Annotated in this window: 59 protein-coding genes, 1 pseudogene and 2 riboswitches (1 of these 62 only partly in view); of the genes and pseudogenes, 19 read left to right on the top strand and 41 right to left on the bottom strand. The window is 36.6% G+C overall.

Translation table 11 applies throughout. The features are described 5' to 3' along the window. On the bottom strand, positions 1–298 hold the 5' portion of the coding sequence (locus AN964_RS06505; RefSeq protein WP_055738925.1) for a YuzD family protein. 29 nt of this gene lie to the left of the window's left edge; 298 of the gene's 327 nt are visible here — the first part of the coding sequence; the start codon lies at positions 296–298; its stop codon lies off the left edge, out of view. Positions 299–438: 140 nt separating this feature from the next. Here AN964_RS06505 and AN964_RS06500 point away from each other — a divergent pair, with 140 nt between their 5' ends. After that, positions 439–675, top strand: coding sequence for a NifU family protein (locus tag AN964_RS06500; RefSeq protein WP_055738924.1), 237 nt, complete (start codon positions 439–441; stop codon positions 673–675). A 139-nt stretch (positions 676–814) separates the two neighbouring features. Here AN964_RS06500 and yutH read toward each other — a convergent pair whose 3' ends face one another. Then, positions 815–1,828, bottom strand: a complete 1,014-nt coding sequence (gene yutH, locus AN964_RS06495; protein WP_055738923.1) for a spore coat putative kinase YutH — start codon at positions 1,826–1,828, stop codon at positions 815–817. A gap of 205 nt (positions 1,829–2,033) precedes the next feature. On the opposite strand from yutH, the gene AN964_RS06490 reads away from it, so the two are divergent. Next, positions 2,034–2,531: a phosphatidylglycerophosphatase A family protein gene (locus AN964_RS06490; RefSeq protein WP_055738922.1), complete on the top strand. Its 498-nt coding sequence runs from the start codon at positions 2,034–2,036 to the stop codon at positions 2,529–2,531. Between the two features lie 37 nt (positions 2,532–2,568). On the opposite strand, the gene AN964_RS06485 is transcribed toward AN964_RS06490, so the two are convergent. Continuing rightward, positions 2,569–3,333 carry a TIGR01457 family HAD-type hydrolase gene (locus AN964_RS06485; protein ID WP_055738921.1) on the bottom strand — a complete coding sequence of 255 codons (765 nt, stop codon included), beginning with the start codon at positions 3,331–3,333 and terminating at the stop codon, positions 2,569–2,571. Between the two features lie 73 nt (positions 3,334–3,406). Between AN964_RS06485 and AN964_RS25985 the strand changes: the two genes are divergently transcribed. Then, complete coding sequence (locus AN964_RS25985; RefSeq protein WP_152982359.1) at positions 3,407–3,613, top strand: hypothetical protein; 207 nt, start codon at positions 3,407–3,409, stop codon at positions 3,611–3,613. On the opposite strand, the gene AN964_RS06480 is transcribed toward AN964_RS25985, so the two are convergent. Next, positions 3,603–4,040, bottom strand: coding sequence for a DUF86 domain-containing protein (locus tag AN964_RS06480; protein WP_055738920.1), 438 nt, complete (start codon positions 4,038–4,040; stop codon positions 3,603–3,605). The genes AN964_RS25985 and AN964_RS06480 overlap by 11 nt on opposite strands. Positions 4,041–4,183: 143 nt before the next feature. Further along, positions 4,184–4,453 (bottom strand): YutD family protein, encoded by a 270-nt coding sequence (locus tag AN964_RS06475; RefSeq protein ID WP_055738919.1) that lies wholly within the window; start codon positions 4,451–4,453, stop codon positions 4,184–4,186. A 169-nt stretch (positions 4,454–4,622) separates the two neighbouring features. Between AN964_RS06475 and AN964_RS06470 the strand changes: the two genes are divergently transcribed. After that, entirely contained in the window at positions 4,623–5,327 is a 705-nt protein-coding gene (locus tag AN964_RS06470) for a YhcN/YlaJ family sporulation lipoprotein (RefSeq protein ID WP_055738918.1), read from the top strand. A gap of 221 nt (positions 5,328–5,548) precedes the next feature. Next, positions 5,549–6,466, top strand: a complete 918-nt coding sequence (locus tag AN964_RS06465; protein ID WP_437177110.1) for a M23 family metallopeptidase — start codon at positions 5,549–5,551, stop codon at positions 6,464–6,466. A gap of 27 nt (positions 6,467–6,493) precedes the next feature. Here the strand turns inward: AN964_RS06465 and yunB are convergent, their stop codons facing one another. The 21 genes from yunB to AN964_RS06365 form a co-directional block, all read right to left on the bottom strand. Next, positions 6,494–7,219, bottom strand: a complete 726-nt coding sequence (gene yunB / locus AN964_RS06460; protein WP_055738916.1) for a sporulation protein YunB — start codon at positions 7,217–7,219, stop codon at positions 6,494–6,496. 59 nt (positions 7,220–7,278) lie between these two features. After that, complete coding sequence (locus tag AN964_RS06455) at positions 7,279–7,581, bottom strand: YunC family protein (protein ID WP_055738915.1); 303 nt, start codon at positions 7,579–7,581, stop codon at positions 7,279–7,281. Between the two features lie 93 nt (positions 7,582–7,674). After that, on the bottom strand, positions 7,675–9,030 hold the full coding sequence (locus AN964_RS06450; protein WP_055738914.1) for a bifunctional metallophosphatase/5'-nucleotidase: 1,356 nt from the start codon (positions 9,028–9,030) through the stop codon (positions 7,675–7,677). Between the two features lie 11 nt (positions 9,031–9,041). Then, positions 9,042–9,887, bottom strand: a complete 846-nt coding sequence (locus tag AN964_RS06445) for a DUF72 domain-containing protein (protein WP_055738913.1) — start codon at positions 9,885–9,887, stop codon at positions 9,042–9,044. A gap of 93 nt (positions 9,888–9,980) precedes the next feature. After that, positions 9,981–11,378 (bottom strand): Fe-S cluster assembly protein SufB, encoded by a 1,398-nt coding sequence (gene sufB / locus AN964_RS06440; protein WP_055738912.1) that lies wholly within the window; start codon positions 11,376–11,378, stop codon positions 9,981–9,983. A gap of 137 nt (positions 11,379–11,515) precedes the next feature. Next, positions 11,516–11,953 carry a Fe-S cluster assembly sulfur transfer protein SufU gene (gene sufU, locus AN964_RS06435; RefSeq protein ID WP_055738911.1) on the bottom strand — a complete coding sequence of 146 codons (438 nt, stop codon included), beginning with the start codon at positions 11,951–11,953 and terminating at the stop codon, positions 11,516–11,518. Next, entirely contained in the window at positions 11,943–13,172 is a 1,230-nt protein-coding gene (locus AN964_RS06430) for a cysteine desulfurase (protein ID WP_055738910.1), read from the bottom strand. Before AN964_RS06430 ends, sufU begins: the two co-directional genes overlap by 11 nt. Further along, positions 13,172–14,482 (bottom strand): Fe-S cluster assembly protein SufD, encoded by a 1,311-nt coding sequence (gene sufD / locus AN964_RS06425; RefSeq protein ID WP_055738909.1) that lies wholly within the window; start codon positions 14,480–14,482, stop codon positions 13,172–13,174. Before sufD ends, AN964_RS06430 begins: the two co-directional genes overlap by 1 nt. 16 nt (positions 14,483–14,498) lie before the next feature. Then, positions 14,499–15,284: a Fe-S cluster assembly ATPase SufC gene (sufC, locus tag AN964_RS06420; protein ID WP_055738908.1), complete on the bottom strand. Its 786-nt coding sequence runs from the start codon at positions 15,282–15,284 to the stop codon at positions 14,499–14,501. 357 nt (positions 15,285–15,641) lie between these two features. Then, positions 15,642–15,803: a YuzK family famiily protein gene (locus tag AN964_RS27655; RefSeq protein ID WP_496197015.1), complete on the bottom strand. Its 162-nt coding sequence runs from the start codon at positions 15,801–15,803 to the stop codon at positions 15,642–15,644. A 249-nt stretch (positions 15,804–16,052) separates the two neighbouring features. After that, complete coding sequence (locus tag AN964_RS06415; RefSeq protein ID WP_055738907.1) at positions 16,053–16,871, bottom strand: MetQ/NlpA family ABC transporter substrate-binding protein; 819 nt, start codon at positions 16,869–16,871, stop codon at positions 16,053–16,055. A 21-nt stretch (positions 16,872–16,892) separates the two neighbouring features. Beyond that, entirely contained in the window at positions 16,893–17,561 is a 669-nt protein-coding gene (locus AN964_RS06410; protein ID WP_055738906.1) for a methionine ABC transporter permease, read from the bottom strand. 1 nt (position 17,562) lies between these two features. Beyond that, positions 17,563–18,582: a methionine ABC transporter ATP-binding protein gene (locus AN964_RS06405; protein WP_055738905.1), complete on the bottom strand. Its 1,020-nt coding sequence runs from the start codon at positions 18,580–18,582 to the stop codon at positions 17,563–17,565. A gap of 86 nt (positions 18,583–18,668) precedes the next feature. Then, positions 18,669–18,783: riboswitch (SAM riboswitch) on the bottom strand. 93 nt (positions 18,784–18,876) lie between these two features. Further along, on the bottom strand, positions 18,877–19,236 hold the full coding sequence (locus AN964_RS06400) for a hypothetical protein (RefSeq protein ID WP_055738904.1): 360 nt from the start codon (positions 19,234–19,236) through the stop codon (positions 18,877–18,879). Between the two features lie 197 nt (positions 19,237–19,433). Next, complete coding sequence (locus tag AN964_RS06395) at positions 19,434–19,742, bottom strand: thioredoxin family protein (RefSeq protein ID WP_055738903.1); 309 nt, start codon at positions 19,740–19,742, stop codon at positions 19,434–19,436. A 54-nt stretch (positions 19,743–19,796) separates the two neighbouring features. Beyond that, positions 19,797–20,180, bottom strand: coding sequence for a glycine cleavage system protein GcvH (gcvH, locus tag AN964_RS06390; RefSeq protein ID WP_055738902.1), 384 nt, complete (start codon positions 20,178–20,180; stop codon positions 19,797–19,799). Between the two features lie 165 nt (positions 20,181–20,345). Then, positions 20,346–20,702 (bottom strand): arsenate reductase family protein, encoded by a 357-nt coding sequence (locus tag AN964_RS06385; RefSeq protein WP_055738901.1) that lies wholly within the window; start codon positions 20,700–20,702, stop codon positions 20,346–20,348. A gap of 111 nt (positions 20,703–20,813) precedes the next feature. Then, positions 20,814–22,157 (bottom strand): glycosyltransferase family 2 protein, encoded by a 1,344-nt coding sequence (locus AN964_RS06380; RefSeq protein WP_055738900.1) that lies wholly within the window; start codon positions 22,155–22,157, stop codon positions 20,814–20,816. 115 nt (positions 22,158–22,272) lie between these two features. Next, a complete protein-coding gene (locus AN964_RS06375) occupies positions 22,273–24,057 on the bottom strand; it encodes an acyl-CoA dehydrogenase FadE (RefSeq protein ID WP_055738899.1) in 1,785 nt (594 codons plus the stop codon). A gap of 23 nt (positions 24,058–24,080) precedes the next feature. Next, positions 24,081–25,256 carry an acetyl-CoA C-acetyltransferase gene (locus AN964_RS06370; RefSeq protein WP_055738898.1) on the bottom strand — a complete coding sequence of 392 codons (1,176 nt, stop codon included), beginning with the start codon at positions 25,254–25,256 and terminating at the stop codon, positions 24,081–24,083. A 266-nt stretch (positions 25,257–25,522) separates the two neighbouring features. After that, complete coding sequence (locus tag AN964_RS06365; RefSeq protein ID WP_055738897.1) at positions 25,523–27,931, bottom strand: 3-hydroxyacyl-CoA dehydrogenase/enoyl-CoA hydratase family protein; 2,409 nt, start codon at positions 27,929–27,931, stop codon at positions 25,523–25,525. A gap of 268 nt (positions 27,932–28,199) precedes the next feature. On the opposite strand from AN964_RS06365, the gene AN964_RS25365 reads away from it, so the two are divergent. From AN964_RS25365 to AN964_RS06340, 6 genes are all read left to right on the top strand, one after another. Then, entirely contained in the window at positions 28,200–28,334 is a 135-nt protein-coding gene (locus AN964_RS25365) for a YuzL family protein (RefSeq protein WP_083489243.1), read from the top strand. 220 nt (positions 28,335–28,554) lie between these two features. After that, positions 28,555–28,857 carry a hypothetical protein gene (locus AN964_RS06360; RefSeq protein ID WP_055738896.1) on the top strand — a complete coding sequence of 101 codons (303 nt, stop codon included), beginning with the start codon at positions 28,555–28,557 and terminating at the stop codon, positions 28,855–28,857. A 17-nt stretch (positions 28,858–28,874) separates the two neighbouring features. Next, positions 28,875–29,210: a spore coat protein gene (locus AN964_RS06355; RefSeq protein WP_055738895.1), complete on the top strand. Its 336-nt coding sequence runs from the start codon at positions 28,875–28,877 to the stop codon at positions 29,208–29,210. A 353-nt stretch (positions 29,211–29,563) separates the two neighbouring features. Beyond that, entirely contained in the window at positions 29,564–30,655 is a 1,092-nt protein-coding gene (locus AN964_RS06350) for a CdaR family transcriptional regulator (protein WP_055738894.1), read from the top strand. A gap of 96 nt (positions 30,656–30,751) precedes the next feature. After that, complete coding sequence (gene glcD, locus AN964_RS06345) at positions 30,752–32,164, top strand: glycolate oxidase subunit GlcD (RefSeq protein WP_055738893.1); 1,413 nt, start codon at positions 30,752–30,754, stop codon at positions 32,162–32,164. Then, a complete protein-coding gene (locus tag AN964_RS06340) occupies positions 32,161–33,513 on the top strand; it encodes a (Fe-S)-binding protein (RefSeq protein WP_055738892.1) in 1,353 nt (450 codons plus the stop codon). Before glcD ends, AN964_RS06340 begins: the two co-directional genes overlap by 4 nt. 11 nt (positions 33,514–33,524) lie before the next feature. On the opposite strand, the gene AN964_RS06335 is transcribed toward AN964_RS06340, so the two are convergent. Genes AN964_RS06335 through AN964_RS06320 form a run of 4 tightly spaced genes read right to left on the bottom strand, consistent with a single transcriptional unit; the run spans position 33,525 to position 37,254 of the window. Continuing rightward, positions 33,525–34,337, bottom strand: coding sequence for an IucA/IucC family C-terminal-domain containing protein (locus tag AN964_RS06335; RefSeq protein ID WP_055738891.1), 813 nt, complete (start codon positions 34,335–34,337; stop codon positions 33,525–33,527). Further along, positions 34,327–35,148 carry an ABC transporter ATP-binding protein gene (locus AN964_RS06330; RefSeq protein ID WP_055738890.1) on the bottom strand — a complete coding sequence of 274 codons (822 nt, stop codon included), beginning with the start codon at positions 35,146–35,148 and terminating at the stop codon, positions 34,327–34,329. Before AN964_RS06330 ends, AN964_RS06335 begins: the two co-directional genes overlap by 11 nt. 49 nt (positions 35,149–35,197) lie before the next feature. Next, positions 35,198–36,253, bottom strand: coding sequence for a FecCD family ABC transporter permease (locus AN964_RS06325; protein WP_055738889.1), 1,056 nt, complete (start codon positions 36,251–36,253; stop codon positions 35,198–35,200). Beyond that, positions 36,250–37,254 carry a FecCD family ABC transporter permease gene (locus AN964_RS06320; RefSeq protein ID WP_055741158.1) on the bottom strand — a complete coding sequence of 335 codons (1,005 nt, stop codon included), beginning with the start codon at positions 37,252–37,254 and terminating at the stop codon, positions 36,250–36,252. The genes AN964_RS06325 and AN964_RS06320 overlap by 4 nt, the downstream gene beginning before the upstream one ends. 174 nt (positions 37,255–37,428) lie before the next feature. Here AN964_RS06320 and AN964_RS06315 point away from each other — a divergent pair, with 174 nt between their 5' ends. The 4 genes from AN964_RS06315 (at position 37,429) to AN964_RS06300 (ending at position 42,372) form a co-directional block, all read left to right on the top strand. Next, positions 37,429–38,400: an ABC transporter substrate-binding protein gene (locus AN964_RS06315; RefSeq protein ID WP_055738888.1), complete on the top strand. Its 972-nt coding sequence runs from the start codon at positions 37,429–37,431 to the stop codon at positions 38,398–38,400. A gap of 269 nt (positions 38,401–38,669) precedes the next feature. Continuing rightward, entirely contained in the window at positions 38,670–40,187 is a 1,518-nt protein-coding gene (locus AN964_RS06310; RefSeq protein WP_055738887.1) for a spore germination protein, read from the top strand. Positions 40,188–40,213: 26 nt separating this feature from the next. Beyond that, positions 40,214–41,308: a GerAB/ArcD/ProY family transporter gene (locus tag AN964_RS06305; protein ID WP_055738886.1), complete on the top strand. Its 1,095-nt coding sequence runs from the start codon at positions 40,214–40,216 to the stop codon at positions 41,306–41,308. Next, positions 41,305–42,372: a Ger(x)C family spore germination protein gene (locus AN964_RS06300; protein WP_055738885.1), complete on the top strand. Its 1,068-nt coding sequence runs from the start codon at positions 41,305–41,307 to the stop codon at positions 42,370–42,372. Before AN964_RS06305 ends, AN964_RS06300 begins: the two co-directional genes overlap by 4 nt. 58 nt (positions 42,373–42,430) lie before the next feature. Here the strand turns inward: AN964_RS06300 and AN964_RS06295 are convergent, their stop codons facing one another. Beyond that, the gene (locus AN964_RS06295) at positions 42,431–43,603 is read right to left on the bottom strand and encodes an FtsW/RodA/SpoVE family cell cycle protein (RefSeq protein ID WP_055738884.1); all 1,173 of its coding nucleotides are present in this window, start codon (positions 43,601–43,603) and stop codon (positions 42,431–42,433) included. A 283-nt stretch (positions 43,604–43,886) separates the two neighbouring features. On the opposite strand from AN964_RS06295, the gene AN964_RS06290 reads away from it, so the two are divergent. Further along, on the top strand, positions 43,887–44,201 hold the full coding sequence (locus AN964_RS06290) for a thioredoxin family protein (protein WP_055738883.1): 315 nt from the start codon (positions 43,887–43,889) through the stop codon (positions 44,199–44,201). A 35-nt stretch (positions 44,202–44,236) separates the two neighbouring features. Here the strand turns inward: AN964_RS06290 and AN964_RS06285 are convergent, their stop codons facing one another. From AN964_RS06285 to ytaF, 4 genes are all read right to left on the bottom strand, one after another. Further along, complete coding sequence (locus AN964_RS06285) at positions 44,237–45,418, bottom strand: FtsW/RodA/SpoVE family cell cycle protein (RefSeq protein ID WP_055738882.1); 1,182 nt, start codon at positions 45,416–45,418, stop codon at positions 44,237–44,239. A 54-nt stretch (positions 45,419–45,472) separates the two neighbouring features. Continuing rightward, complete coding sequence (locus tag AN964_RS06280; protein ID WP_055738881.1) at positions 45,473–46,408, bottom strand: LCP family protein; 936 nt, start codon at positions 46,406–46,408, stop codon at positions 45,473–45,475. A gap of 76 nt (positions 46,409–46,484) precedes the next feature. Beyond that, positions 46,485–47,129 carry a DUF1232 domain-containing protein gene (locus tag AN964_RS06275; RefSeq protein WP_055738880.1) on the bottom strand — a complete coding sequence of 215 codons (645 nt, stop codon included), beginning with the start codon at positions 47,127–47,129 and terminating at the stop codon, positions 46,485–46,487. Between the two features lie 221 nt (positions 47,130–47,350). Continuing rightward, positions 47,351–47,983 (bottom strand): sporulation membrane protein YtaF, encoded by a 633-nt coding sequence (gene ytaF / locus AN964_RS06270; RefSeq protein WP_055738879.1) that lies wholly within the window; start codon positions 47,981–47,983, stop codon positions 47,351–47,353. Positions 47,984–48,417: 434 nt separating this feature from the next. Between ytaF and AN964_RS06265 the strand changes: the two genes are divergently transcribed. Continuing rightward, on the top strand, positions 48,418–49,080 hold the full coding sequence (locus AN964_RS06265) for a helix-turn-helix domain-containing protein (protein WP_055738878.1): 663 nt from the start codon (positions 48,418–48,420) through the stop codon (positions 49,078–49,080). Between the two features lie 57 nt (positions 49,081–49,137). Here AN964_RS06265 and mgtE read toward each other — a convergent pair whose 3' ends face one another. From mgtE to AN964_RS06250, 3 genes are all read right to left on the bottom strand, one after another. Then, the gene (gene mgtE / locus AN964_RS06260; protein WP_055738877.1) at positions 49,138–50,481 is read right to left on the bottom strand and encodes a magnesium transporter; all 1,344 of its coding nucleotides are present in this window, start codon (positions 50,479–50,481) and stop codon (positions 49,138–49,140) included. Further along, a complete protein-coding gene (locus tag AN964_RS26275; RefSeq protein WP_161809217.1) occupies positions 50,468–50,626 on the bottom strand; it encodes a hypothetical protein in 159 nt (52 codons plus the stop codon). The genes mgtE and AN964_RS26275 overlap by 14 nt, the downstream gene beginning before the upstream one ends. A gap of 190 nt (positions 50,627–50,816) precedes the next feature. Beyond that, a riboswitch (M-box (ykoK) riboswitch) is annotated at positions 50,817–50,985 on the bottom strand. 62 nt (positions 50,986–51,047) lie between these two features. Beyond that, positions 51,048–51,521 carry a spore coat protein gene (locus tag AN964_RS06250; RefSeq protein WP_055738875.1) on the bottom strand — a complete coding sequence of 158 codons (474 nt, stop codon included), beginning with the start codon at positions 51,519–51,521 and terminating at the stop codon, positions 51,048–51,050. 198 nt (positions 51,522–51,719) lie between these two features. Here AN964_RS06250 and AN964_RS25980 point away from each other — a divergent pair, with 198 nt between their 5' ends. Next, entirely contained in the window at positions 51,720–51,866 is a 147-nt protein-coding gene (locus tag AN964_RS25980) for a lmo0937 family membrane protein (RefSeq protein ID WP_152982358.1), read from the top strand. 464 nt (positions 51,867–52,330) lie between these two features. Here AN964_RS25980 and AN964_RS06245 read toward each other — a convergent pair whose 3' ends face one another. Next, the gene (locus AN964_RS06245) at positions 52,331–53,206 is read right to left on the bottom strand and encodes a TetR/AcrR family transcriptional regulator (protein WP_055738874.1); all 876 of its coding nucleotides are present in this window, start codon (positions 53,204–53,206) and stop codon (positions 52,331–52,333) included. Between the two features lie 154 nt (positions 53,207–53,360). Beyond that, positions 53,361–53,999, bottom strand: coding sequence for a GTP pyrophosphokinase (locus AN964_RS06240; protein WP_055738873.1), 639 nt, complete (start codon positions 53,997–53,999; stop codon positions 53,361–53,363). Positions 54,000–54,310: 311 nt separating this feature from the next. Between AN964_RS06240 and AN964_RS06235 the strand changes: the two genes are divergently transcribed. Then, a complete protein-coding gene (locus AN964_RS06235) occupies positions 54,311–57,454 on the top strand; it encodes an efflux RND transporter permease subunit (RefSeq protein WP_055738872.1) in 3,144 nt (1,047 codons plus the stop codon). Positions 57,455–57,528: 74 nt separating this feature from the next. Here AN964_RS06235 and AN964_RS27040 read toward each other — a convergent pair. Then, positions 57,529–57,671: pseudogene (locus AN964_RS27040) on the bottom strand (group II intron reverse transcriptase/maturase); the annotation flags it as partial.

Raw genomic sequence — 57,671 nt, 5'->3', positions numbered from 1 at the left:
CCAGTTCTTCATATATGACTTTTAAACGTGGATTTCCTTCTCCAACAACATTTCCCTCTAAAGTGACAACCGGATAGAACATATCCTCTTCCACTACTCTTTTCGCAAACTTTGAAAGCTCTTCCTCATTAGGAGGATTAAAGATATCTACATGCAATATATCAAAAGGCTGATCCGGATACTTTCTGGAAATTGCCGCTCCAAGCCATTCAAACGTTTCCTTTGAGGAAGGTAAATTTACGCAGCTAGCACATAATTGTTCTGCACCATAAACCACAATTTTAACTTGTTTTTTCATTTTTCTCTCCCCTTCTCTCTTTATTTTACACAAGATTTTCAAAAACGGAAGAAGAATTCATCTTCATTCATTGAGAATCAATAATAGATTTTTTTATTTAAACTTATTATAATAAGATTATGGAAAGGAGTCGATTTTAAATGTCTCAAGAAACTATTATTGAACAAGTTCAAGAAGTATTAGATAAATTGCGTCCATTTTTATTGCGTGATGGCGGTGACTGTGAATTAGTTGATGTGGAGGATGGAATTGTGAAACTCCGCTTACTTGGTGCATGCGGAACATGTCCAAGCTCCACCATTACGTTAAAAGCTGGTATTGAACGTGCTTTATTTGAGGAAGTTCCCGGTGTAGTGGAAGTAGAACAAGTATTTTAATAAAAAAAGCGATTCCTTGGGAATCGCCTTTTTTTATTAAAATTAAGAAATCATTAGTTTTCTTTCCTATTCTTTATTGTCTAATCTAAGCAGCCTTCGTTAAGGATTACTCCGATGTGAGCAAAGCACTTCCATTTTTCTACGATGATACATTGAACCAATTTATTTCAGGAATATTCCATATACCAGGATCTCTTCCCATCAAACGATAAAAAGTACCTAAAAAGCTTTCGTATTCAGTAGAATCCCGCTTATATTTATGCAACCGTTCCTCTAACTGTTTATGCTGCTTTTCTGAATTTGTTAAATAATACTGTTCTATACACTCAAAATAATGTAAAGGGAACAAAAGCCTTGCAAAAATTAATCTCCAAGAAAAATTGGATAAGGGGATGATTCCCTCATATTCTTCTAAGAAATTTTGCACATCAGGTAAAAATGATTTGCTTTTCCTAAAATATTGCTGCCGAATCCATTCCGCAATATCTCTGCTGGCGTGGTCAAATACCCAATCAAATGGATTTCTAATCCACATTCTGTTTCCCCAAATCTCGTTATTAAACCGATCATGGCAAACCGTACCAGCATCTATATCAAGGGTTTCCTCATCCAATTCAGTATCCACTAAATACTGAATCGCATTTTCACACATCCCCATATAGTATGGAAAGGTCTCAACAAACATATGATCAAAATCGTTATTCGGATTTTCTTGTACTACTTGATACCATACTTTTTCCAATTGTTCTAGTCTTTTTTCCCAATATATTTTCCATTGTCCAATGCTGCTTGTATGCTGAATTTGAGCTTCTATCGATCGCCCGCGTTGATGAAACTTTGCTAACTTTCTGCCAAGACTTCTTTTTTTAGGGATTTTTGTATAAGAGTTAAATAAGAGGACATAATCCTCTTCATGATGGGTAATTAAAAACTTTTGATCCTTCGAAGCGTAAAATGTCGATACATTTCGATCACCTTGACGGGAAAGATGATCGGACATTAAATATAATTCCACAAGTACTTCTTCCTTTATGTTGGTAACAGGAACAAGAGTATATAAATTGCCTTCTTTTAAATATCTAATATATTTTCCATCAAGAAAAGAAGTTTCAGGCTGGATTTGAAAATATTGCTGCAACAAGTCAACCGACACTCTGACACCTCCTTCAAGAAATAATAAAATCATCTATGGAAGATTACATAAAACCATATTCAATCATATATATGAAGTAACCCCATTAATTATCACGTTGTTCAAAATTACAAGGAATATGAATTTTGAATTTTTCTTTTTTGCCTTGTAAATGAACCAGATTAGGGAAAAATGAGGAATATAAAAATGAAAAAAGGTGGCCAATATGGAAAAAAAACAAGCAATGAATGAATCTGAAACAACAGCACGACTTTGGCTAAAAAAACGAGGAGTTCAAATAGAAGATATTGCGGAGCTTGTTATGTTTTTACAAAAGAAATATCATCCGGATTTAAATTTGAAGGAATGCATTGAGAATGTTGAGCGTGTTATTTCAAAGCGCGAGGTTCAAAACGCAATATTAACCGGTATTCAAATGGATATGTTAGCAGAAAAAGGATTATTAGACGAGCCATTACAATCCATAATAGCAGTGGATGAAAGTCTTTATGGTGTAGATGAAATTCTCGCATTTTCGATTGTCAATGTATATGGTTCCATTGGTTTTACAAATTACGGTTATATTGACAAATTAAAACCTGGAATACTAAAAAAATTAAATGATCATTCAAGCGGGAACTGTCATACCTTTTTAGATGATATTGTGGGTGCAATTGCTGCAGCCGCTTCCAGTAGACTAGCCCATCGTGCTGATAATGAATAGAAACAAGGCGTGTAAATTTATTACACGCCTGTTTTTGTTAAATATTCCATTCTGATAGTGATTCAATTGAATAGGTTGGTTGAATTTCTTTCTCTTTCAGTTGTTCTTTAGTTGTTACACCCGTATGCACTAACAAGGTATCCATCCCACTTCGTATCCCTGCCATAATATCGGTATCATAAAAATCCCCTACCATAATGGTTTCCTCTTTTTTAGTTCCTAAAAAAGCCAATGCTTGTTCCATTATAATTGATTCTGGTTTTCCAATAAAAACAGGCTCTGTTTGGGTTGACACTGTAATGACAGACGTTATAGATCCATTTCCGGGCAAAAATCCTCTTTCGGTAGGAAGAGCGATATCCGCATTTGTAGAAATAAACGTTGCTCCACTTCTAACCGCCAAACAAGCGAGCGATAATTTTTCATAATTAATTTCACGGTCAATGCCTACTACGACGAAATCAGGATGCTCATCTTTGAATTGAAATCCCTTCTTTTGCAAGGCATCTTTTATTCCCTCTTCCCCAATTACATAAATAGAGGCATGCGGTTTTAATTCATAAATATATTGTGCAGTTGCCATGGAAGTCGTAAATACTTGGTTTGGTGTGGCGGGAATTTCAAAATCATTTAGTTTTTTTGCAACCTGTTCCGGTGTTCTTGAGGAATTATTTGTTACAAACAAATATGGTATGCCTTTTTTATGTAACCGATAAATAAAATCTGAAGCTTCCTCTATTTTTTCCGTTCCCCGATACATTGTCCCATCCAAATCAATTAAATATCCTTGATAATTTTTCATTATGCCGGCTCCTTTTCCAAGTGTAAATGCACAAGCGCCGAAACTATAGTGCACGGATTTCGTAGTCATAGGCATGACTAAAGAAAACATCGAGGTCGTTCAAAAGCTAGTGAAATTAACACTTCAAATTTCACTTGATGCCCTTACTCACAGTAAGGAGAAATCCGCTTGCCAACGGCTACTTGCGGCTAGACATAGACATCTTCTTAAAACCGTTATCCGTCATTTTAGTAAAAGCAAGAAAAACGCTTTCATTATGAAAGCGTTAACTAGCTTTTGAATGCTGATACAGGACCTAACTCATTTGTTAAATAGTCTCTTACCCTTTTCGGAAATTCCTCTAAAGATGGCGCACATTCTAAGAAAGTTTCCAATAATTCTTTATGATTTACGTTTATATATTGCTGCACAAGTATTTTTCTATATAAAATCACCTTTAGTAAGCTTTTAGACATTTCATCTGTTATTACTTTTTCATCTGTTAGAATGTCCAAAATATCTTCATAGCTTCCAGGGTCGCGCATAATAAATCCATCAATCATGGCATTTCCCACATCTAGAATCGATTCGATAATGGTATGTGTTAATCTTTCTAATGCTAGTTGCTCGATTTCATTTTTCCAATTCCCATTTGCTTGAAGCAATTTTACTTTATCCTCGAAGTATTGTAAGGTTTCTTCTATTTTTTCACGATCTACAAAATACATCTAATAACACCCTTCCATTTTCCACTTCGATATTATTTTATCATAATAATGTTAGGATATCTTTATTTGCGGATTGAATGATTAGACTGAACAAAACATAAGCATAATAAATAATCTAACCCGCATATTCTTGGAGCAATTTTTCAAACTCTTTGTGCTACAAAATAAGCACAGCCGAAATTACAATATTCGTACAGATATTCAGACAGCACGCTTATTTTTGTATCAAAAGTTGCCTTTGGGTTATCGTCAGCAAAAAAACCCTTAAGTCGCAACTGACCATATCCCCAATCCCCTACAATATAATCATATTTAGTCAAAATATCACTATATCGAGCACGAAATGCTTCTTCATTAAAGCCATTTCGAAAATCTTTTATGACTTCATAACAATAATTATTAACACAAATCATTGTGGATCACCTCATCCTTTACTATATCCCCTGAGGAATAATTACCTATAAGCTAGAGCAAGTTCATTACATCCTTACTTTCTAATTTAAATTATAACTAATTCCCCATCAATTACTAAGAGAAAAATAAAAAAACGTGCGCACTATAACCATTAAGGGGGTGCTTATTTTGAACAAAAAAATCATTACTGCAACAATGTTAAGCATGGCGCTGCTTGCTGCTTGTAGTAATAATAATAATGGCAAAAATGTCGCGGAAAATCCCGCTGTATATAAAAAAAATGGAAACACGGTTAATAGAAATGAACGTGTAGATATGTATAATAAAGGGCTTGAAAAAACAAGTGCAGATAGACAGAATGAATTCGGCTATGTTCGTCATGTTAAAAGTCCTGTTCCCGGCCAAAATATTAAATACCAAGATATTTATACGTTAAATCGGGAAAAAGTAGCCGATGCCATTAGTAAATTAGCTGTAACAAACCCAAAAGTACATGATGCTGCAACGTTGGTAACAGATGAAGAGGTTTTAATTTGGTACAAAACCGATGCTAAATCAAAAAAGGACAGAAATAATGTAGCCGATCAAGTGAAAAAAACGGCGTTTTCCACAGTCCCTCGATGGTATCATGTTTATGTTACTGATAATCCAACATTAAAGCAATATGTTGAGAATATTTCCTATATGAAATCCAGTGATGCTAATAAAGAAAGGGTTATTAGACAAACAGTAAAGATGATGTTAGACAGTTCACCGCAAGGATATAAGATGAGCACTGGGGAGAATGAAAACGGGGAATCCAAGGATATAAATAATGGAAAGATGGAAGATACTGATAATCTTCATGAGCAGCATGATAATGGTAATTTATAAACATTAACTGCGTCTAGATAAGGCGCAGTTTTTTATCTTTCTTCATCTTATTAGCATTATTATTAATGTCCTTCCATTATTTGATACAAATGAAAAAGGACTTCCGACACAAACTATGTTTAGTATTTGAAACAAGGAGGCGGAACCGCTTGCGCATTATTACTTGTTCTCTTATATTTTTCTTGTTATTTGCTTCACCTAACATCTCTTTTGGCAAGGAAATGTCTGAGGAGGAAGCTTATCAAAAGAGAATGGAGCTTTATAAGCGTGTAGAGCTTACTACACAAATTCCCTGGTATTACATCGCTGCTGTTGATCATTATGAAAGAAGTATTAGATTTGTAAGGAAAGACATTCCAAAGCCTGGTGGAATTACTGGCATTTATATAAAACCAGTTCAGTGGGCTGGATGGTTAAATCCCAATCAAACCAATCCATCCCTTCCATCTATTGAACTTTTTAATGGATTTGGGATAGACGGTAATGGTGACGGAAAAGCGAATATGAACGATGACGAGGATATTATTTATTCCTTTGCTAACTATATATTAAAATATGGAATAGATGAAGATCATTTCCGTATTGCCTTGTGGAATTATTATAAACGGGATAGAGCAGTTGGTTTAATTATGGAGAAAGCCAAATTGTACAGACACTTTGGTAAATTAGATTTAAATGCTAAAACTTTTCCGATTCCGCACCGTTTTAATTACAGCTATCGAGATACATGGGGAGATCGACGCGGCTGGGGAGGACGCAGAATCCATGAAGGAACCGATATATTTGCAGGTTATGGGGTTCCTGTTCGCTCTACCTGTTACGGCATTGTCGAATTAAAGGGCTGGAATAAATTTGGAGGATGGAGAGTTGGAATACGTGATATAAACAATACGTATCATTATTTTGCCCATCTAAATGGGTATGCAAAGGATTTACATGTAGGACAAATTGTGGAGCCTGGTATGCTTATCGGAAGTGTTGGCAGCACAGGCTACGGACCACCAGGTACATCCGGAAAATTCCCACCTCATTTACATTATGGAATGTATAAGGATAATGGATATAGTGAATGGTCCTTTGATCCTTACCCGCATTTGCGACAATGGGAATGGTCAGACAGGAAAAAGAGAAAGAATTAAAGCTTCAGGTTTGAACCTGAAGCTTTATTATTTTTTTGGTGGTAATTGTATGGTTGGAGTTGATGAACCACCATTATAATATTGCGGCGGATCATAAGGGATAACTCCATTAAAAAGAGTAATTTTTTGTTTATATGGACTCTCTTTTGTATCAAATGGAATAATAGTTTGAACATTGACCGTTAATTGGATATATACATTTGCCGAAATGTGATTAATTCCAACCTGTGTATAATGGGAAATTAAATCTGCTTGAACATCCCCAATTACTTGGAGTTTAATGGGGATCTTGGGACCTAAGTTTCCTAATAAAGCATTATCCGTTGCACGCCCAATTGGTATCGAATATATAAGTCCATCTGAATCATGGGTAATTCCATATTTAGATAATGTCTCAGTTATCCCCGCCTCACGCCCATTCAGAACAGATTGGATAATGTCCTGAGCTTTTTGCTCGATTTTATTACTAATCGCGGGATTAGTAATAAAGTAATTGTTTTCCTTATTCGTAACGACAATTTTTTCAGGGTCAATTTCATCCTGTATTTGCCTTTTTGCATAGTTTACAGCTTCTTCTGCAATTTTTCGATTTTGACTCTCAGCATATTTAATTAATGTCGGGGCAAGGCCTTTATTCACAATCCAAATTCCTAAAACAGTGGATAATATAAAAAATACAAATGTCAGAAGTAACACATAGCGTAACGGCAAAGGACCTCCTCGCCGGGGTTTACGAGCTCGAAATTTAGCCAAAAAAATCCCCCCTTACAAGCTATGTGTATGCTTGTTTGGAGGATAAAATTATCATTGTTTTAGATCATTTTCAGAAGTGCATCTTTGCCAATCATTCCAACCTGAATACCGAGATTTTCTGCCTCCCATGTAATGGACTCGAGTGGAGCATTTAATAATTCGTCGATTGTTTTCACTCCAACCGCTCTTCCGGCAATAATTTTCCGATCTTTAAGATTGTTATTTAATAGCGAAACATCTAATGCACCACACATAATATATCCTTTATCATTTGAAACAGTTAATAGAGTCGTTTTAGGAAGTTTTACTGTGGTCGCAATAAACGTATGACCACCGATTTCAACTGGTGTAATCGTAACCAATGTTTTACCGCTCCTTTACTGAAATGAAATCTAATAAGTTTAACTTTTATTAACATCTCTATGTAAAGGACAATAAATGGTTGCTTGCCTATTTTATTTTTCGCTATACATCTTTTGTAATTTCCACATCATCACGTCCCGAATAAATTCCGGCATAAAATACTTTTTCTTAGCATCTAAAAGTTCAGGAAAAAAATGTCCAAATGTATACATATCAACTGTTCCAAGTTTATATATTTTTTGCTCCTCCATTTTAAAGCCATTTATATAAACAGTTTGATGATCTAACAGGATATTATGATAAATAAAATTTCCAAGGACTTTTCCTCTAAATCCTAAACCCTTTAATTCCAATGGAGGCCATTTTGGATTTAGTGTCTGCAGAATAACCTCTTTTAGTTCAGCACCAGATAACTCAATTAAACATGGATTTATGGGGTGCGGAAGGATGGAATGAATATCAAATCTTGTTATCGGTCCTTTTTCCAAGTTTCCAAGCAGGAGTCCAGCATTAATGAGAGCACAATCTGATCTGCACCATTCATTAATAGCCTCACACAACATCTGCGGCAAAGGAGAAGGCTTAAACCATTCTGTCTGTAGTGTCTTAGGTACATCAACAAGAAAGGAATTTAAGAGTCTTTTCCCTTTTTCCTGAAATGAAGTAACAATAAGTTCCTCTTCTTCTAATGATGGTAAAAATTTGGTTTCATATAACAATGCTTTCTTTCTCAATACTTTTTTACTTTCTATATCAATATCCAGAGTAACCGTACCAACATAGTATCCATGTTTTCCTGCTGCTGCCAACAATGTGTCGGATATATATTTTCCTTCGGGAAGTACATGATGAGTATGGCCGCCTAATATAATGTCTATTTCAGGATGAAGGCTTGCAATTTTTTCATCGTCGTGAATTCCTAAATGGGATAATAGGATAATAATATCCGCCTCTTGTTTAAGGCTTTGAAGTTCCGCTTCTAACTCTGGAATAGGTGCCGTTAAATGCCAACCAAGTATTTCGTACAATTTCCCAAAATAAGCTGTTACGGCCAAAACACCGATTTTTATCCCGTTTTTTGTATAGTAAATTTTCGAAGGCATTGCCCACTTAGGTCTATTTCCCGATTTCTCAAATAAATTAGCAACTAGGACATCAAATGAGGCATCCTGATAGAGTGTATTTAATTCATCATATGCCAAAGTAATTCCCTCATTATTGCCTATTGTTACTGCAGTATAATCCAATTCATTCAATAGCTGGACGTTTCCTTTTCCAAAAGTCCCTTCCGTATAAGGATGCCAACGATCTACGTGGTCTCCAATATCGAATAGAAAAAAATTCTGATGAAGAGATTTTCCCTTTTGCAGGAAGGAACTTATTTTTGGCCAGTTTTCAAAATGACTATGGATATCATTTGTATGATATATATGAACTTGTTCAATCATTAAGATACTCCTTAAAACAAATCTAATTGACGCGGCGCCAATCCTTCGTACTCTATTCCTAATAATTCCATAAATTGCTTAGCATTATCTGCTGCATCTCCGCCAGAGTTATTGTTAAAAATAATATAGATATCCTTCGATTGCTTTTTTAAAACCTGAAGTTTCTCTATCCAATCCAACAATTCTTCTTTATTATACCGATACAAATAGCGAACCTCACGCCAGTCCCCTTGATTAGGTCTCTTCCATCCATACACATTTCTTCCATGAAAACGAATAAGCGTTTTATCCGATTGGCTTGCCGTTAAAACTATAGGTATAGAGCCATCCCCTGCTTGTGGCTCATCACAAATACTATGGATCCATCCTTCCTCTTTCATAAAGGTAAGAGTTCCTTCTTTAAATTGCGGAGTAAACCATGATTGATGGCGAAATTCTAGCGCTACTGGAATATCTCCCATCTTTTGTTTACAAAAGCGCAAATAATTTACATTTTCTTTTGTACAACGGAACCAGGGTGGAAATTGGAAAAGTACCATTGCTAACTTTTCAGACTGTTGATAGGGAATGAGCGATTGTATAAATGCTTGAAACATTTCCTCTTTTGACTGGTAAGGTATGGAACCTCTTTCGTGCCCTGTCATCCCTTGATAGGCTTTTACGATAAATTGAAAGGTGTTAGGTGTGTCTTCTATCCATTTAACGGCGTTTCTTTCGGGTTGAATCGCAAAAAAAGACGCATCTACCTCAACAATAGGAAAATGCCCAGCATATTCTCTTAATTTGTTTTTTGGTGCTGTACCATTTTTATAAAGGGAATCATGATCTCCCCATCCAGCAAGGCCGATGTAAATCATAAAATCACCTACATTTCTTACGAATCATTTTACCATAATAATGAATAAAAAAAACTCGCATGAACATTTGTTCATACGAGTTTTCGATTCTTCTTATCCAATTGAACCTTCCATTTCGAACTTGATAAGACGGTTCATTTCTACCGCATATTCCATTGGTAGTTCTTTTGTAAATGGCTCGATAAAGCCCATAACAATCATTTCTGTTGCTTCTTGTTCAGATACACCGCGGCTCATTAAGTAGAAGAGTTGTTCTTCTGATACTTTTGATACCTTTGCTTCGTGCTCTAATGAAATATTGTCATTTAATATTTCATTATATGGAATCGTATCGGATGTAGATTGATTATCCATAATTAATGTATCACATTCGATATTTGCTCTGGCACCGTCTGCTTTACGTCCAAAATGAACAATCCCGCGATACGTTACTTTACCGCCATGCTTTGAAATGGATTTAGATACGATTGTAGAAGACGTATTAGGCGCTAAGTGCATCATTTTTGCACCTGCATCTTGATGCTGTCCTTTACCTGCTATCGCAATAGAAAGGGTCATACCGCGAGCGCCTTCTCCTTTTAAAATAACAGCAGGATATTTCATCGTTAATTTAGAACCGATGTTACCGTCAATCCATTCCATTGTGGCATTTTCTTCACATACAGCACGTTTTGTTACTAAGTTATAAACGTTATTGGCCCAGTTTTGAATCGTTGTATAACGGCAATAAGCATTTTTCTTAATAATAATTTCTACTACGGCACTGTGAAGGGAATTAGTTGTATAAACTGGCGCTGTACATCCCTCTACATAATGAACATGAGCACCCTCATCTACGATAATTAAAGTACGTTCAAATTGTCCCATATTTTCTGAGTTAATTCGGAAATAGGCTTGAAGTGGAGTTTCCACCTTTACACCTTTAGGAACATAGATGAAAGATCCACCTGACCAAACAGCTGAGTTTAACGCAGCAAATTTATTATCAGTAGGCGGAATTACCGAAGCCCAATGTTCACGGAAGATATCTTCATTTTCACGTAAAGCGGAATCAGTATCCTTGAAAATAATACCCATTTTTTCAAGGTCTTCCTTCATGTTATGATAAACTACTTCAGATTCATATTGTGCAGAAACCCCTGCTAGATATTTTTGCTCGGCTTCAGGAATCCCTAATTTATCAAAGGTATTTTTAATTTCTTCCGGTACTTCATCCCAAGTACGTCCTTGCGCCTCTGATGGTTTTACATAGTAAGTAATTTCATCAAAGTTTAAGCCGGACAAATCTCCACCCCATTGAGGCATTGGTTTATTATAAAAATGCTCCAATGATTTAAGACGGAAGTCTAACATCCATTGTGGTTCATTTTTCATTTTAGATATCTCTTCGACAATTTCACGTGTTAACCCACGTTTTGAACGGAATACCGAAACGTCTTTATCATGAAAGCCGTATTTATAATCGCCGATTTCAGGCATTTTTTTTGCCATTCCAATCATTCCTCCCTTGCTTTGTCTAGCTTCAGCGCGTATCGACTAGCGGATTTCTCCGTCTCCTCCCTACGATAAGTCAAAGACTACGAAATCTGTACGCCGATGTTCAAAGGGCCTCCGCTTTTCGAATTGTGCTACTCCTTTTCCTTGCCTAAGCCTTTTTCCATTGCCTTCCATGCCAACGTAGCACATTTTATGCGAGCTGGAAATTTTGAAACTCCTTGAAGTGCTTCCATATCACCTAAATCCAAGTCACCCTCATATTCTTTTCCTTGCACCATGTCGGAAAAAATATGGGAGAGGGCTTCTGCGGTTTCAACGTCTTTTCCTTTAATCATTTGTGTCATCATTGAAGCAGATGCCATGGAAATAGAACAGCCTTCTCCTTCAAATTTAGCATCTGTTACAATGCCATTTTCAACATTCATGGTTAAATGAATTCGGTCACCACAGGTTGGATTGTTCATATCGATTGTAAGATTACCGTTTTCTAAGGTACCCTTATTTCTTGGATTTTTATAATGATCCATAATAACTCTTCGATATAATGCATCTAGATTATTAAAGGACATCGCTAAAATACTCCTTTGTTTTAACAAGCCCAAGGGCAAGTCTGTCAATATCTTCTTCGGTGTTATATAAATAAAAACTTGCACGGGCTGTTGCGGACACATTTAACCATTTCATTAATGGTTGCGCACAATGATGACCAGCCCGAACGGCAATACCTTCAGCATCCAGTACCGTTGCAACATCATGCGGATGAACATCCTCAATATTAAAGGTTACCAGTCCTGCACGCTTCGCCGGATCTTTCGGACCATAAATAGTAAGACCATTTATTTCTGACAATCTATTCATAGCATATTCTGCTAATTTATGTTCATGATTCGTAATATTATCGAGACCAATTTCTTCTAGAAAATCAATTGCAGCTCCTAATCCAATAGCACCTGCTATTATAGGGGTCCCACCTTCGAATTTCCACGGAAGTTCTTTCCATGTTGAATCATATAAGTCCACAAAATCAATCATTTCTCCGCCAAATTCAACTGGCTCCATCTCTTCAAGCAGTTTTTTCTTTCCATACATAACACCAATACCTGTTGGTCCGCACATTTTATGACCTGAAAATGCTAGGAAATCACAGTCTAAATCTTGAACATCCACTTTCATATGTGGAGCACCTTGTGCACCATCGACTACCATATAGGCATGATGTTCGTGGGCGATTTTAGCAATTTCTTTAATTGGGTTCATCGTACCTAGTACATTTGATACGAGTGCAATTGCCACTATTTTTGTTTGGTCTGTTACTGTTTTTCGAATATCATTCAACAGAATGGTTCCATCTTCTTGCATTGGAACATATTTTAAAGTAGCACCCTTGCGTTTCGCTAATTGCTGCCAAGGAATGAGATTACTATGATGCTCCATAAAGGAGATCACAATTTCATCTCCTTCTTTCACATTATCATATCCAAAGCTGCTTGCAATCATGTTAAGCGATGCGGTAGTTCCGCGAGTGAATACAATTTCTTCTCTCGATGCAGCATTGATAAATTTGCGCACCTTATCTCGTGCACCTTCATATTTATCTGTTGCTCTAGTTCCTAATGTGTGAACACCGCGATGAACATTTGAATTATCTTGACGATAATATTGGTTTACAGCTTCAATGACGGAAAGTGGTTTTTGCGATGTTGCCGCACTATCTAAATAAACCAACGGATGTCCGTTTACTTCCTGATCGAGGATTGGAAACAGTTTACGGATCTCGTTTGCATTCATTATTTAACTTTCCTTTCAATAACCTCTGTTAACTGCTTTTTAACACCCTCGATTGGCATTTCATTTACTACAGGGGCTAGGAATCCATGGATAATTAAACGTTCTGCCTCTTTGCGGGAAATCCCACGGCTCATTAAATAATATAATTGTACCGGATCCACACGGCCAACGGAAGCAGCATGTCCCGCCATTACATCATCTTCATCAATAAGCAGCATAGGGTTTGCATCACCGCGAGCTTTTTCACTTAACATTAAAACACGTGATTCTTGCTCAGCATTTGATTTTGTAGCACCATGTTCTATTTTGCCAATCCCGTTAAAAATAGAAGAAGCCGCGTCTTTCATAACACCATGCTTTAATATAAAGCCTTCTGTATTTTTACCGAAATGGGTAATTTGTGTTGTAAAGTTTTGAGTTTGCTTACCGCGTCCAACAACTACTGTTTTAGAATGTGCGAATGAACCATCGCCAACAAGTTTGGTTGTATTATCAGAAATGGTGTTTCCATCATTCATCATTCCTAGTGCCCATTCAATGTGGGCATCACGTTTCGCAAAACCTCTGCGATTTACATATGTCGTAACGCCTTCTGCAAGTGTATCTACAGCACCATAAGAGATTTTCGCACCGGAATTTGCTACTAGCTCCGTAATAATATTCACAATTCCATTAGCTTTCTCATTTGTTGAAACGTAATTTTCAACAATTGTAACTGAACTATTATCATCTGCTACTACTAAAACATGATTAAACAACGGTGCATCATCATGATCATGCACATAAACAGTTTGTACAGGCTCACTAATTTCCACATTTTTCGGGATGTAAAGGAATACCCCGCCATTCATTAATGCAGCATGCAGTGCTGTTAATTTGTGTTCATTTATTTTAACTGCTTCTTGCATAAAATATTTTTGAACTAGGTCTGAATGTTCTTTAATGGCAGTAATAATATCAGTAAATATGACGCCCTTTGCTTTTAAATCATCTGAAATGGATAGAAAAGCAGGTGTTTGATTATGTTGAATATAGAGATTCTTGCTTTCGTTTTCCAATTCAATTAAGGAACGAACTGTTTCTGGTAAAGCTTCTAATGAAGAATATACTTCACTTTCAACCGAATGCTGCGCAAATTGAGTAAAATTCCAAGTTGTAATACGTGTTTTATCAGGTCTTGGCATAGGAAGCTCATCAGCCTTTTGGAAGGCATCAACACGAAGCTTCGTAAACCATTCTGGCTCGCCCTTTTCTTGTGAGAAAGAGTGAACATAGTCCTGACTAACGGATAGTTTTGTTTCTACAGTCATGTTAATCCTCCTAACCTTATGCTTCTTGGCCGACAGTTTCGTCTTCAATACCTAATTCATGCTTAATCCAATCGTATCCTTCTGCTTCTAGACGTTGTGCTAATTCAGGACCACCGGATTTCACAACGCGGCCTTGCATCATAACATGAACAAAGTCAGGAGTAATATAGTTAAGTAAACGTTGGTAGTGAGTGATGATTAGACAACCGAACTCACTGCTTCTCATTTCGTTAATACCTTTTGAAACGACCTTTAATGCATCTATATCTAATCCAGAGTCAATCTCATCCAAGATAGCTAGTTTTGGTTGAAGCATCATTAATTGAAGAATTTCATTACGTTTTTTCTCCCCGCCTGAAAATCCTTCATTTAAATAACGTTGTGCCATATCTGGATCCATTTCTAGGAATTCCATTTTTTTATCCAACTCACGGATAAATTTCATTAATGAAATTTCATTGCCTTCCTCACGTCTCGCATTGATTGCAGAACGTAAAAAGTCAGCATTAGTTACCCCTGCGATTTCGCTTGGATACTGCATTGCTAAGAAAAGACCGGCACGAGCGCGCTCATCTACTTCCATTTCCAAAACATTCTCTCCATCTAAAGTAATGGTGCCTTGTGTTACTTCATATTTAGGATGACCCATTATCGCAGAAGATAAAGTGGATTTACCAGTACCATTTGGACCCATGATAGCATGGATTTCTCCGCCTTTAATTTCTAAATTAACACCTTTTAAAATTTCTTTCCCTTCAATTTCAACATGAAGATCCTTAATAATTAACGTTGAACCTGCCATGATTATACCTCCGTTGTATATAAAAATTTCTACATCTCATTCTCAATCTATTCTCATTCTAATCTTATAACAAATTAAATTTATAAGCAACCGAGAACGACAATAAAAAGCTATATCTAAATAGCACTCACAACATCTAATTTAACATTTATTTTTAATGTAATCAAAGGCTCTTTTCTTAATCATTATTGCTTTGTAAATCGATAATCTTACTAGGTTACCCCTTCCACTTTAGAATAGGTCTCTTATAGGAAAAAACACCTGAAACAAAACCCTATAAGGATGAAATATAGGATACAATTGGTTATATATACAAAAATAAAAAAAGGCGGCGATACAATTGCCACCTTTCTTTCATTAATTTATTCCAATATTTAATTTACGACTAATGTCGGCCACTATACGTTGGGAGTTAACATATTCCGTCTCTCTTTTTTTCTCAATTTGCATCCTGACTCTGTGCTTTCTTTTGTACACTTCATATCCTACTCCATGTGCACTGTGCAATGCTTTTTCCATGTCCGTCGTGTACTTGATTTTAAGAGAGTTAATAATGAACCAATCCCTTCAATTTTATTTACGTTGTTCATCGTAACAAGATAAACATAATAAAACAAAGATGATTTTCATTCATTATTTTGGTTATTCTCTTCTGCTACTTAAAAATGAATACTATATAGAAGGTATTCTTAATAATCTTTTTAAATGCTCTAATATGATGGATTGTATAACAAAAAGGCTCCGGAACCCCGGAGCTTAGATGATGTATTATTTTACTGGTACTACTGCACCTTTCCATTCTTTTAAGATGAAGTCCTGAATTTCTTTTGAATGTAATACATCCACTAGCGTTTTGATTGCTTTTTTATTTTCATCACCTTTACGTACCGCAATAACGTTTACATATGGCGATTCCTTTCCTTCAATCGCAATAGAGTCTTTTAGAGGATTTAAACCAGCATCGATTGCAAAATTTGAGTTAATAACAACTGCATCCCCTTCCCCCTGTTTATATAAAGTTGTTAGAAGCGCTGGTTCATAATTATACTCAAATTTTAGATGTTTTGGATTATCTGCAATGTCTTTAAGAGTTGCTTTTGTTTTATCGATACCAGGCTTTAGTTTTATAAGTCCATTTGCTTCAAATAAAGATAAAATTCTTCCGTGGTCTGCAACAGAATTACTCATGATAATCTTAGCTCCATTTGGAAGGTCTTTCAGTGACTTATATTTTTTCGAATAAACTCCCATTGGCTCAATATGAATCTTACCAGCAATCGCGAACTTATATCCATTTTCTTTCATTTGTAAATTTAAATAAGGAATATGCTGAAAATAGTTTGCATCAAGTTCACCAGAATCTAGTGCTTTATTTGGGATTACATAATCCGTATACTTTTCAATTTGTAAATCAATTCCTTTTTTCTTCAAAATTGGCTTGGCTTTTTCTAAAATGACAGCATGTGGTGTATTAGATGCACCCACAACTAATTTTGTATCGCTATTACTAGATGAATTTTTCGTTCCGCAAGCAGCCAGTGAAACAATTAATAAAGAAGCTATGAAAATACCTAACCATTTTTTCATTTCTTAACCCTCCTGATGTTTTTAACGTTTATCTATTTTTTTTGTTATAAAATCTCCAAGAAATTGGATGATAAACACGATAATTAAAACTAGAATAGTAGCAAATACAGTTACATCATTTCGGCCTCTTTCAAAACCGTCCATATATGCAACATTTCCTAAACCACCGGCGCCAATTGCTCCGGCCATCGCTGTGTAACCGACAATAGCAATAGCAGTGACCGTTATACCTGAAACAATAGCGGGCATTGATTCTGGTAATAATACTTTAAAAATAATTGTACCTGTTGAGGCACCCATTGATTTTGCTGCTTCAATGACACCTTTGTCTATTTCACGAAGACCAATTTCCACAAGCCTAGCATAGAATGGAGCAGCCCCAATAATTAAGGCCGGTAAAGCTGCTGTTTCTCCAATAATTGTTCCTACAAGTAATTTCGTAAAAGGGATTAGTAGGACGATTAAGATAATAAACGGTATGGACCGAAATATATTAACGACAGCGGAAATAATCGAATGGATAAATCGATTTTCCCATGCTTGACCTTTAGCAGTAAGAAATAGTAAAAGTCCTAAAATAATACCTAAAATGAAAGTGGCGAGAACAGACCAAAAAGACATATATAATGTTTCCCATACAGCCTCTTTCATTGATAGCCATTCAACATCCGGAAAAAATTTCTCCATCATTTTACTTCATCACCTCCACGCCAACTTGCTGTTCTTTCAAATAATGGATTGCTTGATCCATTTCTTTTTCGTGACCAACAATTTGTAAAAATAAGGTTCCATAGGAGCCATTCTGCGTTTGTGAAATATTCCCTTGCAAGATATTAATGGATAATGGAAACTCCCTAATTAAATTTGTTATAATCGGCTGCTCTGTTGAACCACCAATAAAGGTTAATTTTATTACGAGTCCATCCGGATACTTTTGCAGTAAATGGGAAACTACTTCTTTTGTATCTTCCTGTTCGGATACTTGCTGAACAAATCGTTTTGTAATTTGCTGCTGCGGGTTTTTAAAGACCTCCAGAACTGGTCCTGTTTCTACTATCTTCCCATTTTCCATCACTGCGACCCGATGGCATATTTTGCGAATGACGTGCATTTCATGTGTAATTAAAACAATGGTTAATCCCAATTGTTTATTGATGTCTACTAATAAATCTAAAATCGAATCTGTAGTTTGTGGATCAAGCGCTGAAGTAGCCTCATCACAAAGGAGAACCTTCGGATTATTAGCTAATGCACGAGCTATCCCTACTCTTTGCTTTTGTCCTCCACTTAATTGGGATGGATATGCATTTTCTCTACCCTCAAGCCCGACAAGCTTAATAAGCTCATCAACTCTCTTCATACGTACTTTTTTTGGTACACGGGCAATTTCTAATGGGAAGGCAATATTTTCACGCACGGTTCGAGACCATAATAGATTAAAATGCTGAAAAATCATGGCAATATCTTGTCTAGCTTTTCTCAATGCTTTGCCTTTTATTTTGGAAATCTCCTGCCCTGCTACTCGAACAACACCCGAGGTAGGAAGCTCCAATCCATTTAACATACGAATAAGTGTACTCTTTCCGGCACCAGAATATCCGATTACTCCAAAGATTTCCCCTTCCTTGATTTGCAAATCAATATTATCAACCGCAGTGACCACTTTATTTTTCGTTTTAAATTGTTTTCTCACCTGTTGAATCGTAATCAAATTATTTCACCTTCTTTTCCCGAAATGTTCCAAATAAAAATGCCTCTCTGCAATGAGCAGAAAGGCACGCAAATATGATGTCCTTTCTCTCATCTTCCAAAACAATACAAGATTGTTTTGTGTGAATTGGCACCATTTCAGTTATGAACTGATGGTTGCCGGGTTTCATAGGGCACATCCCTCCACCTCTCTTGATAAGAGCACACATTTATTCAATTGAAATTAAGTTCATATAATTACGAAAGTGATTGTAACACGCAAAGAATTAACATGTCAAAGGAAAATTATACATTTCTAAAAAGAAACCGCTTCCACTTGTTCGTCATAATCTCGACATAACCAAAAAACGGATTCTAACAATAGAAAATGCCGGAATGAACCCTCGTAAACAACATGATTATATTTTCTTAATTGTGATAATCGAATATTCCCGCTTAATAGATCCATTGCAATTGGTTTTCCCATTATCATTTTCGTATCTATTTCATCTACTTGATTCGTTTTTTCAAAGGAAAATTCATTTTTAGAAAACCAAACGACCCAAGTTTCCTTTTCTATACATATACAAAAAGTAAGAGGTTCATTTGGCAACAAGGCCTGTATGTGATTCCGGGCAAAAAAATGATATTTTAATTTTGTTAAGCAGCTTTCCATATAATCATCCCATTCAATCGTTATTTAACTGTAAAATACTTTAAACATCTCCTTATCTCCTCCTAAAATTTATCTGCAATTTTCGCGTTTAAAAACAAAAAAGGACAACAATCATCAAATCACGACTGTTATCCTACTTATTTCCCAAGAAATATGTGATATTTTGGATATATTACTACCTATTTGTAATATTCGTTCTAAAGTGTTTTTAATTTTTCGAATATGAATGGAACTGAATGAAATGCATAAATTTTTTCCCTTAATACTCCGTTTTGAAAAAGGAGTAGGCAAGGGACACTTTCTATTTGAAATTTTTCGGCAAGTTGTGGAGAGTAATTTAAATCTGTTTTATACATTTGTAAGGAAGGTAAAAGTTCTTCTGTTATTCTGAGAATCTTACCCGCAACCTGGCATGTACCACATAAAGGAGTATATAAATAGAGGGTATAACTTTTATCTTGCATTACCATCATTTCGCTGATTTCTTCATATGTTAAATCGTTCACGTTCTATCATCCTATCTATGGAAAAACACCTTGGAAGAACCAAGGTGTTTTTGATTAATCTTCGTTAATCATTTCTTGATATTGTTCTGCAGTCAATAATTCGCTTATTTCCTCTTTATTAGATGGTTCCACTACGATCATCCACGCTTTTTCATATGGTGATTCATTTACAAATTCAGGGCTGTCATTTAAATCTTCGTTAACAGCCACAACTTTTCCGCTTATTGGTGCATAAAGCTCGGATACTGTTTTAACAGATTCCACACTCCCGAATGGTTCGTCAGCTTGCACTTCTGTTCCTACCTCAGGAAGCTCCACGAAAACGATGTCGCCTAGCTCAGACTGCGCAAAATCTGTAATTCCGATGCGAACATTACCGCCTTCATCTTTTACCCACTCATGTTCTTCTGAATAACGTAATTCACTTGGTAAACTCATTGAAAAATCCCTCCATCAATATGTTCAAAAATACAGGTGAAATTCCCATAATAATATGTACTCACCCAACTTGCGTTTAAAGTCGAAATTCGACTTATGATATTAATACATAACAAGTTAATATTTACATAAAAGTTGTATGTAAATCAAGAATTTACTACATTCTTATCCCCATTTTTGTGCAAATTCTTCTTCCTTGAATCCAACTGTTACATCTTTCCCATCTGTAACTAGTGGCCGCTTCATTAACATTCCATCAGAAGCAAGTATATCAAGTAATTCATCTTCTGATGCACTTTTTATTTTATCTTTTAATCCGAGTTCCCGATATTTTTGTCCACTCGTATTAAAGAACTTTTTTAAATCTAATCCACTTAAATGGTAGAGCTTTTTTAATTCCTCTTTAGATGGCGGCGAGTCCACAATATGAATTTCTATCAATTCATGCTTATGACTCTCTAACCATTTTTTTGCTTTTCGGCAAGTACCGCATTTAGGATACCAATAAAACGTCAATGCCATCTGCGTTTCACTTCCTTTCTCATGGATAGTACAATCATGCTGCAATAATACTATTTCGACACAAATTTTATTTTACCTTCTATGCTAATAGCAAATTTATTGATTTTTATCCTATTCCCATTTGCGTTTTAGCTGAAAAAATTCTTGTATATAACCATAGGTTGAAACAGGAGACATGATCATTTGATAGGCCAAAATAAAGAGAATAAAACCGATAAAGTTTTTTCGAATTCGAAGATTTAACGGTCTAAAAACAAATCTCTTCTGATATAAGTAAAGAATTCCAAAGCTTATAAGCGTTAGTGGTAAAACAAAAAAGGTCATTGGCCCCACTATCCAAAAATGACCAAAAAATGCTAAAACTAAACCAGGTATCCAGAATAGGGTGTAGCTTATGTCTAAAAAAGGCATAATGAAGTTGATTCCTGTTAAATATTTCGTATATATTTGTGGCTGCTGCCATGGTTTGATTTCTCGCAGCCCTTCAATCATTCCCCTTGCCCAGCGTGAACGTTGACGGACAAAATGAAGGATTGATGTTGGTGCATCCGTAAAGGCTACCGCCAATGGTTCGAAAAATACTTTATTCTTACCTTCCAATAGTCTCCAAGTTAATACGATATCTTCTCCGATAGCATCCGGCCATCCACCAACTTCTTTAATGTATTTTGTTTTATACAAGCTAAATGCCCCTTGAGCTACTAAAGTTCCCTGATAGAGGCCCTGCAAACGTTTGATGGAAGCAATGCCTAAAAAATAATCCCATTCTTGTATTCTTGTCCAAATATTTTGGCGGCTATTACGGACAAGAACCGAGCCTGCAACTGCCACAACATCAATAGGACTACTTATCATGCGAGCCATTAAATATCTTACCGCAGATTTATGAATTATTGTATCCGCATCGAGCGTTATTACGTTCTCTGTCTCGACATATTTTAGCCCCTTGTTCAAAGCATGGAACTTCCCAGGTTTTTCCTCATTTAATAAGAGTAAATTTAATTGTAGTTCATCTTTTGCCTTAAGTACCTCCGTTGCTGTTTGATCTTCTGATGCATTATTTACAACAATGACATATATTTCTCCTTCGTAGTCTTGGTTTTTAACATATTTTAAGGTATTATAAATTCCATTTTCTTCATTGTAAGCGGCAATAATGATCGTTACAGGAATATCTGGATATTCTTTTTTAAAAGGCGGCTGTTTGTCAAACAATAAACTTACAACCAGAAATGCATTCATATAACCCGGTATATAGGAAATACCGGAAATAACCACAATAGCTGCCGGAATCGAAATTAGATTTCCAAGATCCTTAATCCATGGGACGGATAAATAAATGGAGAATAGCATCCAAAACAATGCCAGGATATGACTAATCCAAAACTTTACAGAGACGGATATATAAAATTTAGATTGCATTATTCTAATGGGATTAAAGTTTGAAGATTTCATTGGAGCCCCCAAAAAGAAATGAATTCTCTTTTAGGTTTCCCTATTAAAAAAAGCATACCATATGAATTTTTAAAAATAAAACCAACAAATCAAATGATTTGTTGGCTAATATCTATTAAAGAACGTATTTTTCTGCTTCAATAAGTTTGACAGAAGCTTCACGTTTTTTCGCAATGACATTAATAGGATTGTGGCGTGTTAATTTTCGTAATGCAGATAGCATCATTCTTAATGTGTCGCCTTCTTCAATTGCTACTAACGATTCCTTTGCCAATTGTTCAATTTCATAGAAGGATTCTTGACAAAAGATTTGTGTATATAGAAGTTTTTGCTGATTCTTTTCTACACCATCTTTTGCAATTGCTTTTTCTGTACGAAGCAGAGCTGACTCCATAGAGTATGTTAAGGAAACAATATCCGCTATATTAACAAGAATTTCTTGCTCATGCTCTAAAGCAGTACCAAATTTTTGTGCTGCAAGTCCAGCGATCATTAATGCAACCTTTTTCGCATTGCGAGTTAAATATTTTTCTTGTTCTAATGGAGCGTCACCAATTTCCTCGGGCATCATCATCATTAACTCTTCCTGTAAGCTTTGAGCTTTTTGAAGCAATGTTAATTCGCCTTTCAGTGCTTTTTTCATAAATGTTCCAGGTACGATTAAACGGTTAATTTCGTTTGTTCCTTCAAAGATACGGTTAATTCGGGAATCACGGTATGCTCTAGAAATTTCGTACTCATCCATGAAACCGTATCCGCCATGAATTTGCACACCTTCATCAACTACATAATCAAGAACTTCTGATCCAAATACTTTGTTTAAGGAACACTCAATCGCATATTCTGCAATAGAATTTGCAACTTCTAATCCATTCTTCGATTGTTCCTCAGTTAATTGGCTCATTCTTTCATCGAAAAGACCTACTGTACGGTATACAGAGCTTTCAGATGCATAGATTTTCGAAGCCATTGTTGCCAGTTTTTCCTTCGTTAAGTTAAACTCGGAAATTGGTGTTTTAAATTGCTTGCGTTGGTTCGCATATTTTGCCGTAATTTCAAAAGCACTTTTCGCACCGCCAACTGTACCTACACCAAGCTTATAACGACCGATGTTTAAAATGTTAAATGCTATCTTATGGCCTTTACCAATTTCGCCTAATAGATTTTCGACCGGTACTTCGGCATCCTCTAAAATTAAAGTACGTGTAGAGGAGCTTTTAATCCCCATTTTCTTTTCTTCTGCACCTGTTGATACACCAGGGAATTCACGTTCTACGATAAATGCAGAGAATTTATCCCCATCGATTTTTGCATAAACGACAAATACATCTGCAAAACCTGCATTGGTTATCCATTGCTTCTCACCATTTAAAATATAATGTGTACCCGCATCGTTTAATTTTGCGACTGTTTTTGCACCAAGTGCATCGGATCCTGAGCTTGGCTCTGTCAGTGCATAAGCAGCAATTTTTTCACCGGTTGCAAGTACAGGTAAATATTTTTGTTTTTGTTCTTCATTACCGAATAAAACAATCGGCAGGGAACCAATCCCAACGTGAGCACCATGGGAAATAGAGAATCCGCCTGATTTTGCCATTTTTTCAGCAATTAAAGCTGAACTTACTTTATCAAGATCCAAACCGCCATATTCTTCTGGTACATCTGCACCTAATAAACCAAGTTCTCCAGCTGATTTTAATAATTTTACTGAGCGGTCAAATTCATGCTTTTCTAAATACTCAACTTGTGGCAATACTTCGTTATCAATAAAATCTTCTGTCGTTTTGGCAATCATTTTTTGCTCATCTGAAAAGTCTTCAGGTGTAAAGATTCGTTCATAAGAAATATCTTCAATTAAAAAGCTGCCGCCTTTAATCAATTTTTCCGTTTGATTTGTCATTGTCATTTCCTCCTTGAAATCATTTACATTAATTCAAATACGCCAGCTGCTCCCATGCCGCCGCCAATACACATTGTTACTACACCAAATTGTACGTTACGTCTTTTCATTTCATGAATAAGAGAAAGTGTTAATTTCGTTCCTGTACAGCCAAGCGGATGACCTAAAGCAATTGCTCCGCCGTTTACATTCACAATCTCTTCATTTAAACCAAGCTTGCGAATCACTTGAATCGATTGAGATGCAAAGGCTTCATTTAATTCAAATAATCCAATATCCGATAATTCCAGTCCAGCAATTTTTAAGGCCTTTGGAATTGCTTCTACTGGGCCAATTCCCATAATTTCAGGCGGAACCCCTGCAACTGCAAAAGAACGGAATTTGGCCATTGGCTGATAGCCCAATGATTTTGCTTTTTCACCATCCATTAATAGGACTGCCGCTGCTCCATCACTTGTTTGTGATGAGTTTCCGGCTGTAACACTACCTGTTACGGAGAACGCAGGGCGAAGCTTTCCTAAAACCTCTACAGTTGATTCTGGACGAACACCTTCATCATTTGTGAATAAAATCTTGTTTTCTACTAATTTATTCTTTGAATCTACTGAACGAAGGGTAACATCAACTGGTACAATTTCGTCCTTAAATTTCCCTTCTTCAATTGCTTTAGCTGCTTTTTGATGACTGCGAACGGCAAATGCATCCTGATCTTCACGTGATACTCCGAACTTCGTTGCGACTTGTTCAGCAGTATGCCCCATTCCCATATAATACTGTGGGGCCGTTTCAGCTAACGTGGCATTTGGACGGACTACATGCCCCATCATCGGTACAAGACTCATAGATTCCGCACCGCCGGCAAGGATGGTATCAGAGGATCCCAGCATAATTCTTTCTGCACCATATGCAATTGCTTGCAGTCCAGAAGAACAATATCTGTTAATGGTTACTGCAGGTACTGTATCTGGAAGCCCTGCTAATGCTCCGATATTACGAGCCATATTCAAGCCTTGCTCTGCTTCCGGCATGGCGCAGCCGATAATTAAATCATCGATGTTTCCTTCATAATTTCCCGCTCTTTTTAACGTTTCTTTTACCACTAATGCACCTAAATCATCTGGACGAACATTGGCAAGTGTTCCTTTATTCGCTTTTCCAACCGGTGTTCTGGCCCCGGCTACAATGACTGCTTCACGCATTTACTTCCCCTCTTTCCAGGTGATTTATCAAATAGGTAAAATCACCTTTCGAATATATGTCCATCTATTAGGCTCTTTTCTTAAACTTTGTAGCTATTTACATATGAGTAAAAATCGGCAGTAGGATTTTTACGGTGATTTTCTACAATCAAATGAAAAGCGGAATGTAGAAAAGAGCGCGAATCCTATCCATTTTAAGAATTATTTACGTATACGAAAAGCCACAATCTTTTGCGAAAACAGCCATCTATTAAGAAGAATGAGTTTTAATTTCTTAAAGGTTTTCCTTTTGTCAGCATATATTGCATTCTTTGCTGCGTCTTTCCTTCAGCAATCAAGCTCAGGAATGCTTCTCTTTCAAGATCAAGCAGATATTGTTCATCTACCTCTGTTCCATATGGCACTTTTCCGCCAGCGATGACATAAGCAATTTTCTTTGCGATTTTCATGTCATGCTCGGAAATATAACCGGATAAGTGCATTGCTTGTGCACCTAATAAAAGAGTTGCATATCCGGTTTCACCTACAACTGGAACTTTCTTGCGAGCAGGTGCCTTATAGCCTTTTGCATGAAGTGCTAAGACTGCTTGTTTAGCGTCGTAAAGTTGATGGTCCCCGTTAACACTGATTCCATCCGCATTACTTAAGAAATTATTTAAACGTGCTTCTTCGCCAGATGTCGAAACCTTTGCCATTGCAATGGTTTCAAACACTTTATTTGCTACTTTTTGTAAGTCGAAATCAACCCCGTTAGGCATATTTCTCAAATGCTTGATGTAAAGCTCTTTGTTTCCGCCGCCGCCAGGAAGGAGACCAACACCTACTTCTACAAGACCCATATAGGTTTCCATAGAGGCTTGAATATGTGCAGATGGAAGGCAAACTTCTGCCCCTCCGCCTAGTGTCATCGCAAATGGTGCTGTTACAACAGGCTTTGGACTGTATTTCACTTTCATCATCGCATTTTGGAACTGACGGACAACCATATCTAATTCAAAGAAATTATCATCTTGTGCTTCCATTAACATTAATGCTAAGTTGGCTCCAACGCAGAAGTTTTTCCCTTGATTTCCGATAACAAGCCCTTTGTAGTTTTTCTCCACCTCATCAATGGCGAAATTGATCATTTGAATGATATCTAGACCAATTGCGTTATTCGGTGAATGGAATTCTAATAGTGCAACTTCATCACCTATGTCAATAAGGCTTGCTCCTGTATTCTTTTTGATCAATTTGCCCTGTTTTTTCAATTGAGCTAAATCAATTACTTTTGGATTGCGTTTTACTTGTTTATATTCGCCTTTATGGTAGTAATACTGGACTCCTTCTTCCTCTTTATAGAAGGAAGTATTTCCTTTTTCCACCATTTCTTTTACCCATGCAGGAACGGTTAATCCCGATTCTTCCATTAATTGAACAGATTTTTCTACTCCGATAACATCCCAAGTTTCAAATGGCCCAAACTTCCAGCCGAAGCCCCACTTCATCGCGTTGTCTACGGATACAATGTCATCAGCAATGACATCTAATAATTCCGCGGAATACACAAGAACTGGTGCCATTATATTCCACAGCAAAGAACCAACTTTATCCTTCGCATATATTAGCGCTTTCATTTTTGCAGCGGTTCCTTTTTGCTGATTAGCCATTTGCAAGGATGGTGACGAGAGCTTTTTGCGTTCCTCATATTCAAGCGTTTCCGGATTAAGTTCTAAGATTTCTTTGCCCTTTTTCAAATAGAATCCTTGACCGGATTTACTTCCTAACCAGCCCTTATCAAACATTTTCTTCATAAAATCAGGTACGGCAAATACTTCTTTTTCTTTTCCTTCCACTTGTTCATACACATTGTTTGCAACATGGATAAAGGTATCTAACCCTACAACATCAAGGGTACGGAATGTTGCACTTTTCGGTCTTCCTAGAAGCGGACCTGTTACGGAATCAACCTCACCGATACTGTATCCGCCTTTTAGCATTTCTTGAACGGTTATAAGAAGTCCGTAAGTTCCTATTCTGTTTCCGATAAAGTTGGGAGTATCCTTCGCAAACACAACCCCTTTTCCCAGAACATCTTCGCCAAATGTCTTCATAAACTCCAGAACTGCTGGGTCTGTATTCTTAGTTGGTATCACCTCTAAAAGCTTTAAGTATCTTGGTGGGTTGAAAAAGTGTGTACCAAGGAAATGCTTCTGGAAATCCTCTGAGCGGCCTTCCGCCATTGCTTCAACAGAAATTCCTGATGTATTTGAACTTACAATGCTTCCTGGCTTACGATATTTATCTACCTGTTCAAAGACTTTCTTTTTAATAGTTAAGTTTTCCACTACTACTTCAATAACCCAGTCCACTTCGGAAAGCTTTGAAATATCATCTTCCATATTTCCTGTTTGGATCAGCGCCAGACTCTCTTTTGTAGTTAGCGGAGCTGGTTTTTGTTTCAATAATTTTTGTACGGCACTATTGGCAAATCGATTTCGTACCGCTTTATCCTCTAATGTTAATCCCTTTGTAATTTCATCATTCGTTCGTTCATTCGGTACGATGTCCAACAATAATGTTGGAATACCGATATTCGCCAAATGAGCAGCGATTCCTGAGCCCATTACACCGGAACCTAAAACAGCCGCTTTTTTAATACTGTAACCCAATGATATTTCCCCCTTCGACGACATTTTGAATGAATACTCATTCATTTTATAACCAAAAAAATATCTCACGAATGAGTTTTACTACTTCTAATATAAATGAATATTTAAATTCCTTCAATAATTAATTCTCGAAAAATTTATAAATTTTAATAAAGAGCGATACTAAGAGTTTTTCTGAAGCTTTCAACCTGTTTTTAGTGAGCAAAAATTTTACAATCCTGCTTTTGAATGATATTTCGGTCAGTAATGGGAAATCTAACTTTTAGAATCTATTTGGGAGGTGAAGTTACCTGTGGCAAGGCTCAAAAAAAATCCATCCAAGGCTGGTGTAAGTGCAGCAAGTGTGAAAGGAAATGCAGGCCCTACAGTGGAAGCGGATGGCGGCGGAAAAGTTAATAGTCAAAATAACCAATATAAAAAACGCTAAAAAACAAATACGCAAGCGCATTACCCATCGGCGTATGGATGAGTGAAATTTGAAGTGTAATTTCACCTTCGTAATCGCAGGCTCTAGATAAAGGAAATGTTGAATTATCGTAGTGCGTAGACAGAGAAATTCACTAGCCGATAGGCGCTGAAGCTAAACTTGCAGATAAACTTTTCAAAAGTTATACACAGGGTTAAATCGATAAAAAGGAGGTATTTTTATGCAACAGCAAAACCAGCAAACGGCTATGAATCAGCCGCCAAGCATCATCTCTACGAAAGATTTGTCTTATATTGATGATATGCTGGCTTGGAATTTACTTGCGATGAAAAAAGCACATTTTGCTGCTGAACATTGTCAAGACGAAGAAGTAAAAGCTGCATGTGAAAAATGCGGAGAAATGCACCAGCGCCACTATAGTCAAATACTTGGACATCTTCAGCATCATTTGCAAAATCAGGCTCAAGCTTTTCAACAAAATCAAGCAAATCAAACGATTCAACAAAATCAACAAATGATGTAATGAAGGAGGTGTTAAATATGCAAAACCAACAAGGTATTCAAAATCCGCAAACACAGGTTCCAAAAACACCGCGAATGAATGACCGCGATTTTGCTACTGATTTATTATCAATGGAAAAATATATGACTGCTTCCTATAATAATGCATTAAATGAAGCTAGCCATCAAGGTCTTTATCAGGATCTATTGTCCATTTTTAACGAAACACAAAATGAGCAGCGGGAAATTTTTAATCTTATGTTTCGCAAAGGCTGGTATAAGCTTGAAGAAGCAGATCAGCAAAAAATGCAGCAATCCTATCAGAATCATCAGGAGTATTCTTCACAATTTCCTTATGGGAATCAAATGCATTAATTAATTTTTGAAAGAATCTTGTCCTTCATAATTATTGTGAAGGACATATTTATTGTTGATCGAGCTAGTTTTGTCCTTCATAACCTTTGTGAAGGACACTTCCTTCTTTTTCTTGCTTCATTTTGTCCTTCATCAACCTTATGAAGGACACTCCCATCCCTCCCTTGCTTCAGTTTGTCCTTCATCAACGTTATAAAGGACAATTCCCCCCTTCCCCAACTTCATTTTGTCCTTCATAATGTTTTCTATCTTATAGATAGCCCATCAATTATCAATCGCACTTTTAGTATGACGAACTCTTCAACATTCCACTATAATATGTGTAAAGTAAACTTCAGGATGGGGTGCCTATTTTGTTACATGCCAATCTCGCTAAAAAGATTGTTCAAGAGGTCCGAAAATTATTAAATGAAGAAATTGTCGTCATGGATACGAACGGAATTATTATTGCTGCTACTAATCAAACAAGAATTGGCCAATTCCACGAGGGAGCTTTATTAACTTGTAAAAGCAAACAAAAGCTGATTATCTCACTTGAAGACGAGAAAAATATGATGGGAGTAAAGGCTGGAATTAATTTACCTATATTTACAGGTGAACATGTTGTTGGAGTGATTGGCATCACCGGTAGCCCTGAAGCAGTTTCCCAGTATGGGGAATTACTAAAGAGGATGACAGAGCTACTTATTAAAGAAAGCATATATATTGAGGAAACAGGTCGTCATATACGCGCGATGGAAACGTTTATTTTTGATTGGCTTGAACTCAGGGAATGGGATCCCACTTTTATCAATCGTGCGGAAAGACTAGGTATTGACATAAATGTTTCTAGACAATTAGTACTTATAAAAATGGAAAATAATCCACAACCAAGTCAGCAGCTTATTGAAAAGTGGCATAACACTCTAGAAAAGAATGAACTTCTAATAAGATGGGGACATGATCGCTTTTTATTATTGTTAGATGCAGATATACCTCTTGACCAAAAACAGCTAAGGCAAAAACTTTCTACTTGGAAAAAAATAATGAAGGATGACCTTATTTTTGGAGTTGGAAATATTACGCCGGCAAAGGATTTAAAAAAGTCATTTTTGCAGGCTGAACGTGCACTCCGTTCCGTCAAGGGGACTGAGTGGATTGTATTTGATGAGGACCTCACTTTAGAAATGATAATCGATGATGTGCGAATGGAAACGAAAGCATTATTTATTGAGCGAACACTAAAGCCAATATTAATGGACTTTGAACTGATTGAAACTTTAAAGGCATACTTCCAGCATGATTATTCTATTAAAGCAACAGCTAATCATTTGCATATTCATATAAATACCTTACATTATAGACTGAAAAAAACGGAAGAATTAACTGGTTTAAACCCAAAACATACTCGTGATCAAGCAATCCTCTACATTGCCCTGCAAATTTTAGATGAATATACAAATTAAAACGAAATAATGTCATATATTTTGTTTCAACATACATAGCGAGATTCCCTCGCTTTTTCTATACTTATATCAAGAAAAATGATTGGAGGCGTTTTCTTGATTACCTCAACACTAAAGGAAAAATTAGTTTCAATAGTTGGTCATGAAAATATAGATGATTCAAAAGCTGGCAGACTTGTATATTCCTATGATGCCACACCGCAATTTCAATCCATGCCGGATATGATAGTAGCACCCCGTAATACAAAGGAAGTATCAGAAATTGTAAAGCTTTGCAATGAACATAAGATTCCAATTGTTCCACGCGGTTCAGGAACAAATCTTTGTGCAGGTACTTGCCCTACTGAAGGCGGGATTGTGCTCTTATTCAAGCATATGAATAAAATTCTCGAGCTTGATGAAGAAAATCTTGCCGTTATCGTTCAGCCAGGTGTTATCACGCTCGATTTGACTAATACGGTTGAAGCTGCTGGTCTCTTCTATCCCCCGGATCCCAGCTCTATGAAAATATCAACGATTGGCGGGAACTTAAATGAGAACTCCGGCGGATTAAGAGGCCTTAAATATGGAGTTACTCGCGACTACGTTTTGGGTCTTGAAATTGTCCTTCCAAATGGGGATATTATCCGTACTGGAGGCAAGCTTGCAAAAGATGTTGCCGGATATGATTTAACAAGGCTATTTGTCGGATCGGAAGGAACACTTGGTATTATTACAGAGGCAACGCTTAAATTGATACCGATGCCTGAAACGAAGAAAACGATGCTGGCACTCTATCAAGATATGGAAGCTGCTGCAAGAACTGTTTCGAGAATTATCGCGAATAGAATCATCCCTGCCACCCTTGAGTTTTTAGACCAGCCGACTTTAATTGCTGTTGAAGACTTTGCCAAAATCGGATTGCCAACTAACGTAAAAGCAGTTCTTTTGATTGAGCAGGATGGAGCTCCTGAAATTGTGGAAAGGGATATGAAGAGAATTGCAGAAATATGTCATGAGGAATTAGCTGAGTCTGTGCAGATAGCGGGGACAAATGAAGAAGCGGAAAATTTAACTGCTGCGAGACGTGCTGCCCTTTCTGCTTTGGCAAGGCTGAAACCAACGACTATTTTAGAGGATGCAACAGTCCCTAGATCAGAAATTGCTAATATGGTTCGTGCTATCAATGAAATAGCCGATAAATATCATGTGAAAATTGCAACTTTCGGTCATGCAGGTGATGGAAACCTCCATCCTACATGCCCTACGGATGTGCGCGATCGCGATGAAATAGAGCGAGTGGAACATGCTTTTGCAGAAATATTTGCGAAAGCAATAGAACTTGGAGGCACTATTACAGGTGAACATGGTGTGGGAGCAATGAAAGCACCCTATCTTGAATGGAAGCTAGGGAAAGAAGGAATTGCCGCGATGAAAGCAATTAAAGCTAGTTTTGATCCTAATAATATTATGAACCCTGGAAAGGTCTTTGCGAAAGAGAGCCGGAAACGTTTGGTGGTGACAAGATGACTACAATAAAAGAACAAACAACTATTAGGCAGCAATTTGCTGAACGGATGGATGAAGATGAATTATTAAACTGTATGAGATGTGGGTTTTGTCTTCCCTCTTGTCCCACTTATATTGAATCTGGATTTCAGGAGATCCATTCTCCGCGTGGTAGAATTGCCTTAATGAAAGCAGTAAAAGATGGTGTGCTGGAACCGGATGAAGATGTGGAACGCTCCTTAAGCCTATGCTTGGGATGCAGAGCTTGTGAGCCTGTTTGTCCGTCCGGTGTGAAATACGGCCACCTTCTGGAAGAAGCAAGAGATATCATACATCAAAACAAAAAACACACCATGCCAGCACAAGCTGTTCGAAATGCTGTATTTGAAGGGCTTTTTCCGCATCAAAACCGCATGCAAACCGTAACTGGACTATTAGGATTTTATCAGCGCTCCGGGTTGCAAAAGCTGACCAGGAAAATCGGCTTTATGAAGCTATTTCCTGAGAATTTGGCAACCATGGAGAAAGTGTTGCCGAAAGTGCCAACTATAAAAGAAATAAAAAGCAGACCCGAGTATTTTCCGGCTAACGGTGTAGAAGCGAAAAGAGTTGCTTTCTTTGCTGGCTGTCTAATGGATACCATGTTTTTGGATACGAATAATGCAACGATCAAGCTGCTCAAACTTGCTGGATGTGAAATTGTCATTCCAAAATCACAAGCCTGTTGCGGAGCCCTGCATGGTCATAGTGGTGAAAAAACGAAAGCAATGGAAATGGCAAAGCGAAATATCGAAGCTTTTGAAAAGGTAAATGTGGATTATATTATTACAAATGCCGGCGGATGCGGAGCCTTTTTAATCGATTATGATCATTTACTGAAGGACGACCCTGAATGGAAAGAGCGTGCGATTGCTTTTAAAAATAAATTAAAAGATATAACACAAATTTTAGTAGAATTAGAGTTTCATCATAAAGTTCCGTTACGATTATCAGAGCGTGTCGTGACTTATCAGGATTCCTGTCATTTGCGGAATGTCATGAAAACCTCGGATGCGCCAAGAACCTTATTGAAGGCGATCGATGGGGTAGAATTTCGAGAGATGAACAAGGCTGACAGCTGTTGCGGTTCAGCGGGAATATATAATATTGTTGAATCGGAAATGTCGATGAAAATTCTTGATTCCAAAATGGTGAATGCGAAAGCTACCAATGCAACCACCATCGTCACAGCCAATCCTGGCTGCTTGCTGCAAATGAAGCTTGGAATTGAACGAGAAGGCTTGTCAGAAAAAGTGGAAGCTGTCCATATTGTTGATTTATTGGCCGAGGCAGCGTCCTTGGATCGGGATTCAGGTCCATTATTTCATTAATGGGATGGATCCTACTCCTTATATTGGGACGTAGGACCTGTCCCTTTTTCCCTTTTAAATGGCGACATATTGCACCCATTCGGGCATGTTGCACATCGTTTTCCATCTTTAGCATCTAACAAATTGGATAAACAGCAAGTTTTTCGTACACGAATCCACTCATTGAATTCTTCCCGGTATATTTTTTCACGATCAAATCTAGTCAGTGGATTTTGTAAATAAGGGCCAAATAATGTGCCTTCTGCTTTCTGTATAATAAAACAAAAATCATCTTCTATTCTTTGTTTTATTTCAATCTTTTTCTCTTCCTTCAAAAGGCATTCATACAACCAAAAAATATATAAAGCAATATTCTCCCACATCACCATTTTTGAAAATCTGGTTACTTCCCTAAGTGCTTCTATCAATGGGTGAAAAAAGTGTGCAAACAAATTTTCTACAATTTCTTCCCTCCACTGATTCCGATTCTTGCATGCTTCGCTAATAATAAAATTCCCTAAATAAAAATCCGGCAACCACAATGAATCATCATCTTTTTCAACTAGGCTCATTTCTTTTATATCAACACTTAACCTTTTGTTCAAAACACTCATAGTATATAAATGGATAACTGCATAGAAAGCCATTCTTTTCGTCAATAAAGAAGCGGTCACTCTATGTGTTGGTGAGCCCATTTGTTTACCGATTTTATTTAGATGGTCTTGTAATGTAGTATGATCAAATAACTCGTGAACTGCGATATTTCTTCTTTCACTGGGCTTTTGATCCGTAAAGCGGAACTTTGATAATGCATTCACTTCAGAAGACGTTAAATTAGACAGCATTGATTGCTCCATCCTTTAAGATACAACGGCCTTTTCCAAATGGTATGCATAACGGTGTTCCAAAAAGTGGATCAATTGTCACCTGACAATCCATTTCGAAAACATCCCTTATCATTTGACAGCTTATAACCGTTTCTGGTTTTCCTTGCACATAAACCTGTTTGTCTTTTATCGCTACGATGTTATGGGCATATCTGCATGCCAAATTTAAATCATGCAGTACCATGACAATCGTACGTTTTTCTTTTTCGTTTAATTCGAAAAGTAAGTCTAGGATTTCAATTTGATGTGTCATATCTAAATAGGTTGTTGGTTCATCAAGCAGTATAACATCTGTGTCTTGTGCTAATGTCATCGCAATCCACGCGCGCTGTCTTTGTCCACCAGAAAGCTCATCTACATGTCGGTCTTTATATTCCTCCATATTTGTCACTTTTAATGCATTCATGACAATTTCTTCATCTTTTTCTGACCATTGCTTTAGCCATGATTGATAAGGAAAACGACCTTGCTTTACAAGCTGGAGAACCGTTAATCCTTCAGGTGCAACGGGAGTCTGAGGCAAAATCGATAGTTTTTTTGCCACTTCTTTAGTCGGAAGCTTTGCGACATCCTTCCCTTCGAAAAGTACGGAGCCCGATTCCGGTTTTAAAAGCCGTGCAATAGATCTTAATAGAGTTGATTTCCCACAGCCGTTCCCGCCGATAAAAACCGTAATTTCACCTTTTGGAATGGCAATATCTAATTCATTTATGATAATAGAATCACCATATCCTAACGTTAAAGCCTTTGTTTCTATTGTTCCGGTCATAATTTTTTCTCCTTTCCTTTCTAAAAAATCCCACTAATCCAACCCTGCATTATGCATTTTTTGCCCGAAATAATAGATAGATAAAGTAAGGAGCACCAATTGCTGCAGTAAAAACACCTGCAGGAATTTCAAGCGGCAGAAAAATTGTCCGTCCTATTAAATCTGCGAGCATGACAAGAATTCCACCAATACATGCAGCAGTCGGAAGAAGTGCACCAAAGCTCGAACCGACTAACCTTCTCGCCATATGTGGTGCCATTAGACCGACAAATCCGATTCCTCCAGCAAAGGCAACTGCCGAACCTACTAATGCAGTACTTAGGATTAAAAGCAGAAATCGTTGTTTTTGCACGGGACTTCCAACACCAGTAGCAAGTTCATCCCCTAACTCCTGAATGTTTATTCTTCTAGCTGAAATAAACGAGATAATAACAAGTACTAACACCGTTGGAACAATAACATATACATTACTCCAATTGGATCCATTCACTGTACCTGTGATCCAAATATTCGCTTCACTTGCTCTATAAATAGGACCCTTTAGCATTAACATTGTCGTAATGGCTTGCATAACAGCAGATACACCAATACCAATTAACACTAGTCGTATAGGCGAAACACCATTTTTCCAAGCTAAGAAATACACCAAAAAAGCGACTACAGTTGCTCCTAGGAAGGCTGCAACAGGCAGCCAATCTATGCTAACTGTCAGTATATTATCTGCATTGCTAAATATCGCTAGAAACCCTACTACAGCTGCACTTGCTCCCCCAGTAATACCGATAATATCCGGAGATGCAAGTGGATTCCGAATGATTCCCTGTAAGATAGATCCAGCAACAGCTAAGGCCATGCCAACAAACAATGCAACGATAATTCTTGGAAGGCGAAATTTTGTAATCACTAATTGATCAAAAGCATTGCCTCCACCAAAAAATACTTTTAAAACCCTTAAAGGATTTATTTTCATATCACCTAAACCAGTACTTGTTACAAATACAATTAATAATAAAAGGAATAATGTACCTGTGATCCAGAGAGCACGACGGTCAAGGATGAATGATATTTTCCCTTTTAAAAGACGAATACTTTTATATTGACTCATCGTCTCGTTAACCCCTTTCTTGCCAGATAAATAAAGAATGGTGCACCGATTATGGCGGTCATAACACCAACTGGTACCTCTGAGGGCATAATCACGTATCTGGCGGCGATATCCGCAGCAAGCAGTAATATGCCTCCTAAAAGTCCCGAAAAAGGGAGTAACCAGCGATGATCTATTCCTATTATTTTTCTGGCGATATGGGGAATGACAATTCCGATGAATCCGATTGGTCCCGCAACAGCAACGGCACTTCCTGCAAGTAAAATAACAATCAGACCTGCGCCAATCTTTACGAGTCCGATTTTCAGACCGAGCCCTTTTGCTACATCATCTCCCATAGCCAGTATATTCATTTTTCCAGCTAAGAGGAGTGCTGCCCCCCAACCAATAATCATATATGGAAGCACGGAGGTTAATATTTCTAATTTTCTTCCTTGAACAGAACCTGCTAGCCAAAATAATACTTGTTCTAACGCGGATTCATTTAATGTCAGTAGACCTTGTGTAAAGGAGGAAAATAACGCACCAATAGCAGCTCCTGCTAATGTAAGCTTCATAGGAGTTAATCCTTCTCTGCCTGTATTCCCTAATAAATAAACAATGATTGCAGCTAATGCAGCTCCTGCAAAGGAAACCCAAGCAAATCCTTGTAAACTCGTAACTTTAAATATAGTTACTGCAATGACAACTGCAAAACCCGCACCAGCATTTATTCCAAGAATCCCCGGCGATGCTAATGGATTTTTCGTTAGTGTTTGCATAATAACACCGGACATGGCAAGACATGCCCCCACTGCACCGGCAATAAATGCTCTTGGTAAACGAACGGTAGTGATAATAATATGCTTATTGGATCCATTAAAATGTGTAAAGGACTGAATGGCTGTTTTTATAGACGTATCTGTATAGCCATATATAATACTCATCCCCATCAGGCATACCAAACATATGACAGCTATAATCGTTCCAACTAACTTCTGCCAATTATATTTTAAGACCATTTTATTTTTACCTTTCAATCATTCTCTACCACTAGTCTAGGAAAAGTTGGGCATGAAGTCAATGATTTTGATAATCATTTTCATTTATATATTGACAGTCCTCCCCACTCCCTTTATGATTAAGAAGGAATAAATGATAATGATTATCAATCACATTCAGGAGGTACATAGATAATGCGGAAGTTAAAATCCATATTTACGATAATTGCTATATTATCCTTACTTCTTCTCGCTGCTTGTGGAAATAAGAGCGTAAGTAATAGTGAAAAAGGTAAAGGAACAAATAATACTTCGGACAAAAGCTATACTGTTGAACACGCTATGGGCAAAACCACTATAAAAGGAACACCAAAACGTGTTGTCATTTTAACAAACGAAGGTACAGAAGCACTACTTGCATTAGGTATAAAACCTGTTGGAGCAGTTCAATCTTGGACCGGTCATCCATGGTATGACCATATTAAAGATAAAATGAAGGGTGTAAAAGTTGTCGGTACGGAAGATCAAGTGAATGTAGAGGCTATCGCAAAATTGCACCCAGATTTAATTATCGGAAATAAAATGCGCCAAGAAAAAATATATGATCAATTAAGTGCCATCGCTCCTACTGTTTTTGCTGAAACATTGCGCGGTGATTGGAAAGATAACTTCTCCCTCTATGCTAAAGCAGTTAATAAAGAGGCAAAAGGAAAAGAAGTTATTCAACAATTTGATCAAAGAATTGCTGACATAAAGAAGGAGCTTGGAGACAAAACAAAAATGAAAGTTTCCCTTGTTCGTTTTATGTCCGGAGATGTTCGAATTTATCATAAAGATACCTTTGCAGGTGTTATCTTTGACCAACTTGGATTTGCAAGACCAAAAGGTCAGGATGTAAATGATTTTGCTGAACGTAATTTGACAAAAGAACGAATTCCTGCAATGGATGGGGGCATTTTGTTCTATTTCACCTATGATACTGGTGATGGAAACGCATCATCACTGGAAAAAGAGTATATTAATGATCCTCTCTTTAAAAACCTAAAAGTTGCGAAAGCAGGAAATGTTCATAAAGTAAATGATGTTATTTGGAATACTGCTGGCGGTGTAATCGCTGCTAACTTAATGCTCGATGATATTGAAAAGATTTTCTTAAATAAACAGTGAGACATGGGGACAAATTTCTTGTCCCCTTTTTTTATCAACTCTCTTTTATCCCACCTTTGTTTCTTCCGGCGCTCAGGACTTTTTACTTCTTCACGTACCTGGATATATGTCCCCATTTCCCTCCTTGGTTAATTCCCTGTCCCGCTTTTTTTACTCTTTTCACTTCTTTTACATATTACACCTTTTATTGGTAAAGACTATGTTCGATAGGATGGCTGGATTTTCCCTCAGATTACTGGCCATCCAATTTTCAATGCGGGGGAACGGATATGGACTTTTTTAAAAAAAGAAGGAAAAATCAGGAATCGTCTAATACCAATCAACAGCAGCAGCAACAAATAGTTACACAGGATAACCAACCGAAATCCAAGGATATTAAAGAGGCAAAATATTTCAATCACCGAACAAATTTACATTTTTCTTTAAAATTTATTTCCACCTTAACAGATGAGGAAATTATTCAAAAGGATGTTCTTCCGTATTTATTGGAAGAATGGTTTGAAAAAGTAGAAGATCTTAATAAAATTCTACCCGTAGCTGATTTCCATTTAAGTACGGATTTAAGTCAAATTGAGCAAAAACTTTATAATGGGTATGTTTTACTGCGAACAGAGCACGAGAGAGATAGTAAATTTGCTTTTATTTCCGCACAAAAACAAATCACGCGGACAGTTAGTGCTCCTGAAATTGAATTTAGTGTTATTGGACCAAAGGAAGCTTTCATAGAGTCTATTGACCAAAACATAAACTTAATAAGAAAAAGATTGCCTATTGAGGATTTAATATTAGAAGAATATAAAGTTGGGGTGCTTTCCAAAACGAAAGTAGTATTACTTTATATTAATGGAACAGCTAATAATGAAAATGTGGAAACCATCAGACAAAGGCTGAAGTCCATCGATTTTGACGCGGTTAGTGATAGTTCTTTTATTGAACAAATTATATCTGATAATCATTCATCACCCTTTCCATCCTTTCTGGACACTGAAAGGCCGGATCGGGCTGCCGGTGTACTAAGCCAGGGAAAAGCGGTCATCATTGTAGATGGTTCCCCCCATGCTTTGATTGGGCCGACAACGCTTGTTGAGTTTTTCGTTTCATTCGAGGATTATTATATAAACTGGGTTATGGCCACTTTCTTCAGACTTTTACGGATATTTGCCGTACTATTCTCTATATTGGTAACTCCTTTGTATGTAGCGGCCTTAACCTATCATTATCATTTGATTCCTACCAACCTGATGGCGACGTTAATTAGTTCTCGTCAGGGAGTGCCATTCCCACCTATTCTAGAAGCACTCGTTCTGGAACTCACGATTGAGCTCTTGCGAGAGGCCGGTGCACGTCTGCCAACGAAAATCGGACAAACAATCGGTATCGTGGGCGGTATCGTTATCGGAACTGCTTCCGTAGACGCAGGCTTTACGAGTAATGTTCTGCTCATTTTAATTGCCTTAGCCGCACTGGCATCCTTTACGACGCCGGTCTATAAAATCGGTAATACTATTCGTATCCTGCGATTCCCTTTTTTACTATTTGCGCAGTTATGGGGATTACTTGGAATTGTATTTTGTTTTTGCATTCTTTTAACCCATTTAATCCGATTAACTTCTTTAGGAAGGCCATATTTAGAACCTTTATATCCTTTACGATTTCCTGATTTGAAGGATACCATTGTACGCTTAGGTTTTAATAAGCAAATACTTCGCCCGCTTTATTTGCAAACGAAAGATACCGTTCGCTTTCCGCCAAAGGACGGAAAACGGAAAAAAGATATTGATGAGTAGCTGAAATATTAAGCGGAGGTCATATTATGCAGCCTCAATCCATCCCGGAAAACCGGAAATTTTCGCCCTATTTTGTTTTTTACTCCGTTATATCCATGCAGATAGGGGTAGGGGCTCTTGGATTCCAAAGAATTATCGCAATGATCGCAGGTTATGATTCGTGGCAATCTGTTATTATTGCAGGTGTCGCATCCCTTCTGGTGATGTCATTCATGTATAAACAACTGGAAACGGTAAACGGAGATCTAACCGACGTTCATCAATTTGTATTTGGCAAATGGCTGGGGAAAATATTAAGTATATTTTTTGTCTTATATTTTTCTATACTATCCATTACCGTTCTTCGTTCCTATATCGAGGTTATACAAGTTTGGATGTTTCCCGATCTAAGTACCTTTTGGTTTTCTTTGCTTTATCTATTGCTATGTATTTATATTATTTTCGGAGGAATCCGAACGGTAATTGGCATTTCTTTTTTTTCGTTTGTTCTTCCAATGTATATCATTTATGTACTTGGAGCTGCGATCCCATTTGGTGATTTTCGCCATTTCTTACCACTTTTTAATCATTCGTTTAATAAATTATTAGAAGCGTCCCAAAGCATGTCCCTAACATATATGGGTTTTGAAACTCTTATGATTTATTACCCTTTTATAAAAGAACCAAAGAAATCAAAAAAATGGGCACACCTTGGATTATGTTATTCTTTGTTATTTTATTTTTATATGACCATTATCTGCTTCGCATTTTACGGGGAGGAACAGTTGCAAAAAGATATTTGGGCCACATTAACTACTTTTAAAATAGTCCATTTTCTGGTTGTGGAACGTTTCGAATATATCGGAATTGCAAATTGGTGCTTGGTTATTTTGCCCAATATTTGTTTATCCCTGTGGTGTGCTACCCGTTTACTAAAGAGAACCATGAAAATAAAACAAAAATATGGCGTTTGGATTTTAAGCGGAATCATCCTTATTTGCTGTCCTTTATTTAATAATCGTTTACAAATTAACTTGTTAAATGCCATCACTGGCAACACAGGATTTATCCTTAATTTCATTTATATACCTATTCTTTTTCTTTTGGCATCCATTGTAAAGAAGGTGAAAAAAAAGGCATGAAAAGACTCTTCATCCTATGTCTGTTCACAAGTATTATTTTAAGCGGATGTGTTCAGCAGCAGATCATCGATAAACAAAATATTGAAACGGCTGCAGGCTTTGATTGGACGGATGGAAAAATTCAAGGAACCATTCTTTATCCAACCTACATGCCAGACAAAAGTGTATCCAATAATGTGCTGGTGGCAAAATCCAAGGTTACTCGAGAAATATTGGAGAATCTGCAAAAGAAATCTGACCAGCCTTTAGTAACAGGAAGTTTGCAGGTTGCTTTATTTGGGAAGAGTTTGGCGAAACGCGGTTTCTTCCATTTAATTGATTCCTTTCAAAGAGATCCTAATATTGGATCGAGGATTCATCTTGCTGTTGTAGACGGCAGTACTTCCACACTCTTAATGGGTAAATACGGAAACACAGGTAATGGTATATATATTAAAGATCTGCTTGACCATAATATGAAGTATCTCGATGTTCCAAGGCAAAATTTACATTTATTTGGCGCCTATCTGCATGAAAAAGGAAGAACCACCTATTTGCCTATCATTAAGCAGGTAAATAATAATGAGCTGCAGATTACAGGGATTGCTTTATTTAATACAAAAAAGATGGTGATGGAACTTCCCGCTAAAAAAATGTTTTTCTTTAAACTGTTAGTAGATCGGCACAGTCAGGGAAACCAGGCAGTGAAAATTAATAATGAGGAAGTAGTGGTTAGAAGTATTAACTCCAGTAATAACATTAAAGTAAATAATAAAAAGAATCCTTACGAAGTCACTATTAATATAGATATAGAAGGCATCATTCGCGAATATACCGGGAAAAAGATTTCTAATACGATTATGAATAAATTTGAAAAGGCATTTGAAAAAAAGATTGAAAGAGAAACATTATCGTTATTGAAGGATTTTCAAAAGCATAAAATAGACCCCGTAGGGATTGGAGAACGTGCCGAGAATGTTACAAGACATTTCGATTGGGATAAATGGTGGGACTCGGACTACAAAAATGTTACGTTTAAAATAGTACCAAAGGTAAAAATCGTAGAAAGCGGTACGGTTGAATAAAGAAACAGATAAAAAATAGCCTGATGAGAAGTATCTTTCTTCCTATCAGGCTATTTCTTTAAATCTCCGTTGAAAACATATATTTTTTATAATGATATCGCATGGAAAACACCAAACCAATTGCAAGCATGTTCCCCATTAAAGAACTTCCACCATAGCTGATAAATGGTAACGGAATACCTGTAATCGGTAAAAGCCCAATCGTCATCCCTATATTTTGGAAAACATGAAAGGTGATCATTGCAATGATACCAGAACAAATATAGGAATAAAAATCATTCTTCGTTTCAAGACTTGCCTTTGTAATGTGATAAATCAACATAAAAAATAAACTGACCACAATACTAGCCCCAATAAAACCATATTGTTCCCCGATTACACTGAAAATGAAATCAGTTTGGCTCTCCGGCAAATAGACATCTCTTTGATTAAATCCTTTGCCTAATGTTTCTCCAGAGCCAATAGCCAAAAGTGATTTTATAAGTTGATATCCAGAATCACTTTGATAATTATAAGGGTCTAACCAGGAATAAATTCGACCGAATTGATAAGACTTCACATGTAAATACTTACTCAATACCTGTGGAGCCCAAATGACAAAATAAAGAACAATGCTTGCAATCGCTGAAAACCCTCCAAATATAGGGAGTAAAAGTTTCCATGTAATTCCGGATGTGAAAATAATACCGAGCATAATCGCTAAATAAACCAATACGGTTCCAAGATCCGGTTCTAGCATGATTAGAACCGAAGGGATCATTGTAATAATTCCTAACTTCACTAAAAGCCAGAAATCTGTTTTTAATGTTTTGACTATAAACTTTTGATGATGGTCTAATACACAACGCGATAAAGCAAGAATAAAAAATACTTTTGTAATTTCTGAAGGTTGGAAAGTCCCTAGGAAAGGCACTTTAAACCAGTTTTTTGCCCCTTTAATATCGGGAGCAATGGAAGCTGGAGCAATGACAAGAAGGAATAGCAACAAAATTCCAAACCCATATGAATACCAGGAAAGTTTTTTCAATTGGTCAGAATCGAGTCGTATGGTAAACACAATGATTACCGTTCCAACTATATACCAAATTGCTTGTTTTAATACAAAGTTATCAGAATACTGCCCCGATTTTTGAGCACTATAAACCGATACAAGGCTGGCTATACACATTAGCATTAATGTTAAAACAAGCCCGTAATCTATTTTAGATGATTTTGTTGTCTGAGAAGTCATACTGTTTCGTCTCCTACTATAGCTTAAAATCCTTGTTCCATACTTAACAAGTATAGTCATAATAACATTATACAGGTTGATGTCAACGATACAAAGTCACAAATTGTGGCATTGTCTTGACCAAAAGATTTTTTCATCACTTTGTTGCGTTTGTAATGGAAAATCTAATCATTTTTCGCAAAAGGAAAGCAAAACAAATAAATTGTATGAAAAGAAAAGAAGCTATACAATACTAATGAAGTAAAATGTAAACTATTTTTATTTAACATAAGGAGGATCTACCTTGGAGGAAATTAAGAAACTGGAAACATTCGAAGAATTAATCTCTGGTAATGAGCCTGTCATCATGAAATTTTTTGCAGGCTGGTGCCCGGATTGCACTAGAATGAATATGTTTATTGACGATGTCATTAAGGATTATAGCCAATATAAATGGTATGAAATTAACCGTGACGATTTTCCTGAGCTTGCAGAAAAATATTCCGTTATGGGAATTCCAAGCCTGCTAATTTTTAAAAATGGAGAAAAACTGGCACATTTACACAGTGCTAATGCTAAATCCCCTGAACAAGTACGGGAATTCTTAGACGCTCAATAATTAGACAAAACGGCCAGATATTTTCTGGCCGTTTGTTAATTTTTCATCTCAAACATATACTTTCCATACATTTTGTGTATGGATAAGGCAACCCCAAACAATAACATATTTGAAAACAGTGAACTTCCTCCATACGTTAAAAACGGCAAGGAAATTCCTTTAACAGGCATTACGCCCACCATCATGCCTATGTTTTGAAAAATCTGCAGAGATAATTCTGCAACAATGCCTATACAAAAATAAGTGCCAAATGGATCACTCGTTTTGTCGCCAATAATAATTAAGCGATACATGAGTAGAAAAAATAAACATATCACTAAAGAGGCAGTAACAAACCCTCCCTCTTCCGCAACAGTAGCAAAAATAAAATCGGTGTGCTTTTCAGGAATGTATACATCCCCATGTCCGATTCCTTTTCCCTGCAGTTCCCCGCTTCCTACAGCTAAAATGGCCTTTTTCGTCTGATACCCTTGATTAGGATTTTGATCCGGTTTAAGCCAACCTATCACACGCTCTTGTTGATGTGGTTTTAGCATTGGAATAAGGTCTTTAAACAAAATATCCGGGTGTTGAAAGTATATATAAACTAAACCTGACACTAATATGGATGGAACAATAATAATTGTTACAATTAATTTTTTATTTATCCCAGAAAGAAAGATGATACTTGATACGCTTGCAAGATACAAGAATACCATGCCTGTATCAGGCTGTTGGTAAACAAATAAAGATGGCGGAATCGTTACTAACATAATTTTACCAACCAACATTAAATCGGAAAGCATCGTTCTCTTCAAATAAGTTAAATTATGCTTTACGGCAATATTGGCAGTGACAATTAACAATGGAATTTTAAAAAACTCAGATGGTTGTATGGAACCAAGGAATGGAATCTGATACCATCTCTTTGCCCCTAATATTGGATGTGCAATGGAATCCGGTAATGGCAATGCTAGAATAATAATGGACAAAAATCCAATTATATATAGATGCCAGCCTAATTTTTGGATTTGGTCCGGATCCAAATATGCCATGAAAAACAGCAGAAAGAAACCTATCAGATAGTTAATCCCTTGCTTCAACGCAAAATTATCATTTCCATATTGTCCAGTTTGTTGACTGCTATGGATAAATACGATGCTTAGAATGGCAAATAAAAAGATGATAAATAAAATAGTCGGATCCAATCTTTTCAAAAATTCATTTTCAGTCTTCATGTTAAACTCCCGCTAGAAAGATATTCGCTTCTTTAATCGAACATCATCATTATTCTATTGACTAAGAAATTCTTTTAACGCCTGTTTGTTTTTGTCTATATCCATGCTTAAAACATCCCCTACATCTACACGTTCATTCGTATAAGAATCATTAACCGGTAATCTTAAAGTCTCCGTTTTTTGAGATTTCCCAATCATTAACCCTTTTCCAATTGCTAGGATCGTTCCAGTATCTACATTTGTATCAATGTAAGGGTCGGCTAAACCTAGAATCCTTGGAAGGTTGACGATACTATGCACGGAAACCGCTTGATCCTTTAATTTCCCTAAAACTTCTTGTTGGCGTTCCACTCGCCCGAAATCACTTAAACGGTCATGACGAAAACGTACATATCCTAATAGTTTTTTACCATGGAGAACTTGTTTACCTGGATGCAGTTTCATGCCAATTCCGTACGACATTTCATATGGGATATCCACTTCAACCCCTTTAGGCGCAATGATATCAACAATCTTCGAAAATCCTTGGAAATCGACAATTGTATAGTAATTTATATCAATATCAAACGTTTGCTTGATTGTTTTCCTGAGCAATTCGGGTCCGCCAAATGCAAACGCAGCATTTAACTTTTGCTTCCCATGATCAGGAATATCCACGTACATATCTCTCATCAAAGAGACAAGCTTTAAACGATGCGTGTTTTGATTATAATGTGCAATCATAATCGTATCGGATCTTGCGTGTTCTTCCCCTCTTGAATCGCTCCCTATTAATAAGATATTGATTTCGCCAAATTGAGGTTCCGCACCTTGAAATTGCTCAAAGGTTTTACCATCGTTTTTATATTTACCGTCTGACGCTTCAGACAAGCCTTTATTGTATTGATATACACAATATGCAGCTACCGCCACAATGAATAGGAGGATAAATAACATGAGGTTCCGTACCCATTTACGTACCCTTCTCTTCTTTTTTCTTCTTTGATCCATTGAAATTCCCCTATCTATTAATCTAAAAATACTATTGTGTACTCATTTTAATAGCATCAAGAGTATAAATTGTCTTTTAATCCTTCATTAATAATTTCAGTACAATTTGTACAGCCGTCGCATCATCTAAATAGCCAATCGGAAAAATATAATCAGGAATAACATCTACCGGTAAAATAAAATAAATTAGAGCACTGCCAATTATGACAAGCTCACGAGGTGTTCCTTTACTTAATCGAAATTTATCGTACATGTTCTTCAGCTGATTAATAAATGGTCCAATACTCCCGACTTTTTGAAGCTTCTCTTCAAATCCCGTCAAAATGGTTTCTTTCCCCTCTTCCGTTTGGGAGTATTGTTCGTATTTCGTTAATTGATTTTTTATATTATCAATCGTAAAATTCCTGTCATAAATATTAGAGGACTCAAGGAAACTTTGAATACTTGCAACGGACAATTGAATATCAGACTGATCGTTTTGTCCATCTTGTTCAATTGGATAACCTGCAGCAACTAATAATTTTGCCAAAGGAATTCCAAGGCATTCAGCAAATTTTTGCAAATGTGCGGGAGTAGCTTTTCTTTTACCATTAATGATCCGAGATATTGTAGCGGTATCAATATTAGTAAGTTCACTAAATTTGCGCATAGATAATGACTGATCCTTCAATATAGCTTTTAATAGCGGTCCGAGATGATTAATATCTCCATTTTCAGACATATTCATTTTCCTTTCTATTAACCTCTTATAGTAAACTAAGATACAGATATATTGACATTTTGTCAACAGCGTCTATGACTATATGAAAAATGGTTAAATGTATGTATATTTCAGGCAATGTTCCAATATGCTAATTATCAACGTAAAGCCCGATATAACCAAGTCTAGATTATATCGGGCTTAAAAATCTTTATCCTATGCTGTCTTCGTACAGTTTGTTCTTAAAAGAAAGCTGCAAAAGCGATCACTACTATTATTACTCCACTTAAAAGGGTCCCGAATTGACCAACTGTAAATTTGCCAATTCGAATATTTGCTAATTTGCTTCCTAGCTTCACACCTGCCCAAACACTGATGAAACTTCCTATTGCAGCTGTTAAGGAAATCGCAAAGGGCGATAATCCAAGCAAACCAGCACCAAGCCCATTTGTAAGTGCATTTGCCGATAAGGCTACTCCTAGAATAATAGCCTCTATCCAACCGATTTCTCCAGACTGATCCATATCAACTACTTCCGGATTTTTTAAAATTCCTTTAAGACCCTTAGAGTGCTTTTTTTGCTCCATGATGACATCAGAATTATCCTTTTTACGTGGAGCTGCCAAAAGAATAATTCTTATTCCAATAATAAAAAGTAGGAACGCTCCTATTATTACAGGAAGGACGCCGGGAAGAATCTTTGAAAGCCAAATTCCAAATGTAATCCCCGCTATACTCATAAGAAAACAAATCAATGCAATCAATATGTTTGCACCAATTCCAATTCGGATTTTTCGAATACCATAGGATATCCCAACTCCTAAATTATCAATACTTGATGAAGCGGCGAACGCCAATATAATTAACCACGACATTGTTTTATACCTCCTTTTTTTTACACATAGTATTTTCCTTTCTCTGTGTAAGTGCGTGTCTAATCAAAAACTGTTGAAAAAAAATCAACACTTTCCTGTTCATAAATGAATTTTCAGCACATCTTTTATACGAATCGAATCTTTGTTGACATTTTTTCAACGTTTTATTTCTAAATAAACAACATTTTGTTACTTCATCTTCATTTAAACAGGCACAGTTATGAGGCATTTCAATATAATATAAAAAACATTTCATGGTGTTGAAGTAAAGTTAATCAACATTACTACATATATATATAAGGAGGGTGAAACAAGATGAATAAAGATTCTAAGCGTGCAATCATGTTCGGCGCGATTCATTCATTCTTTTTTCTAGAATTAGTAGTATTTTTCTTAAGCTGATATAGTTTTGTATTCGGAAAGGAGGGAAGGTAATGTCAACTGAAATAAATGGAGACCATAATCTCGGCTTATTAATTAAAGCATTGTTAAAGGAAAGGATGCTTTCCATGCGCAAGCTTAGTGCTCTAACGGGAATAGATACTGCAACTATTTCACGAATTGCAAATAATAAACAGAAAGCCACGCCCTCTCACTTACAGCTGCTCGCCAATCATTTAGATGTCCCGCCAGCCAAATTAATTCAAGCAGCAGGTTATAATCTTGTACTATCTGAAAATAATGATCAATCGGATATGTATCAATCTATCGATGCTATTCAGGAAATTCTTGTTTCCTCCAATTTTCTTGATCATGAATTTACGGTGGAAAAAATTCATCAGGAATTGGCCAAATATGAACACTTCTCCCTGACTAAAGAGGGAGAACAGAAAATACTTGAAGAGTTTGAGACAAAGGTGGAGGAAGTAAGAGGTGCGGGACCATTTATTATTGAATTAAATAAAATGTTTAAGAGTTTTCGTGAGGAAAATCTTTCTATAGAAAAGCGTACAATCCTCGGTAGTGTCCTTTTATATTTTATTCTATCAACAGATATTATCCCCGATTATGTATTCCCGTTTGGATATTTAGATGATTGCCTAGCTGTTCAAATTGGCTTAGAGCGACTTTCAAAGTTAGAGGAAAATAATGTATAAAGCAATACCCGCTCCTCACTAAAAACATATCAGCAAGGAGCGGGTATTGTTTTAATTCTAAATATGAAGCAATAATTTTGCCATAGAGAAATAAAGGATTAGTCCTGTTCCATCGACTAGGGTTGTAATGAATGGACCGGAAACAACAGCCGGGTCGATTTTTAATTTGTGTAATATCATCGGCAGAACAGCCGCAACCATCGATGCCCATATGACAATGAACAGTGCTGATATGGCAACAACGGAGCTGATATGGATATTCACTCCAAGAAAAAAGGCGCGGATGATCGCAACAATTCCCATCGATATTCCTAGAAAAACACCAGTTGATACTTCCTTTCGAAATACTTTGAACATATCCTTGAATTGTACTTCACCGACTGCTAAAGCCCGAACTAAGGTCGTAACGGTTTGTGAACCTGTATTTCCTCCCGTTCCAATTAGCAGCGGTACGAAAAAGGATAATGCGATTTGCTTTGAAAGCGTGTCTTCGTAATGTCTTAATACAGTTCCTGTATATGCTTCCGCAATAAATAAGACTAATAACCATCCAATTCTTTTTCTATAAAGGTTCCAAATGGAATTTTTAAAATACGGCTCATCTAAAGGTTGACTTCCTCCAAGCTTTTGAAAATCCTCTGTTGCTTCTTCATGAATAACATCAATAAGGTCATCAACCGTAAGAATTCCAATCATTCGATGATCCTGTGCTACCACAGGAATGGCAACAAGATCGTATTTGGACAAAATTTCTGCCGCATCCTGCTGATCCATATCAACAGAGACAGAAATAGGGTCACCTTGAATTATTTCTTCTAGCTTTGTACCTGATTTCGCCAGAATGATTTCTTTTAACGAAACGACTCCAACCAATTCACCGCGGCTTCCTACCACATAAATATACGATACAATCTCTGCCTCTTGGCCAACTTTTCTAATATGCTGTAATGTTTGATCAACTGTCCAATTAATACGGGCGGCGATATAATCTACTGTCGCTAGCCTTCCTGCTGTATCTGGTTCATATTTCATAAGTGTATCTATTTTTTTTCGATAATCTTCTGGCAAAAACTCCATTAGTTTTTTTGCTTGATGAGGATGTATCGATAAAAGTAAATTTACGATCGTATCACTCGACATTTCATTTAATAGTAAAGATGTAAAATTGTCCTTTATTCGGTGTAAAACTTTGTATTGCAACTCCGGCTCTAAATATTCAAGAATCTCTGCCCCTAATTCAATTGGAAGTATGGATATAAGCACTAACTGTTCTTCATGGTCTAATTCCACAAGCATTTCGGCAATATCGAAAGGTTGAAAATGAGACACGAACTCCTTAATTGATTCTTGATTATTTTCCAGTAGAAGTGTTTTTATTTCATTAATTTTATTTTGGTCCATGTTCCTTCCTCCAATCCTCATTCTTAGAATGGTGCAATGAGAAAGGAATATACAGTGAGTCGATAAACGAAAGACTGTTAAAATCACCTTTCCTTATTGCACAAGTAAATTTATTTGCATGTTTCTGACCTGGGCCTTCGTCCATCAACATCACCTCCAGAATAAGGGGAAAATTTAAGCTTAACTACTAGTACTGTATGTTCAAATGAGGGAATTTCCAGTTTAAATGACCAATTTTAAACAAAAAAATAGCCTTCATTTCTTGGCGAAAAGAAATAAAGGCTTTGTTTTGCAAAACAAAAAACCGCTCAGAAGCTTATGCTTCTTGTGGTATTCCTCCGTTTCCCTCGCTTGAGCTTTAGCACTGTATAGCATAGGTAATCTGGTACCAGCTACATTAAGAAAGACCTTATTCCGATCTTTCCTGTTGACCCATTGGCGTCTCTCGACATTTTTGGGCAGCAGCTTATCTCTATACAGGAGCCTCACCTAACAGAACACGTAGAGTAATATGAAACTACATTTAATATATTGATATTTTGACAAGTTGTCAACAATGGATTTTCTTAGTATTTCATTAGCAAAGCATTTTGAACATTTTGAGCATCCTTCTCTAATAATTTTTGCAAATTAAAAGATGGGTATAGTCCATTTTTATTCATATATTCAAAAATCTTTGTATACCAGCTAATAACAATATTTAAATGGCGGTGAAAAACAGAACGTAATTCGGATGAGGTTGTTTCCGTTATGGCGCTTGCATACATTTTTATCGTAGTTTTGGCTGCTCCTAATAAGTCACCTGCAAAAAAGTTCTGCTCATTTTTACGACGGCTATATTCATTTGGAATGTTCTCCACATATGGCAATAAATCTTTTAAATTCTTTTCCACTAATTTGATGGAATAGAGGTATAAATCATGGAGTTCGTGATTAATGACTTTTCTAACGGACATTTTTAATTGAATTAAACAGTTCGCCTGGAATGTTAATAATTCATGGAGTTCCAATGATTCATGCCATGCTAACGGATGATTCATTTTCGATTTCTCCCTTCGTTATTCCCTCTATCTTATGACCAATTAGGCTTTTTTGACAGTCATCCAATCATCTTTGGGCAAATCTATTTAAGTACAACTTAATTGGAACATGATAAGGATTTAATTCTTTACAAATATATAGGTGTAATTTAAGAGACTATTGGGTAATGTAACCATAAAGAGAAAGGAGTTAGTTATATGCTTTGGACCATAATAATTATTTTAATAATTCTATGGGTTCTAGGAATAATCGGCCATATTGCAGGCGGCCTTATCCATTTACTGCTAATCATCGCAGTAATTTTATTTATTTTGAAATTAGTACGAGGAAGAAAAAACAGGTGAAAAAAAGAGCTGTCAGACAACTAACGTGGATCTGTTCCCTATCGCAAAACGTCCATTTGCACAGGAAAATGCAGGGCAATTTGTGAGGCTAAAGAGGTTAAAAAACATTAGAAATAGCAAGGGTTCATTCCCTTGCTATTTTGCTTTTAATTGCTAAATTGCGAATGAAGAAGTTCGAAACCATTTCCGCCTTCTTCGTATCGGTTTTTGTGTAGGTATGAAATAGTCGGAAAATTTCCGGCTATTGTGAATAGGGGAAGCTTAAGAAGCGAAAATAAGCGGAGAAATTCCGGTTAACCGCTCTAAATGAGACAAAATCCAAAGATTTGGATAAAATAAGCGGAAAAACTCCGCTTATTTTAAGGGAAATATGGGTATTTCCCAATTTAGCCGGAATTTTTCCGTTTATTTCTCATACCCTGTCAAATCATCACCAAGATACAGAAGTACCTAACCTTAATGCATCATAAAAGTTCAATTTCCAATACTTTCGCAATTTCTTTTCTATAGGAATCTAATTCCTTAATTGGTTTAAAATTTGCAAGCATCCCCTGAAAAATATATTTTTTCACTTCCGTTTTGTTATTTTCTTCTATTAAATAATGAATAACGTTATAAAGCTCTTCTTTTTTCTCCGGAGTGATTTCCAAGGATTCTAAGGTTTCCTTGATGCTTAATAGATTTGACAATATCTTTTGTTGATTGCTAAGCAGGCCATTAGTATATTCCTTAAAAAGACTTTTTGTTAGAAGAGGATCCAGACTGCTCCTTTTTATTCCCGCTACGACGTCATCAATTCGTTCCATCAAGAAATAGGAAATCTCAGTAGGATCCAGCTTTATTCCATCAAATACGGTGATTTTCATATAACTATTGCGGATGCCCAGACAAATTAATACCAAATCATTTATATAAGGTTGTATGGAATCACCATACGATGCAACCAGAAGTTTCTCTTCCTTTTGAAGCATGTTTAAGGTATGTTCCTTCATCAGATTTCTCAATCCCTCGTTAATGGATTGATTTTGTTCGCGGAAATACATGACGATAAAATCCCTATGCCTCATAAAATATTTGAATTGGAGATAAATTCTTTTCTGCAGTTTTTCTCTCGGAGATATATTTAATGCATCAATTTCATCCGTCTTTAGATTAAATTTATCATTATAATATTTAAATATATCAACCAGCAATTCTTCCTTCGAGGAGAAATAATTATAAAATGCCCCTTTAGATATCCCGTAACTGCTGACAATATCTTGGACAGATGTGGATTGAAATCCTTTTTCAGCAAATAATTTAATAGCTGTTTCGATAAGTTCCTTTCTTCTTTGCTTCATCATGGTCCCCTCTTTTATCGTCAAGCGCAAGCACCGCTTATTGGTACCACACCTGATGCACCTATACCTTCTCTTTCATGATCAATCTGGTGCACGTCCTCTAGCCATAACACCTATCGGCTAGAGGATGAACAAGGCGTTTACGCTTTTGTTATTATAACGGTAAAAATATAGAATCTCTTACCGCGTCTATCGCATTTACCTCATCACGAATACCCTTCATTTTTTCATCCAACATTTTCACACTATCAGCAGCTTCCTTAAGTTCATCCTTTAAATATTGCGGAATATCCCGATTATATTTATAGAAGATTTTGTGCTCTAGACTTGCCCAAAAATCCATTGCTAATGTTCTTAACTGAATTTCAGCCATTACATGTTCCACCCGATGTGTCAGCTGTACAGGAATTTGCACGATTAAATGTAAGCTTTGATAGCCATTTGGTTTCGGATTGCGAATATAATCCTTTACTTCTACTACCTTTAAATCTTTTCTCTTTAAAAATAAGTTATAAATTTCATAGATATCGGAAACAAAAGAACAGACGATTCTTACGCCAACAATATCCAGGAGATGCTGCTTTGCATTTTCCAGTGTTGGTTCGATTCTCTTTCTTTTTAACTTTTCCAACATACTTGACGGTGTTTTAATTCTTGTTTTAATATGCTCGATGGAATTATTTTCTCCCATTAGAAAGGCTTCTTCGACCATTATATTTATTTTTGTCTTTAAATCATCTAATCCGAACTTATAGGGAAGAATAAACTCTTTCCATTGATTTGTGTCGTACATAGTAACTCTCCTTTAATATGCATCCTTTTATAGGATAAAAGTTTCAATTTAGTCTGTTTTCGTACCTAAACCTTCCCATCCGTCATTTATTACGAATCTTAAGTAGGCTTGGTTTCGTGGCATCTTTTCTTTAAATGGTAACCATTTCAAAACAGATTGAGGAAGTTTATAAGATTTACTTTTACAAAAGCAACAAAAATTTAAGAAAAGAGCCTTATTTAACAGAACTTTCACTTGCTAATGTATGACCAGTCATTTATATTATATTTTGATATGACTAGTCGGTCAACCTTAAGAAGGAGCGATATACCTTGAATCGAATCATTAACTTTTGTATGAAAAATAAGTTCGCGGTATGGTTAATTACCATCATTGTTGTCGCGGCAGGATTGTACTCTGGTGTTAATATGAAGCTGGAAACAATACCGAATATTACGGCTCCAGTAGTGATGGTTTCCACTGTATATCCGGGGGCAACACCTGACGATATTGCGGAAAAAGTAACGAAACCGATCGAACAAAGAATTAAAAACCTACCTGGTGTAGAGGTAGTAAACTCCACCTCATCACAAAATGTGTCATCCATCCAAATTCAATATAAGTTTTCAAAGGATATGGATAAAGCAGAGTCTGAGGTAAAAGAAGCGGTATCATCTATCACATTACCGGAGAAGGTAAATACCCCAAAAGTATCGAGATTAAATATTAACGATTTCCCTATCCTTTCATTAAGCATTACAAATACGAAGCAATCACTTGAAGAGTTAACCAAAACAGTTGAAGAAGATATAGCTCCTTCATTAGAAGGAATTGATGGAGTTTCACAAGTTCAAGCTTCAGGACAATTTGAAAAAGAAGTAGACATTACTTTCGATAAGAAAAAATTGGAAAAATACGGTTTATCCGAAGATACCGTTAAACAGCTTATACAAGGCTCAGATGTCTCTGTGCCACTTGGGCTGATTAATTTCGGTGATAAGGAAAAAACCGTTGTTGTCGATGGAAATATCCATTCTATCAATGATTTGAAAAACATTAAAATACCATACACGCCACAAGTAAGTGCAGGTATTTCTAAACAGGGTGCTATGCCTCAAACTGTTGCTGGACAAACCACACCACAAGCAGGAATGAAAAATACAAAACAAACTGTTCCAGGCATACCAACTGTAAAACTGACGGATATCGCAAAAGTTGAAATCGTTGGAAAGCATGAATCCATTTCCAAAACAAATGGCGCTGATTCTATTGGTGTTCAAATAACGAAATCTTCAGATGCAAACACAGTGGATGTTGCAAATAATGTAACGAAAAAAATCAATGAGTTGAAAAAAGACCATAACGGCTTAAAAGTAGTGAAAATGTTTGACCAAGCTACACCGATAAAAGATTCTGTGAACACGATGTTAAACAAAGCCATTATTGGTGCATTATTTGCCGTTATCATTATCTTGTTATTTTTAAGGGACTTCCGTTCAACAATTATTTCGGTTATATCGATTCCATTATCGTTATTAATTGCTATTTTAGCTTTAAAACAAATGGATATTTCCCTTAACATGATGACATTGGGTGCAATGACCGTTGCAATCGGTCGGGTGGTCGATGATTCGATCGTCGTTATTGAAAATATTTACCGAAGAATGTCTTTAACAGACGAAAAACTTCGGGGTAACGATTTAATTAGAGAAGCTACAAAAGAAATGTTCAGACCAATTATGTCTTCTACTATCGTGACAATTGCTGTATTTTTGCCGCTTGGACTAGTATCAGGGATGGTTGGACAGCTATTCTTACCTTTTGCTTTGACTATTGTTTTCGCTCTTTTGGCATCTTTACTTGTTGCCGTAACCGTTGTACCGATGTTTGCAAGTTCGCTATTTAGTCGCGGGGTAAAGAAAAAACATCAACACGATAAAAAACATGGAAAAATATCTACTTTTTATAAAAAGATATTAAATTGGTCCCTGAACCATAAATTGATTACGTTTGGAATTGCTATCTTAATATTTATTGGAAGTTTGTTCTTAATCCCAGCGATCGGGGTAAGTTTCATTCCTTCTGATCAACAAAAAATGGTGATGGCAACCTATAAGCCAGATCCTGGACAAACAAGAAGTGATGTGGAAAAAATAACATCCAAAGCAGAAGACTATTTTGAAAAACGTGCAGGTGTTAAAAATATTCAATACTCGGTCGGCAGCGGAAATCCAATGAATCCGGGTGATAATAATTCAGCATTATTCTATGTTGAATATAATAAAGATACGAAAAACTTTGATAAAGAACCTGAGAAAGTCATTAAAGATCTTCAAGCAATGACTAATAAGGGTGTATGGAAATCACAGGATTTCGGCACTTCAGGAAACAGCAACAATCTTGAAATCATTGTATACGGCGATAACTTAGAGCAAATTAAACCGGTGATTTCAGATATTGAAAAAATAATGAAACAAAATCATACATTAAAAAATGTAGAATCAAGCCTTTCTAAAACATACGAACAATATACTTTAGTTGCAGATCAAAGTAAGTTAAGCAGCTATGGACTGACTGCCGGACAAATCGGTATGGAGTTAAGCCGCGTAGGAGAAAATCCTGTTTTGACAACCATCCAAAAGGATGGCAAAGATTTAAATGTATACGTTACGGTAGATCAAAAGTCATATAAAAATATAAACGATCTAACGGACACAAAAGTCAAATCAGCGCTTGGCACCGATGTTGCCTTAAATGATGTTGTGAAAGTTCAAACCGGGGAATCCCCTAACTCTATTACAAGACAAAATGGAAGAATTTATGCAAGTGTGAGCGGAGAAATCAAAGGAAAAGATGTTTCAAAGGTTTCCGCAGATGTTAAGAAAAAGGTAGATAAGATTAAGCTGCCAAGCAATGTAGAGGTCTCCATGGGCGGTGTAACGAAGGATATAAATGAATCCTTCTCTCAACTTGGTCTTGCGATGCTCGCAGCGATTGCGATTGTATATTTGGTTCTCGTCATTACATTTGGCGGAGCACTAGCACCATTTGCAATCCTATTCTCCCTGCCGTTTACGATTATCGGAGGATTACTCGCCCTCCTTATTACAAGGGAAACATTAAGTATTTCTTCGATGATTGGAGCACTCATGTTGATCGGTATCGTAGTTACAAATGCGATTGTGTTAATTGACCGTGTGATTCAAAAGCAGCAGGAAGGTTTATCCACTCGCGAGGCGTTGTTAGAAGCTGGCGCTACGCGGATTCGTCCAATTTTGATGACTGCCCTTGCCACTATCGGAGCGTTATTGCCACTGGCTTTCGGGTTTGAAGGAAGCGGTCTGATTTCGAAGGACCTAGGAGTTACCGTTATCGGCGGACTTACAAGTTCAACGCTACTAACGCTTATCATTGTGCCAGTAGTATATGAGTTTCTAATGAAGTTTAAAAAGAAGAAAAAGGTTGTTGAAGAATAATCGAGTAGGAGGAGGTGACTAACCCCCGACCTCTCACACCACCGTACGTACGGTTCCGTATACGGCGGTTCCATTTATGTCTGACGTAGTTGAGAATATCTCACATAAAGACTCTTCAGCCCTCGCATCTCCCAATAGGAGTTTGTGAGGGTTTTCTGTAGGATTGGGCTTCTGGCTATTCTCCAATATTTCTTTCTAGAGTTTCCCCATTCGTATG

It is taken from the genome of Heyndrickxia shackletonii (assembly GCF_001420715.1).
Lineage (GTDB): Bacteria > Bacillota > Bacilli > Bacillales > Bacillaceae_C > Margalitia > Margalitia shackletonii.
Note: the sequence above shows the minus strand (reverse complement) of the source record. Positions and strands in the feature narration are given on the sequence as shown.

Bases quoted from the DNA above. Each gene is read 5' to 3' on its own strand.
- AN964_RS06500 (WP_055738924.1), top strand. From the start codon at position 439: ATGTCTCAAGAAACTATTATTGAACAAGTTCAAGAAGTATTAGATAAA.
- AN964_RS06490 (WP_055738922.1), top strand. From the start codon at position 2,034: ATGGAAAAAAAACAAGCAATGAATGAATCTGAAACAACAGCACGACTT.
- AN964_RS06485 (WP_055738921.1), bottom strand. From the start codon at position 3,333: ATGAAAAATTATCAAGGATATTTAATTGATTTGGATGGGACAATGTAT.
- AN964_RS25985 (WP_152982359.1), top strand. From the start codon at position 3,407: ATGACTAAAGAAAACATCGAGGTCGTTCAAAAGCTAGTGAAATTAACA.
- AN964_RS06480 (WP_055738920.1), bottom strand. From the start codon at position 4,040: ATGTATTTTGTAGATCGTGAAAAAATAGAAGAAACCTTACAATACTTC.
- AN964_RS06475 (WP_055738919.1), bottom strand. From the start codon at position 4,453: ATGATTTGTGTTAATAATTATTGTTATGAAGTCATAAAAGATTTTCGA.
- AN964_RS06465 (WP_437177110.1), top strand. From the start codon at position 5,549: ATGTCTGAGGAGGAAGCTTATCAAAAGAGAATGGAGCTTTATAAGCGT.
- AN964_RS06450 (WP_055738914.1), bottom strand. From the start codon at position 9,030: ATGATTGAACAAGTTCATATATATCATACAAATGATATCCATAGTCAT.
- AN964_RS06445 (WP_055738913.1), bottom strand. From the start codon at position 9,887: ATGATTTACATCGGCCTTGCTGGATGGGGAGATCATGATTCCCTTTAT.
- sufB (WP_055738912.1), bottom strand. From the start codon at position 11,378: ATGGCAAAAAAAATGCCTGAAATCGGCGATTATAAATACGGCTTTCAT.
- sufU (WP_055738911.1), bottom strand. From the start codon at position 11,953: ATGTCCTTTAATAATCTAGATGCATTATATCGAAGAGTTATTATGGAT.
- AN964_RS06430 (WP_055738910.1), bottom strand. From the start codon at position 13,172: ATGAATGCAAACGAGATCCGTAAACTGTTTCCAATCCTCGATCAGGAA.
- sufD (WP_055738909.1), bottom strand. From the start codon at position 14,482: ATGACTGTAGAAACAAAACTATCCGTTAGTCAGGACTATGTTCACTCT.
- sufC (WP_055738908.1), bottom strand. From the start codon at position 15,284: ATGGCAGGTTCAACGTTAATTATTAAGGATCTTCATGTTGAAATTGAA.
- AN964_RS27655 (WP_496197015.1), bottom strand. From the start codon at position 15,803: ATGGAAAAAGCATTGCACAGTGCACATGGAGTAGGATATGAAGTGTAC.
- AN964_RS06415 (WP_055738907.1), bottom strand. From the start codon at position 16,871: ATGAAAAAATGGTTAGGTATTTTCATAGCTTCTTTATTAATTGTTTCA.
- AN964_RS06410 (WP_055738906.1), bottom strand. From the start codon at position 17,561: ATGATGGAGAAATTTTTTCCGGATGTTGAATGGCTATCAATGAAAGAG.
- AN964_RS06400 (WP_055738904.1), bottom strand. From the start codon at position 19,236: ATGGAAAGCTGCTTAACAAAATTAAAATATCATTTTTTTGCCCGGAAT.
- gcvH (WP_055738902.1), bottom strand. From the start codon at position 20,180: ATGAGTTTACCAAGTGAATTACGTTATTCAGAAGAACATGAGTGGGTA.
- AN964_RS06385 (WP_055738901.1), bottom strand. From the start codon at position 20,702: ATGGCATTGACGTTTTATTGGTATCCTAAATGCGGTACTTGCCGAAAA.
- AN964_RS06380 (WP_055738900.1), bottom strand. From the start codon at position 22,157: ATGAAATCTTCAAACTTTAATCCCATTAGAATAATGCAATCTAAATTT.
- AN964_RS06375 (WP_055738899.1), bottom strand. From the start codon at position 24,057: ATGACAAATCAAACGGAAAAATTGATTAAAGGCGGCAGCTTTTTAATT.
- AN964_RS06370 (WP_055738898.1), bottom strand. From the start codon at position 25,256: ATGCGTGAAGCAGTCATTGTAGCCGGGGCCAGAACACCGGTTGGAAAA.
- AN964_RS06365 (WP_055738897.1), bottom strand. From the start codon at position 27,931: ATGTCGTCGAAGGGGGAAATATCATTGGGTTACAGTATTAAAAAAGCG.
- AN964_RS06360 (WP_055738896.1), top strand. From the start codon at position 28,555: ATGCAACAGCAAAACCAGCAAACGGCTATGAATCAGCCGCCAAGCATC.
- AN964_RS06355 (WP_055738895.1), top strand. From the start codon at position 28,875: ATGCAAAACCAACAAGGTATTCAAAATCCGCAAACACAGGTTCCAAAA.
- AN964_RS06340 (WP_055738892.1), top strand. From the start codon at position 32,161: ATGACTACAATAAAAGAACAAACAACTATTAGGCAGCAATTTGCTGAA.
- AN964_RS06335 (WP_055738891.1), bottom strand. From the start codon at position 34,337: ATGCTGTCTAATTTAACGTCTTCTGAAGTGAATGCATTATCAAAGTTC.
- AN964_RS06330 (WP_055738890.1), bottom strand. From the start codon at position 35,148: ATGACCGGAACAATAGAAACAAAGGCTTTAACGTTAGGATATGGTGAT.
- AN964_RS06325 (WP_055738889.1), bottom strand. From the start codon at position 36,253: ATGAGTCAATATAAAAGTATTCGTCTTTTAAAAGGGAAAATATCATTC.
- AN964_RS06320 (WP_055741158.1), bottom strand. From the start codon at position 37,254: ATGGTCTTAAAATATAATTGGCAGAAGTTAGTTGGAACGATTATAGCT.
- AN964_RS06315 (WP_055738888.1), top strand. From the start codon at position 37,429: ATGCGGAAGTTAAAATCCATATTTACGATAATTGCTATATTATCCTTA.
- AN964_RS06310 (WP_055738887.1), top strand. From the start codon at position 38,670: ATGGACTTTTTTAAAAAAAGAAGGAAAAATCAGGAATCGTCTAATACC.
- AN964_RS06305 (WP_055738886.1), top strand. From the start codon at position 40,214: ATGCAGCCTCAATCCATCCCGGAAAACCGGAAATTTTCGCCCTATTTT.
- AN964_RS06300 (WP_055738885.1), top strand. From the start codon at position 41,305: ATGAAAAGACTCTTCATCCTATGTCTGTTCACAAGTATTATTTTAAGC.
- AN964_RS06295 (WP_055738884.1), bottom strand. From the start codon at position 43,603: ATGACTTCTCAGACAACAAAATCATCTAAAATAGATTACGGGCTTGTT.
- AN964_RS06285 (WP_055738882.1), bottom strand. From the start codon at position 45,418: ATGAAGACTGAAAATGAATTTTTGAAAAGATTGGATCCGACTATTTTA.
- AN964_RS06280 (WP_055738881.1), bottom strand. From the start codon at position 46,408: ATGGATCAAAGAAGAAAAAAGAAGAGAAGGGTACGTAAATGGGTACGG.
- AN964_RS06275 (WP_055738880.1), bottom strand. From the start codon at position 47,129: ATGTCTGAAAATGGAGATATTAATCATCTCGGACCGCTATTAAAAGCT.
- ytaF (WP_055738879.1), bottom strand. From the start codon at position 47,983: ATGTCGTGGTTAATTATATTGGCGTTCGCCGCTTCATCAAGTATTGAT.
- AN964_RS06265 (WP_055738878.1), top strand. From the start codon at position 48,418: ATGTCAACTGAAATAAATGGAGACCATAATCTCGGCTTATTAATTAAA.
- mgtE (WP_055738877.1), bottom strand. From the start codon at position 50,481: ATGGACCAAAATAAAATTAATGAAATAAAAACACTTCTACTGGAAAAT.
- AN964_RS26275 (WP_161809217.1), bottom strand. From the start codon at position 50,626: ATGGACGAAGGCCCAGGTCAGAAACATGCAAATAAATTTACTTGTGCA.
- AN964_RS06250 (WP_055738875.1), bottom strand. From the start codon at position 51,521: ATGAATCATCCGTTAGCATGGCATGAATCATTGGAACTCCATGAATTA.
- AN964_RS25980 (WP_152982358.1), top strand. From the start codon at position 51,720: ATGCTTTGGACCATAATAATTATTTTAATAATTCTATGGGTTCTAGGA.
- AN964_RS06245 (WP_055738874.1), bottom strand. From the start codon at position 53,206: ATGAAGCAAAGAAGAAAGGAACTTATCGAAACAGCTATTAAATTATTT.
- AN964_RS06240 (WP_055738873.1), bottom strand. From the start codon at position 53,999: ATGTACGACACAAATCAATGGAAAGAGTTTATTCTTCCCTATAAGTTC.